Here is a 57521-nt window from a genome sequence, read left to right on the forward strand (position 1 = left end):
TCACAGGAACCGAGCGAAGCTAAAGCTGTGAGCCAGGCGCAGCACGCCGGTCCAGCACGAGTACGAAGCATCGAAATGGGGTAGACGGCGCCGGGCAACTGGTGGACCTGATCCGCAAGCACTAGGAAGACGACATACCGAAGTCGACGGTTTTGTCGATCATGAAAGAGCTGGGGATCGAGGCAAACCGATGAGTGCCTTCAAGAACACGACGGTGCGTGATCACCAGACGGGTTGTTAGCGGCCATGAAAAACTGCCCATAGGCGGCCAAATAATTGCCCACCGACGGACAGCAGAAATGCCCGCCAGCGGCCAGCAAAAACGCCCATCCGTGGCCATCACTTCTGCCCACTGATTATCAAAGTCCACCTCTTTATCAGCGCCCACGCCACCAAACGTGACGCGGGCCCCTTCTTGGGGTTTGATGACGATGTCTAGTCACATCAAAACCAAACCAAGAAGAGGCCCTATATGAAGTCTGACGGAGTAATCATGGAAATTCTCGCAGCTTACGACTCAACAGGATCGTTTCGTTCCGCCGGTGACCTCGCCGGCTGTTCGCACCACACAGTCAAGAAATACGTTGCAGCCCGCGACGCGGGCACCCCGATCCCAACAACCACGCCGCGGTCAAAAAACACCGACGACTACCTGAAATACATCGATCGGTACGTCGAGGAGACCAAAGGTAAAATACGCGTGGACAAAGTCCATGAGCGGATCCAACGGGTCGGCTACACCGGCTCAGAACGCTCCACCCGGCGTGCGGTGAATCTGGCAAAGCGGTCCTGGCGTGCGGTGAACCAACGAGTTCATGCTCCATGGGTCACCGAGCCGGGGCGTTGGCTCCAATACGATTTCGGCGACGGGCCGATCATTGACGGCTTCAAGACAGTGCTGTTCGTTGCCTGGCTGGCCTGGTCACGATTCCGGATCGTCATCCCCTTGCGGGATAAAAGCATGCCCACGGTATTCGCGGCCATTGACCAGAGCTTCCGGATCATTGGCGGCGCTCCGACGTACGTGCTGACCGATAATGAAAAGACGGTCACCACCATGCATATCGCCGGGATCCCGGTACGCAACCAGCAAACCGTTACCTTCGCCAAGTACTACTCGGTGAGCCTGTTGACGTGCGAACCGGCAGATCCAGCCAGCAAAGGCGGGGTGGAGAACGCGGTGAAAGTCGCCAAAGCCGACCTGGTTCCCAAGGACACGAACCTGCGCGCAGAATATGACTGCTTCGCGCAGCTCGAACAGGCCTGTGATGAGTTCATGGCGATGATCAATGACCGCGTGCACCGCACCACCAAGCGTCAGCCAGCGGTGATGCTCGCCGAGGAACGCGCGCAGTTGCACACGCTGCCGGCACAGCCTTTCACCATTGCGTTCGGAGTGAGCCGTATGGTTCCGGCAAAGTCGCCGATGATTTCTTATGAAAACGTCCAGTACTCAGTTCCATACCGGTTGCTCGGCGAACAGGTGTGGGTGCGCACCCGCGGGATGGGTGCGAGCGCCGAAGTGATTATCGTGCACCTTGGTGCAGATGGGCCGACCGAAGTTGCTCGGCATGCTCAAGGAAGCCCGGGAGTGATGCAAGTGAACGGGTCGCACTTCCCTGACCGCGAAGAGAAAGTCCCAGGCGTGAAGCGTCCCAAGGCCCGAAGCCAGGCTGAGAAGGAATTCCTCGCCTTGGGCGAAGGCGCCCATCAGTGGTTGATGGCCGCCGCTGCCGCCGGTGCTGAACGGGTGAATTTGAAGATGGCTGAAGCAGTGACGTTGGCCAAACTCCAAGGATCAGCCCCGGTGGACCGCGCGCTGGGTTTGGCTGCGGCGAATGGGAGGTTCGGGCACAGGGATCTGCTTTCCATTCTTGAATCAGCTGCACCCGGGCAGCTGCGCCGTCAAGCTCCCGAACAGCAGTCGTTGAGCCAGGGAGCCTCGCCGTGGGCTGACTACGGCTCCTTATTGAAGGAGGCGAACTAGCTGATGATTGCCACGAATGCCGGTGCACCGCCGTTGGCTGAAGAGTTGGAGCAGCTGATGCGGCAGTTGAAGATGCCTCACGCCAGAGCTTTAGCGCCAGAGCTGCTGGCCACGGCGAAGTCGCAGCGGTGGGACCCGGCGGAGGTGCTCAAATCCTTGTTGGAGGAAGAAATCAGTGGCCGGGCACGCTCGATGCTCGCTACCCGACGCAAAGCCGCAGGCTTCCCTACGGGGAAGAGCTTCGGGTCGTGGGATCCGTCGCTTTCGACGGTCCCGTTGCCGACGCAGCAGGCGTTGCGCACGTTGGAATGGGTGCACCGCAAGGAGAATCTGGTGGTTTGCGGTCCGTCGGGCACGGGCAAGACGTTTTTTCTTGAGGCTCTGGGACAGCAGGCTGTTGAGGAAGGTCGGCAGGTCGCGTGGTTCACGTTGGAGCAGCTGGGCGGGATTGTTCGTTCGCATCGGGTTGATGACAGCGTGAACAAGGCGATCGCGAAGGTTCTGCGTGCTGACTTGATCATTATTGATGATATCGGCTTGCTGGCGGTGCCTGATGATGCGGCTGAAGCGCTTTATCGGGTGGTTGATGCCGCGTATGAGAAGCGTTCCATTGCGTTGTCTTCGAATCTGCATCCGGCGGGGTTTGACGCGTTGATGCCCAAGACGTTGGCTACTGCCATGGTGGACAGGTTGTTGCACCATGCTCATATTTGCCAGACCAGTGGTGAATCGGTGAGGCTTACGCAGGCCATGGCGGGTCAAGGGGTGAGTGCGTTGAGCTAGCTTTTTCTTGGACGGTGGTGAGCGCTATTTCTGGAATTGATCAGTGGGCAGGAATAGTGGCCGCCAGTGGGCATTTTAGTTGGCCATGCATGGGCATTTTTGCTGGCCGCCGGTGGGCAGAAAGTATTGGCCGTTGACAATCATCCAGATGATGTCTGGACAATTGGCCAGGAGCCACCGTGCCTCTTTTCTCCACAAGCTCAGCGATCAAGGACTACGCGAACATCATACGATTATCTGCTACTGGAACGTCTGCGTCCTGTAATTAGTACGTCGTTTGAATCATGTTTGCATGATGCCTCTTTTGTTCTAAAAATCAGGCTCTTGGAACACCTCCAGTAGTCACCCTCGACCGGTCCATGGTCGTCTGTTTGATGAGGATTTGCCGCGATTCCCGGGATTACAGCGCCTTTTTCTGATCAGGATGCTCTTAGTTGGGCCAACTCTGATGGATGACATGCTTTCCTGCATTGGCGGCTGCGGGTTTCTTGCCCCGCTAAGGGCATCAGTCTGGTTCCATCTGAAATAAATGGTGAATCGGCTGGTTTAACGGCTGGCCGATGCTCTCAGCGAGGAGGCCACAGCTGCCACACTGATGTCGAATATCAGCCCGAAAAACGTTGCGAGTAAAGTACTTCAAGACCTTAGCTATGTAGTCGATGGCTTGTGCCCTCGGACGAGGCTAGTTTAGTAAGTCGGGCGCATCGGGCGCATCGGGCGGAGCGTCTACATGCAAATAATTTGTAGCTAGAAATTCTATCTAGTGAGATATACAATGTAGATATGGGAATCAGACAATGGAGGAATGACTTTGCGAGAAGCGCGCTCCCTTATGCAGCGCTAGCCGTAATCTCTAACGAAGATATACATGGCTACGAATTAATAGTGCGGCTCAAGGAGTATGGGTTTGGGCATGTCAAAGGTGGAGTAATGTATCCGATCCTTCGTCGCTTTGAAGATGATGGGCTTCTTGAACATTACTGGGATACGACGTCACATGGTCCGGCAAAAAAGATGCTTCGGCTAACAGATGAAGGTCGGAATGAGTTGTCAGGCGCGGAGAATGCTTGGCAAGACATATCGCGGAGTTTATCGATGATCAGCAAAAGGGGAAAATGATGCTTGACTATGAAACGCGTTTGAAAGCAGCTTTGCGATCTTTGGGTGCTTCTCCGGAAGTGGTCCAGGATGCGCTTTTGAGTCTGCAAAGTTATGGCTCGCAGGAGGACCAGCTCGTTGAAGAATTCGGAGAGCCGGAGGAATACGCCAATGCTTTGATGCCTGATGCAAAAGTTCGTTCCAAGGCTGGTTTCATTATTTCCGGGGTCGTGTTGGCTGTCCTGATATGGCTAGTCCTTCGTCTGGCCAAGGAAGCTGAGTGGATGGCGTTTGAGCCGTATTGGAACTTTAGTTTGCTATTTAGTCTCGGGGCTGTGGTCCTCGGTATTGGTATTGAGTTCATCAGATATTTACGCTCAGGCAAGTAACAAAGGCTCGACTTCCTGATTTTCTAGGAAGTCGAGCCTTTTGTTTGATGGCTAAAAACCAAATACCCAAAGCAATGCATCATAGAGAGCGTTGCCGCTCAATCCACCTGTCGTCACGTAAAGGACGTTTTTTACGTTCGCTGGTACCGAAGTATTCCACCAGTTAACGAATACCGTGCGTCCCTTATTCAGTTGGGACCTGATGGCGTTGTACCATTTGACGTTGGTTCGTTTGAGTACTTGCATGCCTGCTTTGACGGCTAGGCGTATCGCGATTGGTACGGCTGCTGGAGCAGCGACGTTGGTCTGGGTGGATGCGTTTCCGGCGACGCTTTTGCGTTCGGTCGAAGTGAGCTTGCCGGTTGATGCGGTTCCCGACAATGTGGTGCTTTGGGTCGAGGAAACGCTTGTCAGGGTAGTTGCGGATGTGGCGGGTGCGGTTACTGCTGGTGCTGCTGCGTGTGCTCCGGCTGCACCACCCAAAGTCATTGCACTGACGATCGAAATTGACACCAGCGATTTAGTCATCTTTTTCATTGATGGTTCTCCCTATCTAACTTTGACATAAACGGATCTGATTTGTTTCACCTATGGTGCAAGCCTTTTGGTCTTCAACTTGTAGCTGGAGAGCGCTTAGTTGAACCCGAGCACCCATAAAAGAGCGTCGTAGAGTGCATTGATTCCGACCCCGCCCGTGGCGCCGTAGACGATCGTTTTGATTGGACCTGGAACTGTCGTGTTCCACCAGTTTGCGAAGGCGGTCCGCCCTTTGCCGAGTTGGGCTTTGATGGCGTTGTACCATTTGACGTTGGTTCGTTTGAGTACTTGCATGCCTGCTTTGACGGCTAGGCGTATCGCGATTGGTACGGCTGCTGGAGCAGCGACGTTGGTCTGGGTGGATGCGTTTCCGGCGACGCTTTTGCGTTCGGTCGAAGTGAGCTTGCCGGTTGATGCGGTTCCCGACAATGTGGTGCTTTGGGTCGAGGAAACGCTTGTCAGGGTAGTTGCGGATGTGGCGGGTGCGGTTACTGCTGGTGCTGCTGCGTGTGCTCCGGCTGCACCACCCAACGTCATTGCTGCAACGATTGAGATGGATGTTGCGGATTTCAGGAGAGTCTTCTTGATCATGTTTACTCCGCCGATGGGCGGATTCGTTCCGCTTCTCAGAACGATTGATATATGAATCTTTACACGCCTTAAGAGTAAAGTCACGAGTTTTATATAAAAATTTTGGAAAACGATGGTTTGCGATGTCTGGCCATCTTCTTGTTTCAAATACGTTCATATTCGCGTGTAAGTTTGGCCATGAGAATTTTATAGACCGTTTGACTAAGGTGAAGATATTCATTTAGTCGAGAGAACGTATCCCTGGGCTGTAAGTGTCTTTTTCTCGAACGTGCTATGAAGAGTTAGTCGCCGAGGGTAGGTCGATTATGTCGCGGACGAACTCTTGCGTTTGCGGGTAAGTGAGTTCCTAAATATTCGTTGGCTCTGGTTCGACCAGCACGGATGGGTGTCCTGAGAATGGAGAGCTTTGGCATGTTGTTGCTACTTTTCAAAAATCCATAAAACGGGCGTCCGCTGGCGCGGCCGGCTGTTGCCCGGACTGCGTCCGGTCTTTTCCTGTTTTTTGCTGCTGTCCTTCGGCTCAATGATATTGAACTCACTGGCCAGAATTTAACTTCAATCAACGTACATACAACTCCGACAGACAGCTGCTCACGCCGGCCCTGAGCAATAAACTTTGCAATATAAGCCGTTCTGCCGCGGCGAATCCGAATCAATAAACTCGGCGTTGACGCAGCGCATATGGCAGCAATCGATACGCGCTCGGCGGTCTGCACGCATGTCCTGTACCGGCTCAGGAGTCGGAGGGCGGGCAGTGTCTATCAGCTGCACAGGCTGCAACCGAATTGTATTTAGTGTGGCGAAGGGCACCGTCGGATAGGAGCCTATCGATTGGCCCTTAGAAGCCTGGCCCTGTTATAGTTATTGAGTTATCGCAACTGCGAATGACACTGTAATTTTCCCACGGTTTGACCGTGAGGGTTAGAGTTACGGCGATCATAGCGTGGGGGAAACGCCCGGTCCCATACCGAACCCGGAAGCTAAGACCCACTGCGCCGATGGTACTGCACTCGGGAGGGTGTGGGAGAGTAGGTCATCGCCGGGCATATTTTGCCGAAGGTCCCGAGAAATATCTCGGGACCTTCGATGTTTAACCACCGTTCCACGTCCTCCCGTACGGACCGCAAAAGACCGGTTGTGAAACTCTAACGAGTCCTACAACCGGTCTTATTGCTTTCGGAGACTAATCAGCTAGACGCAGGCCCGAGGCGGTGTCGAAGAGGTGCACGTGCTGCCCTAGCGGCAGGATATGCAGTTTCTGGCCGCGGGCAGGCGGGGTGCGGCCGTTGACTCGGACCACGATGGTTTGGCTCTTGCCGCCTAGCTGGGCCGTGCCATAGACATAAGCATCTGCACCCAACTCCTCGACCACATCCACCATCAGCTCTGCACCCTCGCCTGGGGTGGCGAGAGTCAGATCCTCCGGTCGGATGCCCATGGTGGTTGCACCCTGCGCGCCAGGAGCGGGCAAGGAAGTGTTGCCAAAGGCGACCTGACCGTTAGAGGCTTCCAATTCAATGAGATTCATTGCCGGAGATCCGATGAATCCGGCCACGAAAACATTGCGTGGGCGGTCGTAGAGGTCACGGGGAGTGCCAACCTGTTGGATTTCGCCGTCCTTGAGCACCGCCACGCGGTCACCCATGGTCAACGCTTCCACCTGGTCGTGGGTGACATACACGGTGGTGACACCGAGTCGGCGGGTCAGCGATGCGATCTGTGTGCGGGTCTGCACGCGAAGTTTGGCGTCCAAGTTCGACAGCGGCTCGTCCATCAGGAAGACCTGAGGCGAGCGAACGATTGCTCGTCCCATGGCGACGCGCTGGCGCTGGCCGCCGGAGAGCGCCTTCGGCTTGCGGCTTAGATAATTTTCTAGATCCAGCAGCTTTGCAGCTTCGAGGACGCGCTTATTGCGTTCTTCCTTATCGACGCCGGCGATCTTCAGGGCGAAGCCCATGTTTTCAGCGACCGTCATGTGCGGGTAAAGAGCATAGTTCTGGAAGACCATGGCGATATCGCGGTCTTTTGGCGGAACGTTAGTCACGTCCTTATCGCCAATGAGAATTCGCCCGGAGTCGACTTCCTCGAGACCAGCTAGCATGCGCAAGGTAGTCGATTTGCCGCAGCCCGATGGGCCAACTAGAACAAGGAATTCCCCGTCTTCAATCTGCAAATCAATTGCGTCGACTGAAGGCACAAGTGCGCCCGGGTAAATTCGGGTGGCCTTTTCAAAGGTCACAGTTGCCATGATGACAATCCTTTCACGGGCAGGTACGTGCCCGACGATCCGTAGTGAAAGTGATATGGGACACCTTAGTCTCGCATAGAAAGCAGCAATTCCAAAAGTTCGGACAGTATCTCCGGCCCAGAAATGCGGTGCGCGGCCAGTGTAGGGCCTGGACCTACCTTGATTCCGAGGTCCTCACGGGTGAGGATCCGGAAGCCATCCTCGTCGGTGACGTCATCTCCGACGAAGAGCAGCGCATCAACATCGAGAACCTGGCGCAACCATTGCAAAGCCTGTCCCTTGTCGCCTGCATGGACCGAGGCCTCTAGCACGGCCTTTCCTGCCATGAGGCGCACTTCCGGCAAGTGTGCGAGGGCGTGGTTCCCCTCGGCCAAGGCGGCCTCGGCAATGCCAGGACTTTGGGCTTGGCGTACGTGCAGGACGGTAGCCGAGGGTTTGTGCTCCAGATTGACTCCCTCATGCCGCTGCGCGACTTCGCTCAATCGGGCGGTGATTTCCGTGAGGTTCTCCCGCTGGGCATCGGTGAGTTCCCGTTGTTCTGGCGCATCCGGGGTTACGGACGGAACGCGCCGTTCGGCTCCGTGGGAACCGATCAAGTTATCCGGTCTGGGGGCCGGATACACCGCCGTGAGCGATTCAAGGTTCCGGCCGGAGACCACCGCCGTGTGCACGCCGGATTGTCGCGCAAGTTCGTCAAAGGCTTGTGCGGCCCGCGTGGAAGGCCTGGCGTCTTGGGGGCGGTCCACGAGCGGCGAGAGCGTACCGTCGAAGTCCAAAGCAACCAGGATTCGCCGGTGCCCGGCGAAGGTGGAGAGATCGGCGCGTAATTCGGGCGCGAGATTCGGCACTGTCGTTCCGTTCAGACTAGGCGATGTTATTAATGGCTGGCTACGGCGTTGATTTGGTTCGCTCGCGAATTGATTTCGGCGAGTTCTTCCAAGAAGCGAGCGGACCAACGGGTCACGTCATGTTCCAGCAGATGGCGATTCATTCGACGCATGCGTCGTGCCTGTTCGGATTGGTCCATGTTGACCGCCTCGACGATCCTTGCCTTCATGCCATCGATGTCATGAGGGTTGACCAGCACCGCCTGGGTCAACTGATCGGCCGCACCGGTATATTCGGAAAGCACAAGGACTCCACGACCATCCTGATGGGATGCCACGAACTCCTTGGCCACTAGGTTCATCCCATCGCGCAGGGCTGTCACCAGTAGCACATCGGCGGCTAGGTATAGGGCGATCATCTCGCGCAGCGGATAGGAGTGGTGTAAGTAGCGAAGCGTGGTGTGGCTCAGCGTGTCGTGTTGGCCGGTGATCTGGCCGACCATCAGTTCCACCTGATCGCGCAGCTCCATATAGGAATCTACGTTTTCACGGCTTGGGCTGGCTACCTGGATCAGACAGACATCTCCGGCGCGAAGTGCCTGATCGTTGAGCAGCTCGCCATAGGCTTTCAGCCGGTGCCTGATGCCCTTGGTGTAGTCCAGCCGGTCCACGCCAAGCATGATTGTCTTCGGATTGCCCAATTCCAAACGAATCTGTGCAGCGCGGGCAATGATCTGCGGATCACGCGACAGCTTGGCGATTTCTTCGGTGTCGATTGAGATTGGATGGGCCACAGCGCGGCACAGATTCTGAATCTTATGCGTCGACGACGGGGTAGCTTCGTGCCCCTTGGTCGAATAGTCGGTGAACCGTCGCAGGCAGCGTAGAAAATTGGACGCATCGGTCTCGCGCTGGAAGCCGACTAGATCGGCTCCGGCCAGACCTTCCAGGATTTGGGTGCGCCAAGGCAGCTGAGAAAACAGGCTGGCGGCGGGGAAAGGGATGTGCAGGAAGAAGCCGATCTTCAGATCGGGGCGTGCCATCCGCAGCATCTGTGGAACCAGCTGCAGCTGGTAGTCGTGGACCCACACGGTGGCATTGTGCGCGGCGGTTCGCACCACCGCGTCAGCGAAACGTTGGTTGACCTTCTTGTAACGGTCCCACCAGGTGCGGTGGTACTCCGGAGGTATGATCACGTCGTGATAGAGCGGCCAGAGGGTGGAATTCGAAAATCCGCCGTAGTAGAGGCTTAGGTCCTGTTCACTGAGCGGGACCGGAACGAGGTGGATGCTGTCCTTGTCGAACTCTTCGAGCTCTTCGTCGATTCCGCCATGCCAGCCGACCCATGCGCCATCCGCGGCAGCCATGATCGGTTCGAGCGCGGTGACCAGACCGCCAGGAGAACGCTGGAACCCTTGGGTGCCATCCGGAAGCGTGATCCGATCCACCGGCAACCGGTTAGCCACCACTACAAAGTCATGGGAATTGCTTTCCGCTACGCCTGCTAGTTCATTACCCACCGTAAACCTCCTGGCCACGTACTTACTGCGAGAAGAAAACCTCGCAGCTTTGTCGGTTGTAAGTGAATGACCTCTTTGTCAGCTCAACTTCACTGTCATCCCGGATTCCGGATGCTAGCCGGAAGCGGAAGGAAACTGTGTTCCATCACTCAATGTACGTGAGAAGCGGCGCGGATGGGCTTTTAACGCCGAATGAGGCCCAAAGATGAACTTATCCGGCATGACTTGGTTGAAGTCTCAAATAACCCCAAAATGGGGCTTTGCATCATGTTGGCGAATGTTATGCGCAACCTGTGAAGGTTGGGGAATCTGGCAATTACGGGGGAGGGCGGCCATTCCATTGGCTAAGCTTGGAAGCAGATTACAGTATTTCCGTTGAGCCAAGGAACATTCGAACTTATGTCTACAAACAACTCGCGTCCGTCCAAAGCGGAGCGCAACGCTAGCGCCCGTGAAAAGGCCGCGCAGCTGCAGGCTGCTCAGGCCTCGGCCCAGAAACGCAAGTCGCTCTTCGTCAAGCTTGGCGTGCTGGCTGCTGTCGTTTTGGTCGTGGTCCTGGTGGTTGTGCTCATCGTGCAGAATAACAACGCCAAGGTTCCGGACGCCGGAGCCGCGCCTCAGGGCGGCAACGCCGCTGGCGGTATTCTGTTGACGTCGCCGACCACCGTTGCAAATACCTCGGGTGTGAAGATCGACAACACCAAACTTGTCGCTCCCGATTCGAAGCCGGCGACTCCCGAACCACGCGATCTGACCGTGGGCGCCAAGGGCGAGCCGATCAACGTGACCTTGTTTGTTGATGCGAACTGCGTCCACTGTGCTGAATTTGAAAGCAAGTATGGGCCGCAGATGAAGCAGTGGTTGGCGGACGGCAAGATCTCCTTGGAATACCGCAACGTCGGCTTCCTCGATGGAAACTCGCCAACGAACTTCTCCTCGCGTGGGGCCAACGCGCTGGCCTGTGTAGCTGACCAGAGCCCAGCAGCCTACTTGGACTTTGCCAGCGCTCTGTGGGGGCACTACGATCAGGGCGAAATGAAGAATGCTGAGATCTCCGAAATGGCGATTGCCGCCGGCGCTTCAGACTCGGTGAAGTCCTGCATCGACAAGGGAACCTACCGTCCGTTCGTGGAAACTGCAACACTAGCTGCCGGCTACGACGGTGTTTTGGGCACTCCGAGCATCTTCATCCAGGGCGAGGTTATGGACCTTGCCAATCAGGACTTTGTCGAAGCAGTTGAGGCGGCCATCAAGGCCAACGCCTAGACTGCCTAAAGCTGCGTGAACTGTGGTCGATAATTTTCTGCCGCTCTGACACGATTCCCGTGGGGAGTGCATCGCTAGCGGTGCGCTCCCCACGGGTGGTTAACGCCGCCAAAGTCTCGATTCGCAGTCGGGCGCAGTCTTCGGATATTCTTATGCAGTACGCCTCCTTAGCTCAGCTGGCCAGAGCAACGCTCTTGTAAAGCGTAGGTCATCGGTTCGAATCCGATAGGGGGCTCGGATGGCCCTCGCCGATGTTCAAGCTTGAACATCGGCGAGGGTCTTTTATTTCCCAACCGCATCTGCGGATCGACCGTGGCTTGCCCCGAAAAATTCGCATTCTTTTGGTGTCTCACAGTTTCTGGGCAACTCAGGGCGCTAAACTTCAGGTGTATTTCCTTGTCGATTCTGGCGCCTGTACGGTGGCACCAAAACGACCGAACAATATCTCAAGGAGTTTTGGCATGGCCGGTGGACTCGTGGCTCTTCTGGATGACGTCGCAGCCCTCGTAAAGGTCACGGCGGCGTCACTCGACGACATCGCTATGGGAGCTGCGAAGGCAAGCACCAAGTCGCTTGGAGTCGTCATCGACGATGCGGCTGTCACCCCGCAATACGTGGCCGGGCTATCGCCCAAGCGGGAGCTTCCGATCATTTGGAAGATCGCCGTTGGGTCTATCCGGAACAAGATGCTGTTCATCCTTCCGGTGGCTCTGATCCTTTCGCAGTTCGCTCCGTGGGCGCTCACCCCGATCCTGATGCTCGGAGGTGCCTATCTTGTTTTCGAGGGAGCCGAAAAGCTGCTTGAAGCGATGGGGGTGATCAAGCACCACACCCCGGGCGGCAAGGAGGGAGTGCGCGACGAAAAAGCGATCATCGGCGCGGCGGTGCGGACGGACCTCGTGCTCTCCGCGGAGATCATGGTCATCTCGCTGAACGAAGTGTCCCACGAACCATTCTTGAATCGCGCGCTGATCCTGATTGTGATCGCCATCCTGATGACCGTGGTGGTCTATGGTGCGGTGGGGCTGATCGTGAAGATGGATGACATTGGACTGCACATGGCGCAGAAGGCATCCACGCTGTCGCAGAAGGTTGGCCGTGGCCTAGTCAAGGCCATGCCGATCGTGATGTCGATCCTCGGCAAGGTCGGTGTGGTGGCGATGCTCTGGGTCGGCGGCCACCTAATTCTGGTCGGAATGGACGAGCTGGGCTGGCACGCCCCCTACGGTTTTGTGCACCATATGGAACTGCTGGTACACGACGCGACCGGTTCGGCCGGGGCGATCTTGGGTTGGGTGACGAATACCGCCTTCTCCTGCATTGCTGGATTCTTGATTGGGTGCGTGATCGCCGCTGGGGTTTTGGGAATCAACAAGCTGCGTACCAAGCACTAACCAGCTTTGCGGGCCGGCCACGTAGAATAGGCAGATAAGAAACTTGCCCCGCCGTAAAACCTGCCAGTCGCTAAGTCTGCCGGTGTTTCGTACGGTGTGCGGCGATCGTCTTGGCCCTGCCAAAACGTCTGGTGGCCATGGAAAGATCGATGTGTGTTGAAGAGCAAGATAAATACTGTAGGGAGCACCGCTCGGCATGAGCGGGGTGCCTACTTCACCCCCGAGCCGGTAGCCCGGTTTATGACCGAGTGGGCGCTAGGCGAGCAGGGGCGTCGTGTGCTTGAACCCTCATGTGGTGAAGCCCAATTCTTGGCGACCGCTGCCCGAGTCACCAACGATGGGCGCGGCGCCAGCGAATTATTTGGGGTGGAGCTTCACGAGCCTTCGGTGCTGGCGGCACGCGCGATCCTCGCGGAACAAGGCGCACAGGCTAGGATCCAGCACGCAAATTTCTTTGATGTTCCAGGCACCGCGGATATGGATGCGGTCATTGGCAACCCCCCGTACGTGCGTTATCAACTGCACCGCGGAACCCAGCGCAAAATCTCGCGTGAAGCCGCACGGCGCTCCGGAGTCGAGCTGAACGAACTTGCCTCCGTGTGGGCGGCCTTTGTCGTGCACGCCACCAGCTTCCTGGAGGTCGGTGGTCGTCTGGCCCTTGTGCTCCCGGCAGAGTTGATGTTCGTGAACTATGCGGGGCCCGTGCGTGCAATGCTGCTCGAACGTTTCGCCAAGGTGCATCTCGCGGTCTTCGAACAGCGGCTATTCGTCGACGCGCAGGAAGAAGTGGTGCTGTTGCTTGCGGAGGGTTATCAGACCGGTTCCAGCGACTCCTTCAGCCTGCACCAATTTCGTAATGCCAAGGATCTGATTGGACTCGGCGAGGGAGCAATCCACACTCCGAAGCGTCCAAGTGACCGTTGGACCGGGTCCTTGGTGACTTTTGAAGCTCAGGGGATACTCAACCAGGCGCATGCTACCGGCGGGTTTATTGATCTGCAGGGCTGGGGAGAGACCTCGCTGGGCGCGGTGACCGGCAACAATAAATGGTTTACGCTCAGCCCGGCGCGGGCCGAGGAATTAGGTTTGGACGCGAGCGACCTGGTGGAAATATCGCCTCCCGGTTCTAGGCATCTTCGCGGCTTGGAACTAGACGCTAAGCAATGGCAGCGACTCGGGGAGCACGGCTTGGCGACCTTGATGTTCCGGCCCCAGGGTGGCGCCTCCACCGCGGGAGAGCGCTTAATTGGCAGCGGCGAGCTGGAGTCGGTGGACCAAGCCTATAAGTGCCGGATGCGTACTCCCTGGTGGCGGGTCCCGTTGTTGTCGGTGCCTGATCTGTTCATGACCTATATGAATGCTGACACTCCCCGGCTGACGACTAACCATGCAGGTGTGCATCACATCAATTCAATCCATGGGGTATACCTCGGGGCCGATGTGCGTGAGCTGGGACGTGAGCTGCTGCCTCTGGCTTCGCTTAATACCTTGACTATGCTGGGTGCCGAAATGGTGGGACGCTCCTACGGGGGAGGCATCTTGAAGCTGGAACCCGGCGAGGCGGATAAGCTTCCAGTACCCTCAACCCAGTTGGTCGCCGAGCATGCAATACCGCTGCGATCCATCAAAGACGAGGTCCGCGAACATCTGCTGCATGGCCGCAAGCAAGAAGCTACCGAGCTGGTAGACAAGATTGTGTTGGGAACGATGCTGGAACTAGACGCCGCCGCGATCGGTGCGCTACGCGGAGCGCGCCAAGACATGCTGGAACGACGTAAGTCACGAGCTAAGGCAGTGGAGAACTAAGCGTGGGAACTGGCACAGTCGAGAAAACCCTGGCCTTCGCCGAATACGATGCGACGTTGATGTCTGCGGCCAAAGATTCGCCGTGGATCCGCAACGGAGCCGTCACCGAGGAGTTCACCCCTTCCTTCGACGTTCTCGAGCGGTTGCTAAGCATTCCAGTGCGTTCTAAGGCCGCGACCCGTTCCGGTCGTTTTGCCCAGGGCGTCGACGCTTGGCTAGCTCATGAACTCCGCCGGGCGGGATTCGATGCAGACCTCGTCTGGCCACGCGCGGAAGCGCCACGGGTGTTGTCTTCGGACATCCTCGAATTGCTGCGCAAGCTACCCGAACGGCTCTCCGACGAACTGCATGAAGCAATCCTGGCCGGCAAGGCCGGAAGCACCGACGCCAGGATACTGGGTCGCGCCTACATGAAGCAGACCGACGTGGTGATGACACACTGGTCAACCGGACCAGAACTGCTATTGAGCACCAAGGCGATGACCTCCTCCTTCGGGAAGAACCTGTCCAATCGGTACGAAGAAGCGTACGGGGACGCGGCCAATCTGCGTGCCCGCTACCCGCTGGCGGCTGTGGGATTCTATTTTGTGCAGCGCGCGACCATTTTAGAAACCGAACCGGCAGCTTTCCGGCGTACCGTGGACATGATCCGCAAGCTACGCGACTTCGGAGATGGCTTTGGCTATACCGCCACCGGACTATTGCTCGTGGACTGGGATGATAGTGACGAGCAACCAGCGGTCAAGGTGGTCCACAACCCGGTGCCCGAAGATGTTGGTACCGCTCAGTTTTTGAATGCCATGGTGGACTCGGTGCTGAAAGTTACCCCGATCGACCTGCATGAGTCGGCGCGCGCTCGCCGAGCGGGTGAGGTAGTTCCGGTGCCAGGGCATGAGCTCGTCGATGAGCTACAAGAAGCGCTCTTTTAACTCATCTGGTTGTGTGAACTTGTGGCGAATGCCAAGAGCTCTGCAAAGGTCGAAGCGCATGGCCCGTCAGTGTACTGGGCGCGACGTCACGCTGCGGAAAGTACGGCAGCGAATCCGATGCGAGAGCGGTGGCGCGATAAATGTACTTGGTCCGCCCGTCGAATTCGAAAGCCCGTTCGCGTTCCCATAGTTCGGAGCGTTCGTAGGCTGCCCATGAGCTGGGATTCGCCGAATCAATAACGGTGATGGGTATGCAGCCTGCCTGCACAACGAACTCCAGACGCAGGTCGGTCACTTGCTGGCGTATGCCTTGCCGACGATATTCTGGGCGGACCGCCATGCAACCTAGCTCAAGCGCGCCCATGGCGCTAGTGGGAGCAAGTACCGAGTCGTGCACGACTCCGGCTGCGACCAGAATACCTGAGTCACGGACGCTGACCACACAACGTGCGCGTTCTATTTTTTGATTCCATCGATCATCGATTTCAGGGTACAAGGTGGCCATTTCGGTGCGAAAAGCACCAGAAGGAGCTGTTGATGACAGGGCGTAGCGAAGGGTGGGGCGCACTGGGAACCGTCCTGAATGCTAAGACGAACGAACTATCTGGTTGTTGCTTTTCGGCGGGATGCAGAGCAAGGGATTTCGTTGGCCGTTAGGGTCCGCCGCCGGTGGCTTTCGACAACGTCGTTGCAGGGCTGAGTATGAGCACGAGGAACTAAAAAAATTATGCATTCAATCCCTGCATGTTCGCAAGAGAAAATAGCGGCCATAAAGTGAAATCTAGATAAACTAAAGGCACTTTTATCCTGGACCTGCCGTAGGCGGAATTCCTTTTGAGGTACGGCCCTTGGCAGGCGCCGTGGTTGGCACCGCAACCGCAAACAGCGCGGCAACTGGCGCCGATTTTGCGGCCGAGGCAAAGACCGCTAAGATCGTTTAGGTGCTTGACCGGGAGGTCGGCGCAGAGATGGATCTTTAGCTCAGTTGGTTAGAGCGTTCGCCTCACACGCGAAAGGTCGCTGGTTCGAGTCCAGTAAGATCCACCAGATAAAGAGAAAACCACCGCTGCCGGTGGTTTTCTCTTTATTTAACTTCCTTTGAATCGCGCTTAGCGGCGGGTTATTCGGCCAGTAGCTCGTGAACGAGCGGTTTGACTTCGTTGCCAAGCAGCTCGATGCTGTCGAGCATGGTTTCGTGTGGCAAAGAGCCTGCCGAATATTTGATGTCTATTCGACTTAGTCCGAGGCTTTTGGCGACCTTTGCCATCTTCGCGGCGACGGTCAACGGACTACCGGCCATCATGGAGCCCTCGGGCCCCATAGCGGCTTCCAAACGCATTTTGCTGACCGGCGGCCACCCGCGTTCGGCGCCCAGACGATTCATGGTGCGCTGATAGTGCGGCCACAGCAGTTCGAGAGCTTCCGTATCGGTCGGTGCAACTAATCCGTGGAAGTGCGCACCCACCTTTTGTGGTTGCTTGCCCAGCTCTTTCAGAGCGCGGTGGTAGAGCCGAACTAGCTGTTCGAAGGCTGAGGGCTGGCCACCAATGATGGCGAGAAAGAGCGGAAGCCCGTGGCGGGCGGCGCGAAGTACCGACTGCGGGCTGCCACCGACTCCAACCCAAGTGGTGAGTGGATCATTTTCCAAGAGCGGATAGAGCTGTTGGTTGGTCAAGGCGCCGCGGTGTTCTCCAGACCAAGTCACTGGCTCTCCGGTTCGGACCTTAGCCAGAAGATCGAGTTTTTCTTCGAAGAGCGATTCGTAGTCGTCGAGGTTGAGCCCGAACAACGGGAAGGACTCTATGAAGGAGCCGCGTCCGGCGATAATTTCGGCACGTCCCTGCGCGATAGCATCGAGCGTTGCGAAGCGCTCGTACACCCGAACCGGGTCATCGCTGGAGAGCACAGTTACCGCGGTTCCGAGGCGGATCTTGTCGGTGACTTGCGCCAGCGCCGCGAGAATTATTTCCGGCGACGATACAGCGTAATCGTCTCGGTGGTGTTCTCCAACGCCGAAGAAATCAAGGCCGACTTCTTCGGCCTTCCGCCCTTCGACGATGACATTGCGAATAACCTGGGCGTGCGATAACTGCTTGCCATGCTGATCTTCGGAGAGATCCCCGAAAGTTTCAACTCCAATTTCAGGCCGTAGGCTTGTTTGACCGATGGAACTCACGATGGTCCTCTTCTCTTAGGCTTACATGCGATTGCATCTAAATAGGTAACCAGTCATCCGACAAAATTATTTCCGAGGGCAAAATATGCCAGATGTGTTCAGGGATACTTGGCCTATTTTGATTCCATCCTCCCGCTTTACTTGCCTTGGTTGTATCGTGAGGTTGACGGATAGAACGAGAGCCTAGGGGGAGTGGTTCGTGGCGCAGCAAGACCATGGTGAGAAGCACACGGATTCGAAAAATCCAGGAGAGGATCCTTCGCCATTGGCTGGGTCGCTACCTCGTATTTCGACGAGTGAAATCAACATGGGGCACCTTCCCGAGACGGCGTCTTTTGAGACGACCATGGCCTCCGAACTACCGTTAAATACCGCGGTAAGTGCGAGCGTTGCGTCAGCGGACGTGGCGGACATCGAGTCGCGTACCGGCCAGGTCTATACCTCCGATGACGGCATTACACTAATGCCTACGCGAGCCAACCCGGTGGCTCGCCGATTGCTGGCAAAAATGTGGATCTCGGATACGCCACCGACCGAGGCGCTGAAGGTCGTTGACCGATTGCGCGGCACCCCCTACGCGAACCCTAGGGTCAACGTCGATCAAGATGCTTCGGCGCGGCGAACCATGGAGTTCGCGCTGGACCTTGGCGAAACGCTGATTCGTTATGGGGCTGGCGCCTTGGAAGTGGAAACCAGCATCATCGCGGTGACCGCAGCACTAGGGCTTAGCCACCTAGACGTGGATATCACCAATCAATCCTTGCACCTGAACTACAGCCCGCCAGAAGCTGAGAGCTACTCCATTCTGCGCGTGGTGCGTTCGTACACCACGAACTACGCGGGCATGGTGATGGTGCACGAGCTGGTTTCGGACATCATCGCAGGCGGCGTATCGCGTACCGAATCTGCCAAGCGGCTCAAGGAGATCACACGGAAGCCGAAGCCTTTCCCGCGTTGGTTCGTTGCGGTGGGACAATCGGTTTTCGCCGCCGCCTTCGTCCTGTTCATCGGTGGGTCATGGCTCGGCGCGCTCGTCGCGATGGCTTCCTCCTGGCTGATTTCGCAGATCGGCCGGTACGGGTCCCGCTGGCGCGTCCCAGAGTTCTTCACCGTGGCGACCTCGACATTTACCGTCACCGGAATAGCCTTGCTCAGCCATCAAGTCCACGCCCCATTGGACCCGGCATTGGTAGTCTCTGGTGGCATCCTGCTTCTGCTGCCTTCGGGTAGATTTGTTTCGGCGCTACAAGACGCAATCAACGGCTTCCCGGTCACCGCGGTCGGACGTCTCTTTTCCGCGGGGTTGACCTATACGGCGATCCTTTCGGGGATCTCCGCGGCGTTGGTGGTTTCATCCGTATTGGGCGGGGACGAAGTCGATGTTCATAAAATCGCTGCCACCGATTATCCGGCATGGATGCTCATCGCGCTGGTAGCAGTCGCCATTCTGGCCGGTTCGGTCACCGAACAGACCGCACAGCGCTTGTTGCTGCCTACCGCGTTGATCGCGGTCGGCGGCTATTTGGTGCTGCTATTGGCGGAGCAGGTCGGGCTTGGAGCCCGGGCAACGCCAGCGGTGGTGTCCACGGTCATTGGCTTTGCTGCACGCTTCTTGGCGGACAAATTGAATTCACCGCAGCTAGTGATCGCCGCCCCGGCGGTCATGTTCATGCTGCCCGGCCTGATGATCTTCCGGGCCATGTACGGCATCGTTTTCGACGAGGATGAAATGTTCGCCGGCCTGGTGGAAATGTTCAACGCGTTTGCGATCATGCTGTCCATCGCCGGTGGCGTGGTCTTCGGCGACACCCTGTGCCGTCCGCTGACCTCCAACGCACGGCGCGAACGCCGGCGTATCCGCCGCCGTTAGCCGGCCGGCAGATTCCATTCAATAGGCGCCTGACCGGATTCGGCCAGGTGCCTATTAATTTTCGAAAAATGCTTTGACCCAAAGAATCCACGTGAAGCGGATAGCGGGGAAGGATGAGCGCTGCGAAGCTGGGGCATATTGTTCATCAGGGTACCTAGCTTCTGTGCGTGGGCACCCCATAGAACGGCCACCACCGGCACCTTGCGGGCATTGAGCGTAGCGATGATTGCTTCTACCACCGGTGCCCAGCCAAGCTTCTGGTGACTGCCGGCGTTTGACGCAGTCACAGAGAGAACCTGATTGAGCAGCATGACCCCTTGCTCATGCCAAGCGCCGAGGTCAGGGTGCCCGGCCTCGGGCACGCCAAGATCCGCGTACAGCTCTTTGTAAATATTGCGCAAGCTGCGCGGCAAGGGGCGCACAGTCTTCGCTGCGGCGAAGGCCAGCCCGTTCGCATGTCCGGGCGTCGGATAGGGGTCTTGGCCCATGATCAAGACTTTGATCTCGGCTGCGGGGAGCGATAGTGCGCGCAACATCACCTCTGGGGCTGGGAGTATCTCCTCGCCAGCCTGTGAGCGTGCCGCCAACTTATGCGCGATTTCCTGCAACACGCCATCGAGCGGTTCCAAAGTGGAAACCCAATCCGCGGCGATAAACCCGCGACTTGCCAGCGATTTTGCACCAAAGAAGAAGGGGAAGTCTTCGGCGGAATATGCCGGTGGCGCGGTAGGCTCGGGAGCGTCGAAAAGGGCGGGCTGCTCGTTGTTCATGGCAACCATTCTGCCGTTTTTGCGGCGCGGTTGTGCCGCGTTACACGGCACGGCGTTGGTTGATTGGTTAGAATATCGGTGGTGTGTCCACCACGCGTGGATAAATATGCATGAATAGACCCGACTTTTCGAAGTTCAAGGATGAGGTGAACGTATGGCTGGCAATGAGGTTTTAGTAGATTTCGTGATGAACCCCGACTCGGAGCTGGACGAGCGTTCACAACAGATCTTGAACATGGAGAAGCTGTGGTGGAAGTATGCCGGAGCCAAGGAACAAGCTATTACCAAGCAGTTCTCTATCTCGCCGACAAACTACTATCAGCTACTCAACCAGCTGATCGACACGGATGCGGCGATGGCCTATGACCCAATGCTGGTAAAGCGGTTGCGTAGACTTCGATCTACTAAGCGTCGTGTGAGCGGTACCGTCGGCGGGGAACGCTAAGTTCATAGCCGGCCTCGGCCAGCCAGACCTCGAGCAAGGACAAGAATGACCAACTACCCACGTGACGAATTCGATCGCGTTCCGGAGTTTAGTACCCGTGTTGGGTCGCATCATGCCCACGGCTGGGCGCAGTCTGCCGCCGCCAAGGGCAAGGACAGCAAGCTTCGTTGGGTAGTTCTGTCCGCGATTGCGGTGCTGTTGATTGGTGGCGCCGGATTCTTCTTTGGTCCAGGCATTGCCGATCGTCTAGCAGGTTCCGAACCGAGCCAAACCTCTGCACCGGCGGAGAGCGAAGACTCTTCTGACCAAAGCGAAGCAGCATCCGAAAGCGCAACTCCGTCTAGCACCATCGATGACGCTGACGTGTTGTACGGACAACTCATCGGCGTGTACAACGGCGCAAGTATTGCAGGAGTTGCAGGGGCAGGCGAAGAATTGCTTGCCGAGGCTGATTTCACGAATATCGTGACGGATAATTGGACCCGAGACGCCGAGACTTCGACGGTGTATTACATGTCCGAGGCCTACCGGACCACCGCGGAAAAAGCCGCCGAAGTCTTGAACATCGATGAGGTTCTGCAGACCCGGAACATCCCCAACCGAGTTTCGGTCGTCCTTGGTGCTGACGATACGTTGAACTCGAAGTAATAATTAGCTTCGCTCACAGCCGATCAGCTTGCACTCGCCATGCGAGAGTGCCAATATTTGTATTAGCACTCATGCGTTACGACTGCTAATGCCGATCGGTTGTTCGTTTTAGAATCGAACCCTTTCGTCTCGGCGGTTGCTCAACGCACGGAGCGTGAAGAATACCTCAGATAGCGAGAGCTAATCCGAATTGTCGGCCCGATGCCGGCAACGGTGTGCTCGTCCGTCGCGGGCGCTGTCTGTCGGTTGCATTTTCGCAAAATCGTCCCCGAAAGGACCGAAAGCCACTATGGCCAAGATGATTGCATTTGACGAGGAAGCACGCCGCGGACTTGAGCGCGGCCTGAACATTCTGGCGGACGCCGTTAAGGTGACCTTGGGCCCACGCGGTCGCAACGTTGTTTTGGAGAAGAAGTGGGGCGCACCCACGATCACCAACGACGGTGTGTCCATCGCCAAGGAAATCGAGCTCGAGGATCCATACGAGAAGATCGGTGCCGAGCTCGTCAAGGAAGTTGCCAAGAAGACTGACGACGTCGCCGGTGATGGCACCACCACCGCTACCGTGCTCGCTCAGGCTCTGGTCAAGGAAGGCCTGCGCAACGTTGCTGCCGGCGCCGACCCAATCGCGCTACGCCGCGGCATTGACAAGGCTGTAGAAGCCGTCACCGCCGAACTGTTCGCTGCTGCTAAGAAGATCGAATCCAAGGAGCAGATCGCTGCTACCGCTTCGATCTCCGCTGGCGATCCAGAAATCGGCGCACTGATCGCCGAAGCACTGGACAAGGTTGGCGAGCAGGGCGTTATCACCGTAGAAGAGTCCAACACCTTCGGCCTTGAGCTGGAGCTGGCCGAGGGCATGCGCTTCGACAAGGGCTACATCTCCGCATACTTCGTCACCGACGCTGAGCGTCAGGAGACCGTGCTGGAAGACCCGTACATCCTGATCGTCAACTCGAAGATCTCCTCGGTCAAGGATATGGTTTCCTTGCTGGAGAAGGTCATGCAGTCGAACAAGTCGCTGCTGATCATCGCCGAAGACGTAGAGGGCGAAGCACTGGCCACCCTGATCCTGAACAAGATCCGTGGCCTGTTCAAGTCTGTAGCAGTCAAGGCTCCAGGCTTCGGCGATCGTCGCAAGGCAATGCTGACCGACATCGCACTGCTGACCGGTGGTCAGGTTGTTTCCGAGGAAATCGGCCTGTCGCTGGACACTGTTGGCCTCGAAGTTCTGGGTACCGCCCGCAAGGTCGTTATCACCAAGGACGAGACCACCATCGTTGAAGGCGGCGGCGACGCCGACGCTATCGAGGGCCGCAAGGCGCAGATCGCAGCCGAAATCAAGAACACCGATTCGGATTACGACCGCGAGAAGCTGCAGGAGCGCCACGCAAAGCTTTCCGGTGGTGTCGCTGTGCTGAAGGCCGGCGCCGCAACCGAGGTGGAGCTCAAGGAGCGCAAGCACCGTATCGAAGATGCTGTGCGCAACGCTAAGGCAGCTGTTGAAGAGGGCATCGTCGCCGGTGGTGGCGTGGCTCTGATTCAGGCAGGCGCCGCAGCATTCGCCAAGCTTGTGTTGGAAGGCGACGAAGCCACCGGCGCGAACATTGTTCGTGTTGGCATCGAAGCTCCACTGAAGCAGATCGCACTGAACGCCGGCATGGAGCCAGGCGTAGTCGCTGACAAGGTCAAGGGCCTGCCAGCTGGCCACGGCCTGAACGCTGCCACCGGTCAGTACGTTGACCTGTTGGAAGCCGGCGTCAATGACCCAGTGAAGGTGACTCGTTCGGCACTGCAGAACGCTGCATCTATCGCCGGTCTGTTCCTCACCACCGAGGCAGTCGTTGCAGATAAGCCAGCTCCTGCTGGCGCTGCCATGCCAGGTGGCGACGACATGGGTGGCATGGGCGGAATGGGCGGCTTCTAAGCTTCCGTACTTCCCAGGCGCCTGTTTCGCAGGAGAACCTGAACCCGAGGGCTTGCTTCACTACGAAGCAGGCCCTCGGGCCGTTAACCGTCAAGCTTGCTGCGTTTGAGCGTTCTTAGGCCTGCGCATGGAGCCGGTCAAGCTCGGCCGCGAGGTTCGCCCGTGCTTGCTTTTCCCAGCGCTCCTGAGCAGACGCGGTGTTATACAGCCGGTCTTTACGCAGGAGCTCACGAAGAATGCTTGCTCGGCCTCGGGCAAAGTCCGCCGCCGGCACATGATCGTATTCGTCCCGGATAGCCTGGGCATAGCGTTGATAGGCCTTGGCTGGTCGTGCCAAAACCTCTAGGTCTGCGTCGCTGAGCAACGCTCCGAGCAGATCGCCTTCGGCAGGTCGATGCTCGATGGTCAGCAGAATCAATTGTTGAACCTTGGCAAGAGCCTCATCGGTAATCAGCCCATGCAAGCTGCGCGCTGCTAAGTTCGCAGAATCTAATTCGTCCTCGGCGGTGCCCTCGTAGACGGCATCATGAAACCAAGCAGCCAACTCCAATATTTGCCGATCCTGCGGCTCAACCTGTGTGCCGCAGAGCCAGTCCAATGCCTCAAGGACCGCGAGCAGGTGAACCCGATCGTGGTAGCGGCGGTGCTCCTGGCTCCAACGAAGCAATAATTCTTCGGCCAAGGCCCGTTGCCCGGACAAGGTCCGTTCCCAACGCTTCAGCAATGCAGGATTGAGCCGTTCGGGGCGGAACCGGGCAGGGATCCGAAGACCGGAATGCACTAAGGCGCGGACTAAGTCGCCTCCAGAGACTTCCTGGGCTCCGGCCGCCACGAACTCTTCGTAGCGTTCCTGCGGCACATCGTAGTGGTCTCTGTCGAAAGCTCTTTGCCGGATGCCCAGACGGCTGGCGAACTGGTGCAGCTCCAGCACTGAGGTGTCGGAGACTAAATGGGAAAAGAGTGTCCCGTGAGCGGGCCAGCGTGGCGGGTCGATCAGTATGCTCATAATCTAAGCGTACCGAGAGACCCGCACCAACTGCTCAGTAGCGGAACAGCGAGGTGTTGACCTGTTCGACTTCTTCATACTGCATAGACGCATGGTTTAGCGCCGTTGCGATGCTGCTCAAGGCCTCTTCGATGCGTACGTGGGTGCTTCGCCACTCGGCCACTATCGACTGGAAGGAAGCGGCGGCCGAGCCCTGCCAGGTGCTTTGAAGTTGATCCAGATTCATCTGCATCGTGGAAACTTCCGAACGCAACCTGTCGATGGTGTTCATGACTGCCTGCGACTTGACCTGCATTTCGCCGGTGTTGGTTGAAAAGGTACTCATTGGGTGATCCTGCCTTACGGGGAGATCCGATAGATGAGATCACCATAGGGCGTGCAGAATAAGCGCAACGGGAAGCTCTCACACGCTGTGGACAACAATAAACGCGGGTTCTAGTCCTCGTCCTGCTGTTCGAGGTCACGAGGCTCCTGTAGCGGCACATAAGGCAGGCAGATGGCCATGGTCGCGCCTCCGCCAGGAGTTTCGCTCAGAGCAACCGAGCCGCCGTGCTGCTGGACGATCGCGGCGACGATCGCAAGCCCTAGGCCCGAGCCACCGGTTTCGCGTTGACGCGAGCTGTCGGTGCGGTAGAAGCGCTCGAAAATACGGTTTGCGTCATCCTCTGGAATGCCCGGTCCGTGATCTCGAATCTCGAGCACCGCATCCATGGCACCTGCCACGAGGGAACGAACTCCCACGGCGATCTCGATAGCTGAGTCTTCGGGGGTGTAGCGCAGTGCGTTGGTGATCAAATTGGCAATGACTTGGCGGATGCGCGCGTCGTCGCCGACCGTGCTGGCTGGAGAAGGGGACTTGGTGTCCAATCCGACCAAGGTCACTTTGCGTAGTGGCGCTCGGACCTTGGTGTCCTCGGCCGCGTCCTGTCCGAGTACCAGCAGGTCCACCGATTGCTTTTCGAGGGGGCGCTGCTCATCGAGCCGGGCCAGCATAAGCAGGTCTTCGACTAGGTGAGCCATGCGTTTGGATTCGGCTTCGATACGTCCCATAGCTGAATCCAGAGCTTCGGAGTCGGCAAGTCCCCCATGACGGTAGAACTCCGAATAGCCCTGGATGGTCACCAGGGGGGTGCGCAGCTCATGAGAGGCGTCTTGGATAAAGCGACGCATTTTGTTTTCCGAGGCCTCACGGTCGCGGAAGGCCCGCTCGATCTGTGCAAGCATTGCGTTCAAGGAGCGGGAGAGTCTGCCGACTTCGGTCTCCGGCGGATAATTGCGTACACGCTGGGACAGATCTCCCTCGGCAATCATGGCTGCGGTGCGTTCAACGCGGATCAGCGGAAGCAATGACCGGGAGGTTAATCCGTAGGCGATCATTGACATGAGCAAGGTCGCCAACAGGCCGGTAGATAAGACGAGGATAGCGGTCTTTTGAACCGTGTCATTAACGTTTTCCAACGGAAGCGCAATGAAAACATTCATCTCGCTGGTAGGCAGCGGAACGATCATGGCACGCCAGCCGGCCGAGCCGGAGTGGATGCCCGGAATGGTTACCGGTGCCCATGGTGTCTTAGCCAGCTCCGCCATTTGCGTTGGGGCGAGTAGAGGAGTGTCACTGGTGTTACCGGGGGTAACCCGGCTTCGAGGCATGATGTAGACGATCTTGCCGTTTATATCTCGAATGTCCGCATAGGAGCGGTTCAACCCCAGCAACGTTGAATCGATGCCAGCGTTTCTGCCAGATTGATCATTGTCCAAGGAATACTGGTAGGCCTTGTTCAGGCCAAAGCCCATGGTGGGGCCAGCAACGTTGAGCTGATCATCGATCTGGTTGGTCATCGAGATGCGAAGTGTGTGTGCGGAGCCGAACGCTGTGGCGCCGACGCCGCAGATCATCAGCGCGCACATCAGCATCACCAATTTGGTGCGCAACGAAGTGCGACGCCACAGCGTTCTAAATGCCTGCATGTAATGACTTTACAATCCCTTGGGCCGCCAAGCGGCATCGGCCCTAGCGGCGGTCCGGGGTGCGCATCAGGTAACCGACGCCGCGCTTGGTCTGAATCAGGGCAGGCCACTCGGGGCGGTCAACCTTGCGACGCAGATAGGAAATGTATGATTCAACGATCGAAGCGTCGCCGTTGAAGTCGTACTCCCAGACATGGTCCAGGATTTGCGACTTGGACAGTACGCGGTTCGGATTCATCATCAGGTAGCGCAGCAGCTTGAATTCGGTAGGAGATAGATCAATGACCTCGCCTGCTCGCCGCACCTCATGTGCGTCGTCATCAAGTTCTAGGTCGGCGACCACGATGGTGGCGTTCTCTTCTTCGCCCGTCGCGGTGCGGCGTAGCACCGCACGAATGCGGGCGACAACTTCATCGAGGCTAAAGGGCTTGGTCACGTAATCATCGCCGCCGACAGTCAATCCAGTGACCTTGTCGCTGGTGTCATCGCGAGCAGTCAGGAACAGCACGGGGAAGTGCCGACCGGCAGCGCGTAGCTTGCGGGTGATGGTGAAGCCGTCCATGTCTGGAAGCATGACGTCCAAAACCGCGAGATCTGGTTCTTCTGCTTCGACGGCTGCGAGAGCCTCGCGGCCGTTGGCTGCGGCGACCACTTGGAAACCGGCGAATCGCAGGGAAGTTGATAGAAGTTCGCGGATATTTGGTTCGTCATCCACGACAAGGAGTTTGGCCTCTGGGGTTTTTGCACTCATAAACCCAGTGTGCACGCGAAGGCTGGGAGTCGACTGAGAGCCGTCTGGGAGAGAGGGCTAGCCGTTGCGGCGTTTTCGGATGTTACCGATGATGACCACGCCGGCCAGGATGAAGGCGAGAGGCAAGCCGAAAACGCCGAATGCCATGATGATCGGCGGGATTGAAATTTCCTTAAAATACAACACGAGGACCGCCGCGAGGGACAATGCCGAGAGGACCGCGAGTGTAATTGCGGTGCGGGAAATGACGGTCAAGGTAATCGATGAAGCGCTCACGGCTATTAACGATACAGCGCTTCTAATGCAGCCGCCGTGACTCAAGGTGAAGTTGCGGGCCTCAAGGTGTCATAATCTAAGGTATTCGACTTAATTCGAATCCGTACGTTGAGCACCCGGTAGAAGTAAATGCACGACCCGGATGAATGCTCCATGGATCCGGAGATATGAAAAGGCGTAGCGTGAAGTAAATTAGTTGCACTGATATGCGCTGCAGCACGAGAAACGAACGAGGTAAGGGATCATGCCTAGCGGCAAGGTTAAGTGGTACGAAAAGGCCAAGGGCTTCGGATTCATTACCACCGAAGATGGTAAAGAGATTTACGTGAACGCCGCGGCGCTGCCGGAAGGCGTTCATGATCTACGCCCGGGCACACGCCTGGAGTTTGGCGTGGCCGAAGGCCGCCGGGGTCCTCAGGCACTGAGCCTGCGCATCTTAGAGGAAGCTCCGTCGGTGGCTCGCGCCAAACGGAAGAACCCCGAACAGCAAGCTGCAATGATCGAAGACCTGATCAAGGTTCTTGATCAGGTATCCAACACCTTGCGCAAGGGGCGATATCCTGAACAAGCACACGGCAAAAAGGTTGCTACCGTGCTACGCGCGGTAGCCGATGATCTGGACGTTTAAATAATGGCCCGTAAACCCAAGTTAGACACCACCCTCGCGGAAGCGGTTGATGTTGCGCGCAACGCACTCATCGAGATCGCGGCAGAAACGGAGATCGGTGAGTATCTCGGAGCCACGCCCGAAGGTGAACGATTAGTCACCCATCGATTTGTCTCCCAGAAAAGGGGCTATCGGGGCTGGACTTGGTTCGCGACAATCGCACGGGTGCCACGAGCAAAAGCTAAAGATCTAACCGTTTGCGAAGCTGGCATAGTTGCCGGTGAAGACGCACTCCTTGCACCGGCGTGGGTCCCGTGGGCTGAGCGCTTAGTCAAAGAAGAAATCGAGGCGGCGGAAGCCGAGGCCAATGAGCCCAAGGATGAACCCGGCCCTAGTGCGACCGCAACTGAGAACTCCGGCGCAGAGAACACCGCTGCCGAACCTGCTGGGAACGAAACCCAGGAGGACGTGACGGAGTCGACCACTGCCACAGACGAACACGAAGCAACCGGCGAACCGGAAGCGACGTCCGAACAGGGAATCAAAACCCCTGCACGCCGTCAGGTGCGTCGCCGACGCACCGCGCAACGCACGGCGGCTCGTCGCCGCGCAGCCCAGCGTAACCGGACACGCAAGGAAAGCTAGCGAAACAAGGCTTTAGAAAAGAAAAAGCGATCCGCGGTTTCGCCCTAATGGGGTGAAGCCGCGGATCGCTTTTGCTCGATCAGAATTTAGAGCTGCTCGATGACATAATCAATGCTCTTCAACAGCGCCGCGACATCACTCGGATCGATAGCCACGAAGGTCGCGATACGCAGCTGGTTTCGGCCGAGCTTGCGGTATGGCTCAACATCCACCACGCCGTTGGCGCGCAGCGCCTTGGAGATTTCCGTGGCGTCCACCGAATCGTCGAAGTCGATCGTGGCGATAACGTTTGAGCGGTGATCCGGGTTGGCTACATATGCCGTGGCAACCTTTGAGGCCTCGGCCCACGCGTAAATCTGGCCAGCTGACTCGGCGGTGCGAGCCGCTGCCCACTTCAGGCCGCCATTGGAGTTGATCCACTTGATCTGCGCATCGAGGGTCACCAAGGTGGTCAATGACGGTGTGTTGTAGGTCTGGTTCTTCAGCGAGTTATCCAGCGCAGTCTTCAGATTCAAGAAGTCTGGGATCCAGCGATCGGTCGCTGCGATCTCCTCGATGCGCGCAATTGCTGCGGGGGAGGCGAACGCAACCCAGAGGCCACCGTCGGAAGCAAAGTTCTTCTGCGGGGCAAAGTAGTACACGTCGGTCTGCGACAGATCTACATCCAAGCCGCCGGCGGCGCTCGTTGCATCAACGACGATCAGTGAATCTTCGTTGGCACCCGGAACGCGCTTGACCGGGGCAGCGGAGCCGGTGGAGGTTTCATTGTGCGGCCAGGCATAGAGATCCACGTCAGCTTCGGCAACCGGGCTCGGAACCGAACCAGGCTCGGAGGTGATAATCGAGGAGGCCGCAAGGAAGGGGGCCTTGTCGGTAGCGTTGGCAAACTTCGAGCCGAATTCACCAAAGGACAAGTGCTGAGCTTTATTGCGTACTAGGGAGAATGCTGCGGCGTCCCAGAAAGCGGTGGCGCCGCCAACTCCCAGAAGCACCTCGTAACCCTCAGGTGCGCTAAACATTTCCTTCAAGCCATCCTGCACGGAGGCAACCAGGTTCTTGACCGGCGCCTGACGGTGGGAGGTGCCTAATAGGTCGGCACCTGCGTCGGCGATTGCCTGAATTTGCTCGGGGCGAATCTTGGATGGTCCTGCGCCGAATCTTCCGTCGGCGGGCAGAAGGTTCCTTGGAATGTTGATGCCGGTGCTCATCTCGCTCCTCTAATAGCGTTTTGATTGAAGGTGCTGACTTCCCGACTGATCGCGAGCGCGAAGGAATAGTTCAGGATAGTTAAGACGTTTCAGTTAACATCTTCGCAAACTGCGGGAGATGAGAGAAAAACGAGACCGTCGGTTACGACATGCAAACTACGAGGCCGTCGCTGGGATTGTGGCTATACCAAGTAGAGTTGCATACTGACGTTCCGATTTCTTATGCGAACCTAACTGTTGTGACTTCCAGGAGTGGCTAACGTGTCTGACCTAATTGATACAACCGAGATGTACCTGCGTACCATTCTTGAGCTTCAAGAAGAGGAGATCGTGGCTTTGCGCGCGCGAATCGCAGAACGTCTGGGGCATTCTGGCCCCACAGTGTCGCAGACAGTCGCTCGAATGGAACGCGATGGTCTGGTTGTGGTTTCTACCGACCGTCACCTTGCCTTAACCGAGAAGGGTCACGAACTAGCAACAGGCGTGATGCGCAAGCACCGACTGGCCGAACGCTTGCTATCGGACATGATCGGTCTTGAATGGGAATATGTCCATGACGAGGCGTGCCGCTGGGAACACGTGATGAGCGAGCGTGTAGAGCGACGTTTATACGACCTGCTGGGCAAGCCCACGGTCTCTCCGTACGGCAACCCAATTCCTGGGCTTGAAGTCCTTGGGGGGCCCAAAGTAACCGAAATCTCACATGAGGTCGAGAATCTAGATAACGCGTTGCTCTCCGGAAACATTGGCCCGGTGGCCATTGAGCGTCTCGCAGAGCCGATCCAGACCGACCCAATCCTGCTCGGACAACTGAATGAAGGCGGAATTCGGCCCGGTGCGATCGTTAGCTTAGAGCGCGCAGATGACTACGTCGTGGTTCGCGTGCAAGGTGTCGAAGGTGCGCTAGAACTGCCAGTCGAAGTCAGTGCGCACGTTTTCGTACGCACTAAATAAGGTAACGAAATTGTAACTTTTCCGATCGAACGGTAGGGTTATCAAAGGGCGCCAGTGGTTTAACTGGTGCCGATTCCAAGAGTGCAAACGCCGAGTATTGTCCTGCCTCTTGGATGCGAAATGATTTTTAAGGGCAATAGCGGGGAACCCACTCATTCGACGAATACTTCGTCTTGGGGTGAAGTCATGCCAACAGGCAGGACCGGACCAATCTCAGGGCCGAACCCGACAGCTAACTTCGCAGGTGTAGATATGAGAGGAATGTTTTGGCAGAAACCAGGACGACGGGTCGACGCCGTGCCGCAGACGTCGAGATCGATGCGATCACTGAGATCGCAGCGGCCGCCACAGAACGATCCGTTGGCCGCCGCGCATCACGCGCAGCCGCTGTCGAAGCAGTAGCAGTTCCAGAGCCGCTTTGCGCCGATTATGTCGGGCGCCGCTTTGAGTCTGGTCAGCGTTACGGCATTGCGCCAACGCAGAAAACTCTTGCTACCCAGGATGTTGACGGAAACGTCATTGCCCTACCTACAGCAAAGCCCGTTGTTGCACCTGAAGGCGTAGTAGCAAGTAATGAAGAGCTCGTTCAGAGCCTTCGTGCTTCACCAAAAAAGACTTCACGACTTGGGTTTACCCACAAGATCGCTGCCGTTGCCGCGGTATCGGGTTTGGCACTAGCTGCGGTTTCTCCGCAGCTCAGTAGCGCCGTGCCTGAAGAGGGTCCGGTGGTAGCGGGTGCGCAGCGCACCGCAACTTCCGCAGTGGTCGATGTTAAGGCTCCAAGCGATGCTGGCTTAGATGTGCAGCGTGCGGCTTTGAAGTCCGACATCAACCCCAAGGTGGCCAACGAAGAGAAGCTCTCTGAAATCCTCACCGCTTCCGGTGGGGACATTCAGAAGGTCGGTTCGACCGGTGGATTGCTCGAGCGTCCGGTGGACAGTAACCGCATCACCTCAAGTTTCGGGCACCGCAAGAACCCAACCGGCGCCGGCTTCATGATTCACAGTGGCACAGATTACGGTGTGCCGAGCGGCACAAAAGTTTACGCCGCAGCATCGGGCAAGGTCACAGTCTCCGGATGGGCAGGTCATTCCGGTCAGCGGGTCACCTTGGCCCATGGAAACGGCCTGGAAACCGGGTACAGCCACAACTCGCAACTACTAGTCAACGTGGGCGACACCGTCAAGCGCGGCGATGTCATCGCTTTGGCCGGTAGCACCGGTAATTCCACCGGGCCGCATGTGCATTTCGAAGTAATTGTCGACGGCCAGTTCAAAGACCCTGCCGGCTGGTTATAACGACGTTCGTCACCTTACCGTGATCAAAACGTGACATTTGAAAGATAGTCCTATAGGCTAAACAGCGTGCCAAGGGGAATCCTTGAGCAACATTGCGTGCGAACCGAGCACTGCCAACGCGCAATGAGCAGTTATACACAACTCGTACGGCAGTGACGGGGGAACCAACATCGGGTCGTTAGTTTTGGCTAACAACCCTAGGGGTTAAGTGGAAGAGAAGGAAACTTCAACTCCACCGAGGTAACTCCACTTCGAACCCGACAGCTTACCTCGTAGGTATCAAGGAGAGGCTTTATTGTGACCAAGCGTCAAGCGCCGGGACGCCACCGCGCCCCAGCAGCACGTACCAACCCACTTGCTAGCATTTCGCAGGCAGTGTCCTCGAATGCAGGCTCGGTCGGACGTCAGGCAGCCGTTGTTGCTGCTGCGTCCGGTCTGATCGTCACCCTGGGCGTACCAGGTCAGGCAACCGCCCCACGTGACGTATCAGCTTCCCCGGTTGACACGATCAACCCGGAACGCGTTGCTGTCAAGGCAGTCAAGGTATCCACCAAGAAGGCGGATAACGTCGAGATCGAGCGCGCCAGCTTCACTGCTGAGCCAAAGCCCGAGCCGGTCGTTATCGCTGTCGCTGATGATATCGAGCCAACCACTCGCGAAAACTCGGGCAACTCCGATTCTTCGGGCAGCTCGGACTCCATGGCACCAATGACCCGCCAGAACCGCGGCGGCAATGGCCAGCAGAGCGCGCCAACTGAGACCAAGAAGGAATCCACCAAGCAGGAATCCTCGGTCCCGAGCAAGAACCTCACCGGTATCGCAGCTACGGCTTCGAAGTACTCGGGTGTTCCATACGTCTGGGGCGGAAATACTCCCAGCGGCTGGGACTGCTCTGGCTTCGTGAAGTACGTCTACGCGCAGCACGGCATCAACATTGCTCGTGGCACCTCCGCGATCCTCGGATCCGGCCAGTTCAAGCGCACCAGCAGCCCGAAGCCGGGCGACTTGGTGTTCCAGAACGGTGGCGGCCACGTAGGCATCTACCTAGGTGGGGGCCAGATGATCGGCGCGCAGAACCCAACCGTGGATACCATGATCCACTCGGTGAGCCGCAACCCGATGTACGGTTACTACACTCTAGCTGGCTAAGCAGCCTGCTCCCATTGGCCATCGAACGTAATGTTCGGTGGCCAATGGTCGTTTAACCGGGTGAACTACGGGCTACTTCGCGATGAAAATCAGCGAATATCTTCCTAATCTTGAAGCCAAATCGGCAATATATCGCATAGGCTAACGGCAAGAGAACTAACTGCGACGAGCTCGTCGTCATCAACTTCTAGTGATGCACACAAGCTCATTAAAGGAAGTATGCGAATGAGAACGTTGGTTTTGAACGCAGGTTATGAGCCATTAGCGGTGGTGACTTTCCGTCGCGCCTTGCTCCTTGTGCTTGCCGAAAAAGCAACAATCATTTTGCAAGATCATGAGTCACCCGTGCGCAGCTCGCACGGAGACTTACCGCGCCCCACCGTGATCGTGTTAAAACGATATGTGCGACGCCCCTACAGGAACATGAACCATGTGACCCGTAGGGGCGTTCTTCGTAGAGACCACTTCCGCTGCGCCTACTGCGGAAAGACCGCCAACACCATCGACCACGTAATCCCGCGCAGCAGAGGCGGGCAGAACACCTGGGAGAACCTCGTGGCGGCCTGCTTGTCGTGCAACAGCCGTAAGGCCGACAAAATGCTCTCGCAATTGGGATGGCAATTGTTGCTCACGCCGCATCAGCCACGGGTGGGAGGGCACCTGGTTTCCGGACTTGACCATATTGATTCTTCATGGGCTCAATACCTTCATGCCAGCTAGGAAATAATCGGTCTCCGTGAGATGTTGAGACGTTAGTACTAATCTGAACAAATCACGGAGGTAACTCGTGAGTATGGAAGGCGCGGCGTGGAGTACGCTGTGGCAGCTCTCAAAGAGCGAACAGCGACGTGCATATCGTCCAGAGACCCCGCGGCGGGTTTTTGACTTCGCACTCAGCTATAAAGCACGTCTGATAGTCTTCGTGATTTTCTCTGTATTGTCAGCGGCAATCGCTGTCATCACTCCGGTGCTTGCCGGACGAGTCGTTGACGCAATCGTGGCGCAAGGCAGCTGGGAGACCGTGCGGAACTTGGCGATCGTTATGGTGATAGTCGCCGTTTTCGATTCAATATTCGCGATGCTCGTACGCTGGCAGTCCTCTAACCTCGGTGAGCAAATCATCTTTGATCTTCGCACCAAGGTATTTGACCATGTGCAGAAGATGCCCATCGCGTTTTTCGCACGAACCCGCACCGGAGCACTGACCTCCCGGCTCAATTCAGATGTTATCGGCGCTCAAGCGGCTTTCGCAGGAACCTTGTCCGGAATCGTTTCAAATGCCGTTGCACTGATCCTGACCGCTATCGTCATGCTCACTACCTCCTGGCAGGTCACGATCCTGGCGCTGGTCCTTTTCCCGCTGTTCCTGCTGCCGGCAAGACGCTTCGGAAAGTCTCTTGCTGGGCTGCGCAAGGAGTCGGCAGACCTGAACGCTTCAATGAGCACCCAGATGACCGAACGATTCTCGGCACCAGGCGCTACGCTGATCAAACTCTACGGGCGTCCCAATGAAGAATCCGAGCAATTCGGTTTGCGGGCTGCGCGAGTACGCGACATCGGCATCAAGATGACCATGCGGCAATTCGCATTTGTGACGGTGCTGGGGCTGGTCGCGGCGCTGTCGTTGGCCCTTGTGTACGGACTGGGCGGATTCTATGCCTTGCGTGGCGAGATGGCGGCAGGTGACGTGGTAGTACTCGGGATGCTCATTATCCGCCTGTATACGCCGCTTACGGGACTTGCTAACGCCCGCGTGGAGATCACCAGTGCGCTAGTTAGCTTCGACAGGGTGTTTGAGGTGCTAGACCTTGAACCGCTGATCAAAGACGCTCCGAACGCGATAGCGCTTCCAGCAGAACCTGTGGCAGTGAAATTCGATAAGGTGAACTTCGCTTACCCCAGTGCCGAGGAAGTTTCACTAGCTTCGCTGGAAGATACTGCGGTGCTAGATAAACGCGGTGGCGAGGAGATTCTCCACGATATTTCCTTCGAGATTCAGCCCGGTCACACCGTCGCGTTGGTTGGCTCTTCCGGCGCTGGTAAATCGACCATCGCGCAGCTACTTGCACGGCTCTACGACGTGCGTGGCGGTGCTATCACGCTCAACGGACACGACCTGCGTGATATCACCCTCAAATCCCTATATGGAGAACTGGGAATGGTCACCCAAGACGGGCACCTGTTGCACGAGACCGTACGCTCTAATTTGTTGCTGGCAAACCCTGGCGCCAGCGAAGAGCAATTATGGGCGGCATTGGAAGACGCGCAGTTGCGGACCCAAATCGAGACCCTCCCGGACGGGCTTGCCACGGTGGTTGGGGAACGCGGATACCGGCTATCTGGCGGAGAACGCCAACGCATGACGATCGCCCGGATGATTCTGGCCAATCCGGGGCTGGTCATTCTCGACGAAGCAACTGCGGCTTTGGATTCACGCAGCGAACTTGCTGTGCAACTGGCGCTGTCCCAAGCGCTGGAAAACCGCACGGCATTGGTCATTGCCCATCGGCTTTCAACGATCCGGCAAGCGGATCAAATCTTGGTGATCGACGGTGGACGAATCGTTGAACGTGGAACGCATCAGAGCTTGCTAAGCAAACAAGGCGCGTACTCAAAGTTCTATGAAACTCAGTTCAATTCGGTCCAGGAACCGGATCGTAACTAAAGCAGTTTTTGCGCCATGCTCCTGCGCTATGCGGAACTCGTGGCGATACCAGAGAGCCGGCCGCGGACACCATTGAAAATAGTTCGAGGTCGGCCCTCATAGCCACGTGACAAACTTTTCTGCATATCTGCTCATTAGTGGGGTGCGTTTCTCCGAGCAAGAAGGGTAGGCAATACGTGCTGGCGTAATAGTGGGGCGATGTCATCACGCAATAGGGCTTCGTGGGGGTGGATCCACATTAGCTCTTCGAGTTCGGCTAGTGGTTTGGGGGAACCGTTAAATCTTGCGCCGAACAAATAGGCTTGTATCGAGGTGTCTGCTTCGTTGGCCGCCGGTCCAAGCCATTGGCCGTACTCTGCAAAGTCTTTTTCCTCGAACTTCACTCCTAATTCCTCATGTACCTCGCGCATCACGGTCTCTAAGGGTGTCTCGCCCTTTTCTGGTTTTCCGCCGGGTTGCATGAATTTTGAAGTCCCACGCTTCCGAACAAGAAGAATTTGTCCCTGATCGTTGATTAAACACGCTGCCGAGATAGTTAAATTTTTCATCACCAAAACACAATATCGCGTGTGAAAACTCGTGACGAATGGTAACGTGCATTATTGGATCTCCAACGTTTTTAGTTGAGTAACGTCGTGATTAGAGAACTCGCAGTTTCAGATCGTACGACGACGTCTTGGCCGGATGTTGGAATAGAGAGATCGATCCATCAAATTTATAGATCTATGGAGCTTTAATGCGACGGGGAACAAACTTAGGCCGCCTTGGCGATTTTAACCAGGCGGTTATCCTTGAGTCCATCCGACGAGCCCCGGACGGCATCAGCCGTGTGGAGCTCGCAGGTTCGACTGGACTTTCACCACAGACAATTTCAAACGTCGTGCGTCGTCTTCTTGACGATGGCATCGTTCGCGAAGACCGAACCATTGTGTCCGGTCCAGGTAAGCCGAGAACCGTTCTGGAGCTAGAGGGAAACCGATTAGTGTCCATCGGCATCCATCTTGACCCAAGCGTGCTGACCTTCGTGGCCATGAACCTGCGCGGCGAAGTATTGCGTGAGCGCAGTATCGATGTACCGAATCTCGAAGTAGCCACGGAGACCATCCAGCTGATGGCAGACACGGTCAAGGAATTGATTTCCGAGATTCGCGTGCCGAAAAAGCACATCGTCGGTGTCGGCATTGCCGTACCCGGACCGGTTAACGTCGAAGACGGTGTGGTGCTCAACCCACCGCTGCTCGATGGCTGGGCAGATGTAGAGCTGGTCAACCCACTACGTAAGCTGCTGCGCTTGCAGGTAATCATCGAAAAGGACACCATCGCATCTGCGGTCGGTGAGCTTTGGCAGTCCAAGGAAGAGAAATCAGATGATTTCGTCTTCGTATACTGCGGCCACGGCTTCGGTGCAGGTATCGTGATCGACGGCGAAGTCCACCACGGTTCGAGCAACAACGCTGGTGAAATTGGGCATTACTCCACCGGACGCAAGGCCGTCGCATGCGAAGAGTGCGGTGCCGACGATTGCTTGGCTGCAGGCACCTCCTACGAGTTCATGGCTGCCCAGGCTAAGGAACGCGGGCTGGAACTGCCGGCCTATGAAATCATGGGCCCGGAGCAGCGCTCCGAGGGTATCAACCGTCTGACCGAACTTGCGCTGGAAGGCAACGCCGTCGCCAAGGAACTGATCATTGAATCGATGATTCGGGTGGGTGAAGTCGCCGGACAGCTGGCCAATGCGCTGGACGTCCGCGAGATCGTCTTCGGCGGTCCACAGTGGGACAAGGTTCGCGAGCTCGTCGCTGATGAAGTCGATGAAGCCGTTCAGCGTCGCTTCGGGCTACGTGCAGTCCACGAGGTCGGTACCCGCACCTCGAGCCTTGGCTCGCAGGTTGGCGCCATCGGTGGCGCGTGCGTCGTCATGGATGCCTCGCTCTCGCCGAAGGCTACCGCACTGCTACTGCGGTAAGTCGTTCGACATGATCAATATAAAGTTGAGGTCCCGCTCCGGTAGAAGCGGGACCTCAACTTTTTATTGGTGCCCCTGGCCGGAATCGAACCGACGGCCTACCCTTTAGGAGAGGGTCGCTCTATCCTACTGAGCTACAGGGGCGCAGGCGCTAGGCGCGCCATCAACACTATCCTACTAGGAAGTTGATGATGAATTTGTCAGGATGAATGCTGTCGAATCTCAGCCATTTTCTTAATCATCGCTTTGTTCGCACGACGAGCCGCCAAGCCAAAGACTAGCGCGGCCGTGATGAAAAGCGTGGCCCACCGGATCGTGGTCAGGATTGAAGCGAGCACGACGGTGCTTTCGTTGAGTTCCGCGCCGAAGAGCGAATCAATGGCAAAGTTCTCCCACAAGTCGGTCACCGCAAACAGCAAGGGTGCCAGCCACGCCAGCCAACGCATCTGACGGTTGGGAATCCAGCGAATGAAGATCAGCATGGAAAACAGCCCGGTCAGCAACGGGAACAGCAGTCCGGCGGTCTTGTGAAGGTAATTTAGCTGTCCGGTGGCATCCGAATCCATGGCTGCACGTAGCGCTTCGATATCCGAAACCGTGTAGCCGAAGACGCGCTGATCTGGCATGGATAACCCGTTACTGAGGTCGGTCATCTGGTGCATCGTGAGCAGGTGGTAGTACACAAAGAGGAACACGCACGTGACCAACCCTGCCGAGATCAACAGCATCGGATTGGAAGTAGATTCACGTTGTTGCGCAGAATCCCGCAGTCCTTGACCGAGCTTCTTGGCCTGCTCATCCTGGAAATGCGCTGGCTTGCGATACTCTTTGCTTTTCTTAACGTTCTTTGCCATACCTTCCATTATGCCGGGTAGGTCTGCGAAACCGTCGCAGAGCCCACGTAGACTGGCATTACCATGGATTTCCTTAACGATGACTTCGCCGCGGAGCCGGCACAGCGCACTTTACCGACGCCCGAAGAACTGTTGCTGGGGATGAACGAACAGCAAGACAAGGCAGTTCGTTATCACGGCGGCCCGCTCTTGATCATTGCTGGTGCTGGTTCTGGTAAGACCCGCGTGCTGACTCATCGCATTGCGTATTTGCTAGCTACCGGACGGGCCCGACCGCACGAAATTCTTGCTATCACCTTCACCAACAAAGCCGCTGCGGAAATGCGTGAGCGCGCTTCAGAACTGATCGGTGAAGATCAGGCAAAAAAGATGTGGATCTCCACCTTCCACTCCTCCTGCGTACGCATTCTGCGCCGTGAGGCTGCAACTATCGGTTTGAAGTCGAACTTCTCGATCTATGATTCGGCCGACTCCCTGCGCTTGATTACGCTTATTGCCAAGGGGTTGGATATTGATCCGAAGCGGTTCACGCCCAAGGCCATCGCCCACAAGATCTCGTCGTTGAAGAACGAACTTATCGACGAAGAAGATTTCGCCTCCACCATGAACACCAATGATCCATTCGCGCGGTCCGTGGCAGAGGTCTATCGAGGCTATACCCGACGGCTGCGCGCGGCGAATGCGATGGACTTTGACGACCTGATTGGGCAGGTCGTTTACATGTTTCGGGCCTTCCCAGCGGTGGCGGACAACTATCGCCGTCGCTTCCGCCACGTGTTGATTGACGAGTATCAGGATACGAACCACGCGCAGTACTCCTTAGTCCGAGAATTAACCGGACCCGATGGGCTGACCCGGCCGGGAGAACTAACGGTAGTCGGCGACTCTGATCAGTCGATTTATGCGTTTCGTGGAGCGGATATTCGCAATATTGTGGAATTCGAAAAGGATTACGCAGACGCCGCGACGATCAAACTCGAACAGAACTACCGTTCCACCCAGAACATCCTCTCGGCAGCGAACGAAGTGATCAAACGCAACCCGGACCGCAACGACAAACGCCTTTGGACGGCCAGCGGGGACGGCGACCAGATCACCGGTTACGTGGGAGAATCCGAGGGGGACGAGGCGCGCTGGATCGCGGAGGAGATCCTTCGGCTCAATGGCGAAGAAGACGTGCGACCGGGCGATGTAGCCATTTTCTATCGCACCAACGCACAGTCCCGAGCGCTCGAAGAGCAGCTCATGCGCGTTGATTTAAAGTACCGGGTGGTTGGCGGCACCCGATTCTACGACCGCAAGGAAATCAAAGATGCGCTGTCTTATTTGCGAGCCTTGGTGAATCCCGAAGACGACATTAACGTTCGCCGCATCCTCAACGAGCCCAAACGCGGCATCGGCGACCGAGCCGAAGGAGCGGTAGCAGCGCTAGCCGAACGCGACCGGATCTCATTTATGGAAGCGTTGCGCCGTTCCGATGAAGCCCCAGGTCTAGGCACTCGTGGCATCAAGATGACCGCAGCTTTTGTGTCCTTGATGGACGATTTGAAGACTGTTGCAGAAGGCTCCGGCCCGGCCGAAGCGCTGGAAGCGGTACTGGAGCAGACCGGATACCTCGAAGTTCTTCGAGCGTCGAGTGATCCGCAGGATGAGTCCCGGGTAGAAAACCTTGCTGAGCTCGTTGCGGTGGTCCGCGACTATGTGATTGATGAGCCGGAGGGGGGCCTGGAAGGGTTCTTGGAGCGCGTGGCGTTGGTGGCCGACGCAGATCAGATTCCCGAGGCGCCTACAGATAGCGAAGGCGCAGAAATGGCGGCTCGTGAAGGTGTGGTCACGCTAATGACGCTGCACACCGCGAAAGGGCTGGAATTCCCGGTGGTGTTCCTGACCGGCATGGAACACGGAGTCTTTCCGCACCAGCGTTCCATGACGGACGAGAAGGAATTGGCCGAGGAACGACGTTTAGCGTATGTGGGGCTTACTCGGGCTAGGGAACGGTTGTACCTGACGCGAGCCGAACAGCGTAGCTTGTGGGGACAGTCGCAATATAACCCTGCGAGTCAGTTTCTCGACGAAATTCCTTCCCACCTGTTGGACTGGAAGCGGGAAGGAGGCACGCCTTCGGGGTGGGGTGCGAGTAACGGAACGGTGAATTTCGCCACGAGTCGGTATGACCGTGGATCTCATTGGGGTGCCGGCAATGCTTCGAATTTTGCATCTCGTGGGCATAACGCAGCTCCGGTGGCCAAGCAGCGCGTGCAGCAGAACAAAGAAATTGTCATTCCAAAGGTTGGCCAAAACGTGAAACATTCTGGCTTTGGCTTGGGCGTTGTTATCGCGATCGAAGGTGTCGGTGATAAGACGGTTGCAAAAGTGCAATTTGCTGACTCGGAAAAACGGCTCCTATTGCGTTACGCGCCATTAGAAATGGTTGACTAACCGGAGATTCTTTGGCGCGCGCTTTGAGGTTTCTTGAAACCGTCGACAGGCTGCCCAACGGTTCTCTACAGCCTGTAAAAGTGGGAAGTTTGTAAAAGTAGGGATAGTCTGAGAGGTGCGCACGGCTACGGCGCCGTATGACTGCCGATAGTTACGTTGCGCTCTCTAGGGCGTGGCATGGATTTCGATTTATGGCCATGCCGCGAGTCAGCATGAACTTCGAACGAAGGACACAAACCCGTGGACCTGTATGAGTACCAGGCGCGCGATCTATTCGAGGCACACGGGGTTCCCGTGCTTGCCGGTATCGTCGCTTACACCCCGGAAGAAGCCAAGGCCGCAGCTGAGAAGATTGGCGGCGTTGTAGTAGTTAAGGCTCAGGTCAAGGTTGGTGGCCGCGGTAAGGCTGGCGGCGTTAAGGTTGCCAAGACCGCAGATGAGGCTTTCGAGCACGCTTCCAACATTCTCGGTATGGACATCAAGGGCCACACCGTCAACAAGGTCATGATCGCCCAGGGCGCCGACATTGCCGAGGAATTCTACTTCTCGGTACTGTTGGACCGTGCAAACCGTAACTACCTGGCCATGTGCTCGGTAGAAGGTGGCATGGAAATCGAGGTGCTCGCAGTCGAGCGTCCGGACGCACTGGCAAAGGTTTCCATTGACCCATTGGTAGGCATCGATGCTGCCAAGGCTGCTGAGATCGTCGCCGAGGCCAATTTCCCTGAAGAACTGCGCGCAAAGGTCGCAGATACCATCCAGAAGCTCTGGGTAGTTTTCAAGGAAGAAGACGCCACCCTCGTTGAGGTGAACCCACTGGTGAAGACCGGTGCCGGTGACATCGTTGCACTGGATGGCAAGGTTTCCCTTGACGAGAACGCTTCCGAGGTTCGCCACCCAGCTCACGAAGAGCTTGAGGACAAGGGCGCAGCCGACCCGCTGGAAGCAAAGGCAAAAGACGCAGGCCTGAACTACGTCAAGTTGGACGGCGAAGTAGGCATCATCGGCAACGGTGCAGGTCTAGTCATGTCCACCTTGGACGTTGTGGCCTATGCTGGCGAAAATCACGGCAACGTGAAGCCAGCTAACTTCCTAGACATCGGCGGTGGAGCCTCTGCCGAGGTCATGGCCAACGGCCTGGACGTCATCCTGAACGACCCCCAGGTCAAATCAGTCTTCGTGAATGTCTTCGGTGGCATCACCGCGTGTGACGCAGTCGCAAACGGCATCGTTGGCGCGCTGAACACTTTGGGCGATTCCGCCAACAAGCCTCTGGTTGTTCGCCTCGATGGCAACAACGTTGAAGAGGGTCGTCGTATCCTGGCCGATGCCAACCACCCATTGGTGACCCTGGCAGCAACCATGGATGAGGGCGCCGATAAGGCTGCCGAGCTCGCCAACGCAGCGAAGTAAGAGGGATAAGCGAACAATGAGCATTTACCTGAACAAGGACTCCAAGGTCATCGTCCAGGGCATCACCGGCGGCGAAGGCACCAAGCACACCGCCCTGATGCTCAAGGCTGGCACCAACATTGTCGGCGGCGTCAACGCCCGCAAGGCTGGCACCACCGTCACCCACGGTGACCAGGACATCAAGGTATACGGCACCGTGGCTGAGGCCAAGGCCGAGACCGGCGCAGACGTATCGATCGTCTTCGTGCCACCTAAGTTCACCAAGGACGCCGTCGTTGAAGCTATCGAGGCCGAGGTTGGCCTCGTCGTAGTCATCACCGAAGGTGTTCCAGTGCAGGACTCGGCCGAGTTCTGGGCGCTGGCGCAGTCGAAGGTTGACGCCGACGGAAACCAGATCACCCGGATCATCGGCCCTAACTGCCCAGGCATCATCACCCCAGGTGAAGCACTGGTCGGCATTACCCCGAACAACATCACCAAGAAGGGCCCAATCGGCTTGGTATCCAAGTCCGGCACCCTGACTTACCAGATGATGTTCGAACTGCGTGACCTGGGCTTCTCCACCGCCATCGGCATCGGCGGTGACCCAGTCATCGGTACCACCCATATCGACGCCCTGGCCGCTTTCGAAGCTGACCCAGAGACCAAGGCCATCGTGATGATCGGCGAGATCGGCGGCGACGCTGAAGAGCGCGCAGCCGACTACATCAAGGCCAACGTCACCAAGCCAGTTGTTGGCTACGTGGCTGGCTTCACCGCTCCTGAGGGCAAGACCATGGGCCACGCTGGCGCCATCGTCTCCGGCTCGGCAGGTACCGCTCAGGCCAAGAAGGAAGCTCTCGAAGCTGCTGGTGTGAAGGTAGGCAAGACTCCTTCGGAGGCTGCCGTCCTGTTGCGCGAAGTTTTCGCGGCTCTCTAAGCCTTAGGAAATTCGCAGACGCGAAAAAGCCCCATGGCATCGGTTTTCGATTCCGTGGGGCTTTACCTGTACTCGGACTATGTCCTAGCCGCGTAGGCCAGCAGCTGCGTCCGTGTCGACCCTCAAGAACGAGGAGCCGATGACCGCGAAAGCACCAGGTATCAATAGCATCCGGTGTTTTGGGTTATAGAAAATTTCCTCGAGCGGCGAAGCGATAACTCGCCGGACCTTTTCCAAGAGCCGCTCATTGTCCAGAGACAGACGCTCCTGCTCGGTTTCAATCACCACACGATCTCGTTCAGTGCTCACCGATGCGCTCATCCAGTCGTCACTCGGTGTACTCAGAGTCTCCGATTTAATCAGGGACACGGTTATAACCGCCTTCATCTTGCGTTGTGCCACCGGAGAAGACCTCCGGGGCTTGCCTCTTTGCCTGCGCTCAGTGTGGCAGAGAACACGCAACTAGACATATTGAATATAGCGCGATTCGCTGGTAAAAGCCCGTCAAACAGCGCAGATGTAATAAAGCTGTTATTCGAGCAGCCCGCGAATATCCTGAGCCGTCAAAGCCTTGGAGAATCCATCGGCTTCGTCCATAACCGTGGAGATCAGCTTCCGCTTGGACTCTTGGAGAGCAACAACCTTTTCTTCGATGGTGCCCTGGGCAATCATCCGGTAAACCATCACCTGGCGGGTTTGCCCGATTCGGTGGGTGCGGTCGATCGCCTGCGCTTCTACGGCAGGATTCCACCAAGGATCAAGTAAGAAGCAGTAGTCAGCTTCGGTCAAGTTCAAGCCAAAACCGCCGGCCTTCAACGAGATCAGGAACAGCGGTGCCTCCCCGTCCTTGAACTGCTCAATGACCTTCGCACGGTTGCGTGTGTTGCCGTCCAGATACACGTACGGAATACCTCGTGCTTCCAACTTTGCCGCAAGGACCTTTAAGTAGGAAGTGAATTGCGAGAATACCAAGGCTCGGTGCTGTTCGCTAAGCACATCCTCAAGCTGTTCGAAGAGTGCTTCCAACTTAGAGCCCGGGATCTCGGCAAGTTCCGGGTCAACCAGCGAAGGTTCCAATGCAAGCATGCGCAGATGGGTCAGCGACTGGAAAATCGTAAAGCGGTTGCGGTCCAGATCCTCAACAAGGTGCAAGATCTTCTGCCGCTCACGGTTCAGATGCGTGTCGTACACATGCTGGTGCTCTTCGCTCAGACGCACCAAGACCTGCTGTTCTTGCTTGGCGGGGAGATCCAAGACGACAGATTCCTTGGTGCGGCGCAGCATGAAAGGTTTCACGCGGCGCTGCAGCAACTTCAGGGTTTCCTTATCGCCTAGCACCTCAATGGGGCGGGCAAACTGGCGGTTGAACCGGCTGGTATTCATGAACAGCGATGGAGAAGTCAACGAAAGCAGCGCGCCGAGCTCGGCGAGGTTGTTCTCCATTGGCGTGCCGGTGACCGCCAGCTTGAAGTTCGTCTGGATATTCACCGCGCTGCGATGGGCCTTGGTCGAACGATTCTTCACGAATTGAGCCTCGTCCAGGATCAGGCCAGCGAATCGCTGGGATTCGTACATCTCATCGTTGAGCCGGAGCAGCGTGTAGGTGGTCAGGATGACGTCATAGTTGGCCACTAGTTCGTTCAGCTCGCGTTCGGAACCGAGGGTACCTTCAACGGTGATCACGCTCAGGCTCGGAGCGAACCGTTTGATCTCCATCTCCCAGTTGGAAACAACGGAGCTTGGAGCAACGACGAGGAAGGGAGCACTGTTCCGCTGAGCGGCCGGCAGCTGCGCCACATGCTTCGGGTCATCCCAGAGTTTGCGTGCGTGAAGCATTAACGCGATGGTTTGCAGGGTTTTTCCCAGTCCCATGTCGTCGGCAAGAATGCCGCCAAAACCGCCTCGGTACAGGCGCGCAAGCCATTGATAGCCCTCGATCTGATACGGGCGCAAGGTGGCATTGAGCGTATCGGGCACATCGGCCTCTTCACCTTCGGCCACACGCAGGAGCGAACGCATGCGCCCGATAAATAGGTCGGCGCCTTCGATTCCCTCGGCAAGCTCATCAAATTCATCGAAGAGCGAGACCTGGAAGACCGAGAGCTTCAGGTCGGCATCCTTGGGTTTGTCATTCAGCGCCTGAGCCTCATCGACCAGCGACTTCAGCTTGGCAAATAACGGGTGGTCCAGTGAGAACCAGGTGTTATCCGGAAGCTTGACCTTCATGGCACCGCTGGTGAGCGCCTCGAGAATGGTGGAGAACGGTACTTCATGGTCGCCTACGGCGATCAGCAAGCCCAAATCAAGCCAGTCGTTGCGTTCGTGGCTCACCGCGTTGATCTTCAGCCGTGGAAGTTCACGTAGCTGACGGTAAACCGGGCGGATGCCTTCTTCGGTGATCTTCATGACGGACAGGCCATGCAGGGCCGGCAGCAGCTCCGAAACAAATACAATCATATGCTCACCGGAGAAGAACTTCGAGTCCAGGTCGTGGTTGCTGGTGCCTGTGTGTCGCTCGAAGACGTCATTGACCGTGCTGCGCAAGGAATCTTCGGCCTGGGCGTCATAGACCTCGCGGTCGTTGGGCACTCCCGGGTAATGGATCTGGAAATCAATGGTGGCAGATTCCTTGATGCTGCCATCTTCCTTTTCCTCACGCATGAATTTCACCTCGGCGTGGACCATCGGCGGGGCAAGTGCGGGAAGTACCAGATCCTTGCTTATGCTGCGCAGATTGAAACGGCGCGCAAGGCGCGCGTACGAACCAGCGAAAAAGTCCTGCATTTGATCTTCGGGAACCTGCAAGGGTTCGCGATTCTGAAACCAGCGGCGGTGCTGAGCGGGAACTATCTCTTGACTTGGTGCCAACCAGATTTGTTCAGGTGCTTCCAACTCAACGTAGAACCCGTGGTCCGCGATCGTTCCACTGGGAGTCTCTGCGTTGAGTGTTAGGCCCTGACCTGCAATGTTCAAATGTCCAGCCACGGTGAGCGATTTGTCCTGCCCGAGGTCGGCGAGCAGCTCAAATCGGGACTGGCGGTCAATATTCACGCTGGTCTCATTGCGGGTGCTAATCAGTTCGATGCCAAGATCTTGAGCTTCGCCAAGCATTGGCCAGAGCAGATCCGAGGCATACTCATCGAGGAACAACCAGTCTTCGTCGACCTTAAACTGCAGCTGAGTGTTGCTTCGTGCTAGCGCAGCAAAACGGGTGAACCAATGGTGCTGATTGCGCAGCATATTCCAGCCGTAGGTCTTGAACGCAATGGTAGTCCAGCGCAGCTGTCCACGAACCCAGCGTCCCTCGGAATTGCGCACCATGGGGCGAACACCCAAACGGAAGCGTTTGTTGCGCGTCGGGTGGGGGACCGCTCCCGAAGGCATCCACTGCTGTTGCTGGGAGGTATTTTTCGAATCAAAGACCATGAATTGCAAGGCCATGGCCACGACCGGGTCATTTGGTGACCCTAATAGTCCGTCTGCGGGCCCCGGCTCGGGTTCTTCAAACCAGGTGTTCACTTGCTGGGACCAAGCGGTAACGGTCTTTTGCTCTTGAACGACCGCCGGGCGGGGCAGCTTGGCGATCTTATTGGCGGTGAGCGACAGCGCCGCGATATGCGGGCAGATCGAGCCTTTGTCGCAGCTGCAGTCCGAAGCGTCGATGGACCAGCCCGAAGCGCTGCGAATCACCGTGAGAGTGGGGGAGAACATCTGACCATCTTCGAGGACGGTACCCGAGATGACACTCGCAGTTTCATCAAAGGCGACGTCAGTCACTGATTCGTCGTTCTTGGCAAGTTGTTGCCCGAAGAAGAATGGAACGTCACCCAAGTACGCCAGTAGGTGCCTTGCGTCAATGAGTGGTGGCACAGAATCAGTCATCCTCTCATCGTTTCACGTTCGGGGCGTAGGTGAAAGTTGAGGACGCTAACTGTGAATAATCACTTGTGTTCAAGGTAGCGTAGATGCATGTCTCATGTGTGGCCTTATCTCCCCGCCAGAGCGGTCAATGTCACCACAATGGTTGAGTTCGACAGGCTGGCAGCCGAAGCCATCGAAACTCAAGCATCGCTTGCCCGAAACTGGCGCGTTCATCGGGTTGATCTTCGAACCAGGGACTCGGTTTTAAGCGCTCTGGACCTTGCCAACTGTCTTTTTATTGATTGCGTCTATTCCGATGCCGGACGTTCGCTCGTAGAAGCAACCGGCGGGCTATGCATGAGTACCGGAACGCAGCTGCCGTTCAATATTTATGAACGTGGGCTCTACTCCCCGCTAGAGCTCTATGCGGGGATCAAAGAAGCCCCCTACTCGCAGGTGCCCGACGCGCAGATCTATACCTATTCGCAAGCGAATTCTCCGGCTGAGTTTTCGCCCGATGACAGCACAATGGCAACGACTTTGCATGATCACCATATTGGTCAGGCGATGTTGAGCGCTGTTTACGATGGGGTATTTGCCAAGACGCCCATGATCGGGATCATGGGCGGGCACGCGGTAGCACGTGGCACGCAAGAATTCGCCGATGCAGTGCGGCTCGGTGCGATGCTAACCGGCCAAGGCTATTCGATTGTTACCGGTGGGGGACCAGGGGCCATGGAAGCGGCAAACGCCGGCGCGTGGCTTGCAGACTATGACAAAACGGCTACCGGCAGAGCCGTGGATATCCTCGCACAAGCTCCAGACGCGATCCGTCATCGGACTGCCTGGGCGCGTGCAGCATTGCGAGTGCGTGAAGAATACCCCAGCACGAGAAATTCAATGGGAGTGCCCACCTGGTTTTACGGCCATGAGCCACCAAACCTGTTTGCCACGCATATAGCAAAGTTTTTCACGAACTCGATTCGCGAAGCCATCCTGCTCGAACAGGCAAACGGCGGAATCATTGTGCTTCCCGGTGCTGCCGGGACAGTCCAGGAAATATTCCAAGACGCCTGCGAAAACTACTACGCGACCGGCGCTCGCGTCGCTCCCATTGTGTTGGTGGGCCGCGAGCATTGGACACGGAAGCTACCGGTCTGGCCTTTGCTGCAGGCGCTTGCCGCCGGGAGGGCCATGGAAAGCAGAATAGCTTTGGTGGACACCGTGCAAGAAGCCGTCGAATTCATTAAAACAATGACTCCATTGCGGCGCCGCACGCGGTTCTAACAACGATAGTGGCCGGTGCCTCAAGCTGTGTCATGTTGGGGCAACGGCCAGCAGTCTGCTTTTGGAGCTAAGCCACGGTGGTGCCGAAAAGCAAGCCCAAGCAGTAGGTTACAGCGGCCGCACCCAAGCCAATGGCCAGCTGACGCACGCCACGTTTGAGCGGGGACGCACCGGATAGCAGGCCAACGACGCCGCCGGTGAGCAGCAACGCGATGCTGACCAAAGCGACCGCCACGCTCACCGCAGCTAGCCCGGTGAGCCCAAAGATGTAGGGCAGGATCGGAATGACTGCGCCCGAAGCAAAGAACATGAACGAAGAAATGGCGGCTCCCGGTGCCGAACCAAGCTCCTCATGTTCGCGTTCCAGTTCCGCGCTGCGAACTTCTGGATGGAGTGAGAAGGAGGGGTTGCAATCGCAGGTAAACAGCCCCATGCGTTCTGCCGCGCGGTGTTCGGCGTCCTCATTGTTCATGCCACGTGCTTTGTAGATCAACACCAATTCATTGGCGTCAAGATCGAGGTCACGGGCGGCAGAAAGCGTGACTTGGGTAGGGCGCGACGCGGTGAGAAGCTCACGTTGGGAACGGACTGACACGAATTCCCCGGCAGCCATGGACAGCGCGCCGGCCAGCAGGCCGGCAATTCCGGAGAAGAGCACGAGGGACGAGGCCACACCGGTGGCGCCGATGCCCATGACCAAGGCCAGATTCGAAACGAGCCCGTCATTTGCGCCGAACACCGCGGCTCGGAAGTTGCCGGACAGCCGGGATCTGCCGGCCGTAGCCAAAGCACGGATGACTTCCTCATGCACTTGCTCATCCGCGGCCATTTGCGGCGCGGCATCCTGATCGGTGGCGTAAGGAGAGTTGCCTTCGGCACGCTGGGCCAGCGCCAAGACAAACACCGAACCGAAATGCCGGGCCATGAAACGCAACATGGTGCGCCGCATCGACGGACGGACCGGGCGCACGTGTTCACCGAGCTTAGCGCGCCAGTAATTTTCGTGGCGTTCTTCCGCTTCGGCTAGCCCACGGAGAATCTGGCGTTCTTGTCCGGTGCGCTTTTCGGCCAGTTCACGGTAGATCGCACCTTCGGCGACCTCATCGGCCATGTACTGGCGCCAGCGGCGGATCTGCGCCTTGGATGGTTCGGGAATTGAGGTTGGGGCCATCACGGGGATGAGTCTCCTGCGGCAGAATTGGATCATTCACGGGCAGATGATCCGGGTTAGGTTCAACCCCCTAGTTTAGTGAGTGAGTCGAGCACTGGGAATTTGGCAAGACTAAATACCTTAGCGGCGCCAGGGTTTTGCCCTCGGGCTGCCACGAATACCGAAAGTTCCTCGCGCTGCCTGTCGAAGCTCGGCGGACCCACGGTTCTGGCTAGCAATCGGGTGAGCAGGTGCGGGTCGGTGACGTAGTAGCTGACCCAGACTCCGCGAAGCGGAAACTGCACCTGGCCGGTTTGCAGGTCAATAATGGGAAGGACGTTTGAAGCCATAACTATCGTGGACCCTTAAAAGAGCTCTTGCCCGTAGCCGGTTGGAGTACGGACCGCTTCTTCATCCGAACCACCCATGAACCTGGGGTTGGTGTGCGGCCAGTCGGAGCTTGGCGCCGCATCTCGTGAAGCAACACCACGATGCTACACCCGTGGGCTGTCCGGATGCGTAGTGAGACGTCATACTCGGCTCTCGCGGGCCTCATGGGAAGCAGAGCCGAGCACCGGGAGGTGCACGGACCGCGCCCACAAGAACCCTGCGCTTGGCGCAGGCGAAGGTCGCCGGGCGGGGATCTGGACATCGGGCACTACCGGTGGCTGGCCCGGTGACCGATCTCCGGCAAGTGGCTCCCCTCCCGACCCGCCGTCGATGCCGCCAGGCCTGCCCGAGCCGCGCGGGAGTATCGCTGCGCAATATGCCGCTCAGGTCCAACGCCTCTGGTCCGTTGGGACCAACGCCAGGCTACGGACCGGCAGTTTCACCAGGTGGTGCTCCTAGTCGCTGGGCTCGGTCAGGGCCATCCGAGCTAGCGCGAGCCTATGCGGCCTGTTAGAGGCGGTGCCCTGCCAGAGCTATGAGCAAGATTTGGCGAAGAATCGTTGTTAGGACTGCTCGGCGATTCGCTGCAGCGAGGAGCGTTGTTCCTTCCATTGCTCAGCGCTGAATCCAGGGATATTTCTCGCCTGTTCGCGCAGTCCTACCTGTCCGTCGAGAAGCTCTCGAACGATATCGAGATGCCCGGCATGCCGGGAGGTCTCCGCGATCATATGAACAATAAGATGCTCCACGGTGGTATGCCGATGCACGGACCACCAGGGGACCTCTGCCGGGGATTCTAAGTTCAATTCGTCAAGCGCGTGTTCGGCAAATGCGATGGATTTTCGGTACAACGCGAGAACATCTTCTACCGAGAAGCTGGCCGGAGGCAGGAAGTCGATCTGCGGTTCATCGCTTTGCAGTAGTTGAAGCACATGCCGATCGTTGGGCACACGACCTAGGCACTCGCCGAAATAACCGTATTCGGTGATTGCTAGGTGGTAGATGACACCAAGCATGTGGGTTCCGGTATCCGTCATGGGGCGGCGGGCCAACTCCTCGGAGAGTCCCTGGCACTTCCAGAGCACGGTGTTGCGGGCCTCGTTCAAGTAGGTCCGAAGCCTCTTGGAGGACGGATTGCCAGCGGTATCCATGTGCCGAGTCTAGTTTCTTGGCGATTGAATAAACAGCGCCGGCGCATTGAGGGATTGGTTGCTGACTTCAGGACTGAAGCGTGAGCTCGGCGCAGTTCTCGTTGCCTATTGGTAAACTGACGCAGTGTAGGAACCTGAACCGGATTGGTTTAGCGGAATTGTAGGCCGGGTGCTGCCAATCTAGGGCTGCGCCGGTGTCAAAATGGTGGGAGAGCATGAAAACACTGCCCGTAGAGCCCACCGGCTCGTCGATTAATATCGGTGCCCGTTTGCGTGGGGTACGCCAAACCCGACGAATGACCATCGACCAGGTGGCTGAAATGTCCGGACTGACCAAGGGGTTCTTGTCTCGCGTGGAGCGAGACTTGACTAGCCCGTCGGTATCGACATTGCTTAGGCTCTGCGAAGTATTGGGCTTAGAAGTCGGGCAGCTCTTCTCTGTACCTGAAACCAAATTGGTCAGGTTGGAGCACGCACCGCGAATCGCCTTGGGCGGTCAGGGGATCACCGAACAGCTGGTCACTCCCCGCGCCGAGACCCGGGTGCAGATGATTAGGGCAGAGGTCGCGCCGCAGGGCTCGGGGGAGGCCGAGCTGTATTCGGTGGATTGCAAGGTGGAAGTTCTGCACGTGATTTCCGGAGAATTTACCTTGGTTCTGCCCGAGGACCGCATTGAACTGCAAGCGGGCGATACGGTAACCTTCCCGGGCCGTGAGCCGCACAGTTGGGAAAATACTTCGGACCGGACCGCCGTAGTGACCTGGACGCTGTTGCTCTGACCAAAACCGCATTGCGCTTTTGAAGGGCTTGCGCGTTTTCCGTCCGTGCCGGGTTTCGGCCGGGCAAAGCCCAAAGCGTATCCTTGACATAGCGTCAACAACTTTTCTCGACGCCGATAAATAACCGAAGGGAGCTCCGTGACGGAAAGCGAGCCACGGGCTGAACTGGTCGAACTGCGCTCCGCGAGCTGGTGGATGTCTGCAATTCTCGGTGTCTTAATTGGTGTGACCATGACATTGATCCGCACTCAACGTTATTTTTTCATCGCCGGGGCGGCGATTCTGGCGGGGGTCATCCTGGTCATCGGCTTACGCACTATTCACCGCCGTTCTCAATACCCGCAGATGGCACAGGCGAAAACCTCTTGGGTATATGCGGTGTGGACGCTGGTGCTACTAGTGCTTGCGGGGCCTGTCCAGCTGGTTTACGTGGCGGATGAACTCGACGAGATTGCAATTAAGTCCTTCGTGCTTTCGGCAGGTTTCTGTTTTGGGTTCCATGAGGTGGACCGGGCATTGGTAGCGAGCAGCAAGAAGTCCTTCGAAAGCTAGCTGCTGAACTACACGCACGCATTGGAAGGGTGAAATGTCTACCGAAAACCTTGCGGTCGGCATAGACATCGGCGGGACGAAGATCGCCGGCGGCGTGGTCGATGGCCACGGCCGGATTCTTCGCCGGAGCTTCCGCCCTACTCCGGGCCGGAGCGCAGCATTGACCGAAGATTCTATTGCCGAGGTAGTCAGCGAGCTCAGCGACGGGGATACTCATATGCCCGTGGGTGTCGGGGCCGCCGGCTGGATTAACCGAAGTGGTTCGCATGTCCTCTTCTCCCCGCATCTTGCATGGCGTGATGAGCCGGTGCGTGAACGCCTCGAATCGAAGATGAACCGCAAGGTCGTCCTGAATAATGATGCCGACGCCGCGGGGTGGGCCGAGCATCGTTTCGGGGCGGCACGAGGCGAGGAGCTGAGCGTCTGCCTGACCCTTGGCACGGGTATCGGCGGCGCCATCATGTTCGGCAACAGTATTCTGCGCGGCAGTTTCGGCGTCGCCGGGGAGTTCGGGCACCAGACTTTGGTGGTGGACGGCCACCGTTGCCCGTGCGGAAATCGAGGGTGCTGGGAACAATACGCGTCGGCCAACGCACTGGGACGTGAAGGGGCAGAGCTTGTCCGGCTGGATTCTCCGCGGGCATATAGTTTGCGTGAAGCCTGCCAAGCGGACCCCGGCAAGGTGAGCGGAGCGATGGTGACGGCGCTGGCGGTCAATGGCGACCCTGCCTGCATGGAGCTCATCGAAGAGATGGGTCGATGGCTCGGGAGGGGAATTTCGAATCTTGCGGCTGTGCTGGATCCTGGCGTCGTGGTCATCGGCGGGGGGCTAGGGTCTGCTTCCACTTCCCTGGTCGAACAGGCGGAGGCCTCCTACCGGCAGCTGCTGCCGGGGCGAGGCTACCGGCCGTTTGCTCGCATCGTACGAGCCGAGCTTGGCTCCGATGCCGGGCTGATCGGTGCTGCGGACTTGGCCCGGTGGCACGGGTGACCCGCTGCCTGCGACTACGCGCTATTCGCTTCATCGCATTTTCATGTTCCAAATCAGAGACCTGATCCCGCAACCCAATTGGTGTTGCGGGATCGCTGTTTTAACCAGCAGAACCGGTTTTTTGTGGCTTCCTTGGTGATTGCACCTTGACGGTCAGCGCACCGATAAATAGCATGGGAGGAAACTCATGTTTCATATTAGGCAACTCTTGTCGAGTGTGCCGGGAAGAAGCGCTCATGAAAGAAGTCCGGATCGAAGAAAATGGGAACATTGGACCCATCAATGCCGCGGTAATTCCGCGCTATGCCGGAGGCGGAACCTATGCACGGCTTCCGCGGCTGGACCAAGTCCAGAAATCCGATATCAAGATCGTCGGTGTGCCTTTTGACTCCGGTGTTTCCTACCGTTCCGGCGCACGCTTTGGAGCAAACCACGTCCGTGAGTCCTCACGGTTGATCCGCCCATACAACCCGGCCACCGAGGTTTCCCCCTTCGCCTTGAGCCAGGTTTCCGACGCCGGTGACATGGCGGTCAACCCGTTCAACATCAACGAGGCCATCGAGACCATCGAGCACAATGCGCTGGAACTGACCGAAGACGGCTCAACGCTGGTGACCATCGGTGGCGACCACACCATCGCATTGCCCTTGTTGCGTGCGGCCTCGCAACGCGCTGGTGCGCCGGTAGCGATGCTGCATTTCGACGCCCACCTGGATACCTGGGACACCTACTTCGGAGCCGAATACACCCATGGAACCCCATTCCGCCGAGCGGTCGAGGAAGGCATTCTCGATACCGAGGCGATCTGCCATGTAGGAACCCGAGGCCCGCTCTACGGTAAAAAAGACCTCGAAGACGACAAACGCTTCGGGTTCGGCATCGTCACCAGCTCAGATGTCTACTATCAGGGCGCAAAAGAGATCGTTGCAAAACTTCGCGACCGCATCGGCAACCGTCCACTGTACATTTCGGTCGATATCGACGTGCTGGATCCGGCGCACGCACCGGGCACCGGCACCCCGGAAGCAGGCGGCATCACCAGCCGCGAACTGCTAGAAATCTTGCGCGGCTTGCGCGGGTTGAAAATCGTGGGAGCCGATATCGTGGAGGTGGCACCGGCATACGATCATGCGGAGCTAACCGGCGTAGCTGCCTCACATGTCACCTATGACCTGATCAGCCTGATCAGCGAATACCGCCAGCTGAACGGACAGAACAACTAATGGGCAACGAAGTACAACGTAACGGTGGAGATCTCGTCGTTGAGACGCTGACAGCGCTCGGCGCGAAAACGGTCTTCGGCATTCCAGGGCAACATGCGCTGGGGCTGTTCGACGCACTCTCACGCTCCAATCTGCAATTCATTTCTTCCCGGGTAGAAAACAACTCGGCCTTCGCCGCCGACGGCTACAGCAGGGCCACTGGAGAGGTCGGAGTGCTTTTCCTCTCTACCGGCCCGGGAGCGCTGACCGCCCTCGCCGGATTGCAGGAAGCCTATGCCACCGGCGTGCCCATGGTGGTGGTTGCGAGCCAGATTCCTTTGGATGGACTGGGCGCTCGCCGAAAAGGCATGCTGCACCAGCTCGATGACCAGAAGGCCTCGGCCGCAAACGTCACCAAGTTCCAGCAGACGGTGCACCACGCCTCGGGTATTCCCTCGGCGATCCAAGATGCCTGGGCGCAGGCGATCACCGTGCCGATGGGACCGGTCTGGATCGAGGTTCCGCAGGATGTCTTGCTGGCATCGGTGCTCATTCCTCCGGTGCATGATGCCCTTGCCGAAGCCTACGATCATCCACCACGTGTGGAATTGATCGATGAAGCGGTTCGCTGGCTTTCGGAAGCAAAGAGGCCGGTGGTTGTTGCAGGCGGAGGTGTCCGTCGTGCCCAGGCCGAAAACGAATTGCTGGAGGTGGCCGAAAAGCTCAATGCCCCGGTGCTTTGCACCCCGGGAGGCAATGGCGCATTCCCGTGGGATCACGAATTGTCATTGCAATCTTGGGTGGAGGATCGGCATGTCACCGAAGTTCTCGAAGATGCTGACGTATTGGTGGTCGTGGGCTCAGCGCTCGGCGAAGTCTCCAGCAATTATTTCTCCCTCGCACCTCGTGGGCACATAATCCAAATTGATGCCGAACCGCGCGTCCTTGAGTCAAATACGCCAGCATTGGGTATCCGAGCGGATGCCAAGGCCGCGTTGCAGTTCCTAACTTCGAAGCTTAAGGAAGTAAGCCTGCCTAACGCGCCAGATTGGCATGGGCAGAGCCCGACTCAAGTCGTCACCCAGACCTTGGCAAAGGTGCAGGCACGGCTGGCGGAGCAGGGCCTGGACCATGAACGAAGGTTCATGGCTGATATCCGCGAGGCGGTGCCCGCGAAAATGCAGACCTTCTGGGATATGACCATTGCGGCTTATTGGGGTTGGAGTTGCTGGGATTCGCGCCAGGGAGAATTCCATTCGGCGCAGGGTGCCGGTGGACTAGGTTTCGGTTTCCCCTCGGCCATTGGAGGTTCCATCGGGTTGCAGATCGAGGGAGCTACGCCCGAGCAAGCGCGAGTGCTCGCGGTCTCGGGTGATGGCTCGTCGATGTATTCCATTGCAGAATTAGCCACGGCAAAACAGCACAACGTGCCGGTCACTTGGCTGATCGTTGACGACGGTGGTTACGGAATTCTGCGTGAATACATGGAAGGGGCCTTTGGCAAGGCAACGGCCACCGAGCTGGAACGCCCGGATTTCGTTGCCTTAGCCCAGGCTTTCGGAGTTCCTGCGCGACTGGTCGAAGCAGACCAGATCGGTGACGCGTTACGCGAGTCATTCGCCGGAGAAGGCCCAAATGTCATCGTAGTTCAGACGCTCTTACGCATGTTCGCCCCGACGCATTTAGGCGAGTAAGGCATAGCTTCGGCGCCCTTCAAAGGGGGCGCCGAAGTGACTCTTGTTAGTGCGTGAAGTGGTAAACCACGCCAAACATTAATGTGGAGAAGCCCAGGCTGATGCCTATGAGCAGTGGCACCCAGTCTAGAGACTGGCTTGCCAACATCACTGCGAAGATACCGAAGAGCAACATGGCTCCGATTCCTCCGATGATCAACCCTCCGCCACCATGATGCTGCACGGCGGAATGTGCAGTTCGTTGGATACGTGGTGTCATGCACTCATGGTACGACCGAAGCCAAGCAATCTGTGGTGCACCGGATGAGAATCTGGGTATTGTCAGATTTGTTTGACTTGGCTCTGGCTTCTCAACTGATGAACCCGCGAGGCTGATCGAGCCAACGACTCGTAGTCGGCGCCTGGGCCTTGGGCGATGAAACCCTCGCAGAGATGGTCAGCGGCCACCTGCTTGCCGAAAGCCAAGCCTCGGTAACTGCCGCCGGACATTCGAATCAGGTGCGCTCCCGCGGCCACGTCCCAAGGCTTCGTATCGAACCCCACGCTTGCATCGCACCAGCCAGCGGCCACATGAGCGAGCCCGAGAGCGGCAGAAACTTTGCGCCGCACGGTGGCGAAGTCCTGAATCCACTGCCCAAAGAGCTCAAGCGCCAATGGGCCGTCCTTATGCATGGACTCGGCTCCCGGGTAATCTGTCATCAAGTTTGCGCGTGCTTGTTCAGGTCGATTGCCTGGGCTCAACAATTCCCCATTGTGATAGGCAGCCTGATAATTGGCACTGAACTGATCTCCGGAGATCGGGTCGACTATTGCTGCTGCGACCAATTCGTTGTCAATTGCCGCGGCAATTGAAATACAGAAGAACGCGACGCCGTGAACGAAATTACTGGTTCCGTCTATCGGGTCCACAATCCATTGCACTTCGGTCGGGGTAGCTATGCCTGAGTCCGCGGCTATGTCCTCTTCGCCGAGTACCCAAGACTTTGGGAAGGCCTCGCGTAGCGATTGGGTAATGATCTCTTGGCTTTGCCGGTCTATATCGGTGACGAGATCATGGGCGTTCGTTTTTTCTTCGGCTCCGACGCTTCCGCGGAACGCCTCACGAACTCGTGGTGCCGCCTTGAGCGCAGCAATC

Annotated in this window: 52 protein-coding genes, 3 tRNA genes, 1 rRNA gene, 2 pseudogenes and 3 riboswitches (1 of these 61 running past the window's edge); of the genes and pseudogenes, 34 read left to right on the forward strand and 24 right to left on the reverse strand. The window is 57.3% G+C overall.

Features of this window, described 5'->3' with window-relative positions; translation table 11 throughout:
• Positions 1–34 precede the first annotated feature (34 nt).
• The 5 genes and pseudogenes from ACT3UA_RS04150 to ACT3UA_RS04170 all read left to right on the forward strand — a co-directional run.
• A pseudogene (locus ACT3UA_RS04150) lies at positions 35–229 on the forward strand (IS3 family transposase); the annotation flags it as partial.
• A gap of 243 nt (positions 230–472) precedes the next feature.
• A complete protein-coding gene (gene istA / locus ACT3UA_RS04155; RefSeq protein ID WP_444615624.1) occupies positions 473–1987 on the forward strand; it encodes an IS21 family transposase in 1515 nt (504 codons plus the stop codon).
• A gap of 3 nt (positions 1988–1990) precedes the next feature.
• Entirely contained in the window at positions 1991–2770 is a 780-nt protein-coding gene (gene istB, locus ACT3UA_RS04160; RefSeq protein WP_096289245.1) for an IS21-like element helper ATPase IstB, read from the forward strand.
• Between the two features lie 783 nt (positions 2771–3553).
• On the forward strand, positions 3554–3889 hold the full coding sequence (locus tag ACT3UA_RS04165) for a PadR family transcriptional regulator (protein ID WP_096289243.1): 336 nt from the start codon (positions 3554–3556) through the stop codon (positions 3887–3889).
• Positions 3838–4257, forward strand: a complete 420-nt coding sequence (locus ACT3UA_RS04170) for a hypothetical protein (protein WP_444615625.1) — start codon at positions 3838–3840, stop codon at positions 4255–4257. The genes ACT3UA_RS04165 and ACT3UA_RS04170 overlap by 52 nt, the downstream gene beginning before the upstream one ends.
• A gap of 51 nt (positions 4258–4308) precedes the next feature.
• Here the strand turns inward: ACT3UA_RS04170 and ACT3UA_RS04175 are convergent, their stop codons facing one another.
• Together ACT3UA_RS04175 and ACT3UA_RS04180 are read right to left on the reverse strand one after the other, a co-directional pair.
• Positions 4309–4794 (reverse strand): hypothetical protein, encoded by a 486-nt coding sequence (locus tag ACT3UA_RS04175; RefSeq protein WP_141393629.1) that lies wholly within the window; start codon positions 4792–4794, stop codon positions 4309–4311.
• A gap of 96 nt (positions 4795–4890) precedes the next feature.
• Entirely contained in the window at positions 4891–5532 is a 642-nt protein-coding gene (locus ACT3UA_RS04180; protein WP_141393628.1) for a hypothetical protein, read from the reverse strand.
• A 781-nt stretch (positions 5533–6313) separates the two neighbouring features.
• On the opposite strand from ACT3UA_RS04180, the gene rrf reads away from it, so the two are divergent.
• Positions 6314–6430 (forward strand): 5S ribosomal RNA (rrf, locus tag ACT3UA_RS04185).
• A 138-nt stretch (positions 6431–6568) separates the two neighbouring features.
• On the opposite strand, the gene ACT3UA_RS04190 is transcribed toward rrf, so the two are convergent.
• The 3 genes from ACT3UA_RS04190 to ACT3UA_RS04200 all read right to left on the reverse strand — a co-directional run bounded on the left by ACT3UA_RS04190 (position 6569) and on the right by ACT3UA_RS04200 (position 9980).
• On the reverse strand, positions 6569–7633 hold the full coding sequence (locus tag ACT3UA_RS04190; protein ID WP_096289235.1) for an ABC transporter ATP-binding protein: 1065 nt from the start codon (positions 7631–7633) through the stop codon (positions 6569–6571).
• Positions 7634–7698: 65 nt separating this feature from the next.
• A complete protein-coding gene (otsB, locus tag ACT3UA_RS04195) occupies positions 7699–8481 on the reverse strand; it encodes a trehalose-phosphatase (protein ID WP_176484316.1) in 783 nt (260 codons plus the stop codon).
• Positions 8482–8510: 29 nt separating this feature from the next.
• On the reverse strand, positions 8511–9980 hold the full coding sequence (locus ACT3UA_RS04200; RefSeq protein WP_096289231.1) for an alpha,alpha-trehalose-phosphate synthase (UDP-forming): 1470 nt from the start codon (positions 9978–9980) through the stop codon (positions 8511–8513).
• 399 nt (positions 9981–10379) lie between these two features.
• Here ACT3UA_RS04200 and ACT3UA_RS04205 point away from each other — a divergent pair, with 399 nt between their 5' ends.
• The 5 genes from ACT3UA_RS04205 (at position 10380) to ACT3UA_RS04225 (ending at position 15375) form a co-directional block, all read left to right on the forward strand.
• Positions 10380–11246, forward strand: a complete 867-nt coding sequence (locus tag ACT3UA_RS04205; protein ID WP_096289229.1) for a DsbA family protein — start codon at positions 10380–10382, stop codon at positions 11244–11246.
• A gap of 161 nt (positions 11247–11407) precedes the next feature.
• A tRNA-Thr gene (locus ACT3UA_RS04210) sits at positions 11408–11481 on the forward strand.
• A 226-nt stretch (positions 11482–11707) separates the two neighbouring features.
• Positions 11708–12640, forward strand: coding sequence for a DUF808 domain-containing protein (locus tag ACT3UA_RS04215; protein ID WP_444615626.1), 933 nt, complete (start codon positions 11708–11710; stop codon positions 12638–12640).
• Positions 12641–12793: 153 nt separating this feature from the next.
• Entirely contained in the window at positions 12794–14446 is a 1653-nt protein-coding gene (locus tag ACT3UA_RS04220) for an HsdM family class I SAM-dependent methyltransferase (protein ID WP_444615627.1), read from the forward strand.
• 2 nt (positions 14447–14448) lie between these two features.
• Positions 14449–15375 carry a hypothetical protein gene (locus tag ACT3UA_RS04225; protein ID WP_444615628.1) on the forward strand — a complete coding sequence of 309 codons (927 nt, stop codon included), beginning with the start codon at positions 14449–14451 and terminating at the stop codon, positions 15373–15375.
• A 1-nt stretch (position 15376) separates the two neighbouring features.
• On the opposite strand, the gene ACT3UA_RS04230 is transcribed toward ACT3UA_RS04225, so the two are convergent.
• Positions 15377–15880, reverse strand: a complete 504-nt coding sequence (locus ACT3UA_RS04230) for a GNAT family N-acetyltransferase (protein WP_444615650.1) — start codon at positions 15878–15880, stop codon at positions 15377–15379.
• 465 nt (positions 15881–16345) lie between these two features.
• On the opposite strand from ACT3UA_RS04230, the gene ACT3UA_RS04235 reads away from it, so the two are divergent.
• Positions 16346–16422: transfer RNA gene (locus ACT3UA_RS04235), tRNA-Val, on the forward strand.
• Positions 16423–16495: 73 nt separating this feature from the next.
• On the opposite strand, the gene ACT3UA_RS04240 is transcribed toward ACT3UA_RS04235, so the two are convergent.
• Positions 16496–17551, reverse strand: a complete 1056-nt coding sequence (locus ACT3UA_RS04240) for an Atu2307/SP_0267 family LLM class monooxygenase (RefSeq protein WP_444615629.1) — start codon at positions 17549–17551, stop codon at positions 16496–16498.
• A gap of 199 nt (positions 17552–17750) precedes the next feature.
• Between ACT3UA_RS04240 and ACT3UA_RS04245 the strand changes: the two genes are divergently transcribed.
• A complete protein-coding gene (locus ACT3UA_RS04245; RefSeq protein WP_444615630.1) occupies positions 17751–19421 on the forward strand; it encodes a threonine/serine ThrE exporter family protein in 1671 nt (556 codons plus the stop codon).
• Here the strand turns inward: ACT3UA_RS04245 and ACT3UA_RS04250 are convergent.
• Positions 19418–20191, reverse strand: coding sequence for a uracil-DNA glycosylase (locus tag ACT3UA_RS04250; protein WP_444615631.1), 774 nt, complete (start codon positions 20189–20191; stop codon positions 19418–19420). The genes ACT3UA_RS04245 and ACT3UA_RS04250 overlap by 4 nt on opposite strands.
• 154 nt (positions 20192–20345) lie before the next feature.
• Here ACT3UA_RS04250 and ACT3UA_RS04255 point away from each other — a divergent pair, with 154 nt between their 5' ends.
• From ACT3UA_RS04255 to groL, 3 genes are all read left to right on the forward strand, one after another.
• Positions 20346–20636 carry a DUF3263 domain-containing protein gene (locus tag ACT3UA_RS04255; RefSeq protein WP_096256066.1) on the forward strand — a complete coding sequence of 97 codons (291 nt, stop codon included), beginning with the start codon at positions 20346–20348 and terminating at the stop codon, positions 20634–20636.
• Positions 20637–20681: 45 nt separating this feature from the next.
• Positions 20682–21284: a LytR C-terminal domain-containing protein gene (locus ACT3UA_RS04260; protein WP_444615632.1), complete on the forward strand. Its 603-nt coding sequence runs from the start codon at positions 20682–20684 to the stop codon at positions 21282–21284.
• A 289-nt stretch (positions 21285–21573) separates the two neighbouring features.
• Positions 21574–23211, forward strand: a complete 1638-nt coding sequence (gene groL, locus ACT3UA_RS04265; RefSeq protein WP_444615633.1) for a chaperonin GroEL — start codon at positions 21574–21576, stop codon at positions 23209–23211.
• A 115-nt stretch (positions 23212–23326) separates the two neighbouring features.
• Here the strand turns inward: groL and ACT3UA_RS04270 are convergent, their stop codons facing one another.
• The 5 genes from ACT3UA_RS04270 to ACT3UA_RS04290 form a co-directional block, all read right to left on the reverse strand.
• On the reverse strand, positions 23327–24217 hold the full coding sequence (locus tag ACT3UA_RS04270; protein WP_444615634.1) for a DUF4031 domain-containing protein: 891 nt from the start codon (positions 24215–24217) through the stop codon (positions 23327–23329).
• A gap of 34 nt (positions 24218–24251) precedes the next feature.
• On the reverse strand, positions 24252–24542 hold the full coding sequence (locus tag ACT3UA_RS04275) for a WXG100 family type VII secretion target (RefSeq protein WP_096289213.1): 291 nt from the start codon (positions 24540–24542) through the stop codon (positions 24252–24254).
• 110 nt (positions 24543–24652) lie between these two features.
• A complete protein-coding gene (locus ACT3UA_RS04280) occupies positions 24653–26185 on the reverse strand; it encodes a sensor histidine kinase (protein ID WP_444615635.1) in 1533 nt (510 codons plus the stop codon).
• Between the two features lie 43 nt (positions 26186–26228).
• Positions 26229–26936, reverse strand: coding sequence for a response regulator transcription factor (locus tag ACT3UA_RS04285; RefSeq protein ID WP_096289209.1), 708 nt, complete (start codon positions 26934–26936; stop codon positions 26229–26231).
• A gap of 57 nt (positions 26937–26993) precedes the next feature.
• Positions 26994–27212: a hypothetical protein gene (locus tag ACT3UA_RS04290; protein ID WP_141393626.1), complete on the reverse strand. Its 219-nt coding sequence runs from the start codon at positions 27210–27212 to the stop codon at positions 26994–26996.
• Between the two features lie 244 nt (positions 27213–27456).
• Between ACT3UA_RS04290 and ACT3UA_RS04295 the strand changes: the two genes are divergently transcribed.
• Positions 27457–27840 (forward strand): cold-shock protein, encoded by a 384-nt coding sequence (locus ACT3UA_RS04295; protein ID WP_096289207.1) that lies wholly within the window; start codon positions 27457–27459, stop codon positions 27838–27840.
• A gap of 3 nt (positions 27841–27843) precedes the next feature.
• Complete coding sequence (locus ACT3UA_RS04300) at positions 27844–28464, forward strand: DUF3027 domain-containing protein (protein ID WP_444615636.1); 621 nt, start codon at positions 27844–27846, stop codon at positions 28462–28464.
• A gap of 86 nt (positions 28465–28550) precedes the next feature.
• Here the strand turns inward: ACT3UA_RS04300 and serC are convergent, their stop codons facing one another.
• Positions 28551–29672 (reverse strand): phosphoserine transaminase, encoded by a 1122-nt coding sequence (gene serC, locus ACT3UA_RS04305; RefSeq protein WP_444615637.1) that lies wholly within the window; start codon positions 29670–29672, stop codon positions 28551–28553.
• A 261-nt stretch (positions 29673–29933) separates the two neighbouring features.
• On the opposite strand from serC, the gene ACT3UA_RS04310 reads away from it, so the two are divergent.
• The 5 genes from ACT3UA_RS04310 (at position 29934) to ACT3UA_RS04330 (ending at position 35738) form a co-directional block, all read left to right on the forward strand.
• Positions 29934–30626, forward strand: a complete 693-nt coding sequence (locus ACT3UA_RS04310) for a metal-dependent transcriptional regulator (RefSeq protein ID WP_096289201.1) — start codon at positions 29934–29936, stop codon at positions 30624–30626.
• 104 nt (positions 30627–30730) lie between these two features.
• A riboswitch (cyclic di-AMP (ydaO/yuaA leader) is annotated at positions 30731–30890 on the forward strand.
• 2 nt (positions 30891–30892) lie between these two features.
• Positions 30893–31924: a M23 family metallopeptidase gene (locus tag ACT3UA_RS04315; RefSeq protein WP_444615638.1), complete on the forward strand. Its 1032-nt coding sequence runs from the start codon at positions 30893–30895 to the stop codon at positions 31922–31924.
• 124 nt (positions 31925–32048) lie between these two features.
• A riboswitch (cyclic di-AMP (ydaO/yuaA leader) is annotated at positions 32049–32218 on the forward strand.
• A 3-nt stretch (positions 32219–32221) separates the two neighbouring features.
• Positions 32222–33073 (forward strand): C40 family peptidase, encoded by an 852-nt coding sequence (locus ACT3UA_RS04320; protein WP_444615639.1) that lies wholly within the window; start codon positions 32222–32224, stop codon positions 33071–33073.
• Positions 33074–33298: 225 nt separating this feature from the next.
• Positions 33299–33793, forward strand: a complete 495-nt coding sequence (locus ACT3UA_RS04325; protein WP_105554213.1) for an HNH endonuclease — start codon at positions 33299–33301, stop codon at positions 33791–33793.
• A 67-nt stretch (positions 33794–33860) separates the two neighbouring features.
• A complete protein-coding gene (locus ACT3UA_RS04330; protein ID WP_444615640.1) occupies positions 33861–35738 on the forward strand; it encodes an ABC transporter ATP-binding protein in 1878 nt (625 codons plus the stop codon).
• A 134-nt stretch (positions 35739–35872) separates the two neighbouring features.
• On the opposite strand, the gene ACT3UA_RS04335 is transcribed toward ACT3UA_RS04330, so the two are convergent.
• Positions 35873–36286 (reverse strand): NUDIX hydrolase, encoded by a 414-nt coding sequence (locus ACT3UA_RS04335; protein ID WP_176484314.1) that lies wholly within the window; start codon positions 36284–36286, stop codon positions 35873–35875.
• Between the two features lie 188 nt (positions 36287–36474).
• Here ACT3UA_RS04335 and ACT3UA_RS04340 point away from each other — a divergent pair.
• Both ACT3UA_RS04340 and ACT3UA_RS04345 read left to right on the forward strand, forming a co-directional pair.
• Positions 36475–36639, forward strand: a pseudogene (locus tag ACT3UA_RS04340) (winged helix-turn-helix transcriptional regulator); the annotation flags it as partial.
• 81 nt (positions 36640–36720) lie between these two features.
• Positions 36721–37704 (forward strand): ROK family protein, encoded by a 984-nt coding sequence (locus tag ACT3UA_RS04345; RefSeq protein ID WP_444615651.1) that lies wholly within the window; start codon positions 36721–36723, stop codon positions 37702–37704.
• Positions 37705–37771: 67 nt separating this feature from the next.
• Here ACT3UA_RS04345 and ACT3UA_RS04350 read toward each other — a convergent pair.
• A tRNA-Arg gene (locus tag ACT3UA_RS04350) sits at positions 37772–37848 on the reverse strand.
• Positions 37849–37904: 56 nt separating this feature from the next.
• Complete coding sequence (locus tag ACT3UA_RS04355; protein ID WP_096289189.1) at positions 37905–38558, reverse strand: hypothetical protein; 654 nt, start codon at positions 38556–38558, stop codon at positions 37905–37907.
• Between the two features lie 63 nt (positions 38559–38621).
• On the opposite strand from ACT3UA_RS04355, the gene pcrA reads away from it, so the two are divergent.
• From pcrA to sucD, 3 genes are all read left to right on the forward strand, one after another.
• Entirely contained in the window at positions 38622–40997 is a 2376-nt protein-coding gene (gene pcrA, locus ACT3UA_RS04360; protein WP_444615641.1) for a DNA helicase PcrA, read from the forward strand.
• A gap of 240 nt (positions 40998–41237) precedes the next feature.
• On the forward strand, positions 41238–42410 hold the full coding sequence (gene sucC, locus ACT3UA_RS04365; RefSeq protein WP_444615642.1) for an ADP-forming succinate--CoA ligase subunit beta: 1173 nt from the start codon (positions 41238–41240) through the stop codon (positions 42408–42410).
• A gap of 16 nt (positions 42411–42426) precedes the next feature.
• Positions 42427–43329 (forward strand): succinate--CoA ligase subunit alpha, encoded by a 903-nt coding sequence (sucD, locus tag ACT3UA_RS04370; protein WP_096289183.1) that lies wholly within the window; start codon positions 42427–42429, stop codon positions 43327–43329.
• Positions 43330–43413: 84 nt separating this feature from the next.
• Here the strand turns inward: sucD and ACT3UA_RS04375 are convergent, their stop codons facing one another.
• Both ACT3UA_RS04375 and ACT3UA_RS04380 read right to left on the reverse strand, forming a co-directional pair.
• On the reverse strand, positions 43414–43731 hold the full coding sequence (locus tag ACT3UA_RS04375) for a hypothetical protein (RefSeq protein WP_096289181.1): 318 nt from the start codon (positions 43729–43731) through the stop codon (positions 43414–43416).
• A gap of 129 nt (positions 43732–43860) precedes the next feature.
• Positions 43861–47211: a DEAD/DEAH box helicase gene (locus ACT3UA_RS04380; protein ID WP_096289179.1), complete on the reverse strand. Its 3351-nt coding sequence runs from the start codon at positions 47209–47211 to the stop codon at positions 43861–43863.
• An 87-nt stretch (positions 47212–47298) separates the two neighbouring features.
• On the opposite strand from ACT3UA_RS04380, the gene ACT3UA_RS04385 reads away from it, so the two are divergent.
• Positions 47299–48477, forward strand: coding sequence for an LOG family protein (locus tag ACT3UA_RS04385; RefSeq protein ID WP_096289177.1), 1179 nt, complete (start codon positions 47299–47301; stop codon positions 48475–48477).
• Between the two features lie 67 nt (positions 48478–48544).
• Here ACT3UA_RS04385 and ACT3UA_RS04390 read toward each other — a convergent pair whose 3' ends face one another.
• The 3 genes from ACT3UA_RS04390 to ACT3UA_RS04400 all read right to left on the reverse strand — a co-directional run bounded on the left by ACT3UA_RS04390 (position 48545) and on the right by ACT3UA_RS04400 (position 51168).
• Complete coding sequence (locus ACT3UA_RS04390; RefSeq protein ID WP_096289175.1) at positions 48545–49648, reverse strand: VIT1/CCC1 transporter family protein; 1104 nt, start codon at positions 49646–49648, stop codon at positions 48545–48547.
• A 62-nt stretch (positions 49649–49710) separates the two neighbouring features.
• Positions 49711–49977, reverse strand: a complete 267-nt coding sequence (locus ACT3UA_RS04395; RefSeq protein ID WP_096289173.1) for a hypothetical protein — start codon at positions 49975–49977, stop codon at positions 49711–49713.
• Positions 49978–49995: 18 nt separating this feature from the next.
• Positions 49996–50108: riboswitch (SAM riboswitch) on the reverse strand.
• 472 nt (positions 50109–50580) lie between these two features.
• Positions 50581–51168, reverse strand: a complete 588-nt coding sequence (locus tag ACT3UA_RS04400; RefSeq protein ID WP_096289171.1) for a DinB family protein — start codon at positions 51166–51168, stop codon at positions 50581–50583.
• A gap of 215 nt (positions 51169–51383) precedes the next feature.
• Here ACT3UA_RS04400 and ACT3UA_RS04405 point away from each other — a divergent pair, with 215 nt between their 5' ends.
• From ACT3UA_RS04405 to ACT3UA_RS04425, 5 genes are all read left to right on the forward strand, one after another.
• Positions 51384–51947: a helix-turn-helix domain-containing protein gene (locus ACT3UA_RS04405; RefSeq protein ID WP_096289169.1), complete on the forward strand. Its 564-nt coding sequence runs from the start codon at positions 51384–51386 to the stop codon at positions 51945–51947.
• 138 nt (positions 51948–52085) lie between these two features.
• The gene (locus tag ACT3UA_RS04410; RefSeq protein ID WP_096289167.1) at positions 52086–52499 is read left to right on the forward strand and encodes a hypothetical protein; all 414 of its coding nucleotides are present in this window, start codon (positions 52086–52088) and stop codon (positions 52497–52499) included.
• Between the two features lie 34 nt (positions 52500–52533).
• Positions 52534–53490 (forward strand): ROK family protein, encoded by a 957-nt coding sequence (locus tag ACT3UA_RS04415; RefSeq protein WP_096289165.1) that lies wholly within the window; start codon positions 52534–52536, stop codon positions 53488–53490.
• A gap of 236 nt (positions 53491–53726) precedes the next feature.
• On the forward strand, positions 53727–54713 hold the full coding sequence (speB, locus tag ACT3UA_RS04420) for an agmatinase (protein WP_096289163.1): 987 nt from the start codon (positions 53727–53729) through the stop codon (positions 54711–54713).
• Positions 54713–56386, forward strand: coding sequence for a thiamine pyrophosphate-binding protein (locus tag ACT3UA_RS04425; protein ID WP_096289161.1), 1674 nt, complete (start codon positions 54713–54715; stop codon positions 56384–56386). The genes speB and ACT3UA_RS04425 overlap by 1 nt, the downstream gene beginning before the upstream one ends.
• A 46-nt stretch (positions 56387–56432) precedes the next feature.
• Here the strand turns inward: ACT3UA_RS04425 and ACT3UA_RS04430 are convergent, their stop codons facing one another.
• Positions 56433–56645, reverse strand: coding sequence for a hypothetical protein (locus ACT3UA_RS04430; protein WP_141393624.1), 213 nt, complete (start codon positions 56643–56645; stop codon positions 56433–56435).
• A gap of 62 nt (positions 56646–56707) precedes the next feature.
• Positions 56708–57521, reverse strand: the 3' portion of a protein-coding gene (locus tag ACT3UA_RS04435) for an inositol monophosphatase family protein (protein ID WP_255248542.1). Its footprint extends 62 nt past the window's final position; the window shows 814 of its 876 coding nt (coding positions 63–876); the start codon falls outside the window, past its right edge — the gene reads right to left on this strand; it ends in the stop codon at positions 56708–56710.

Source organism: Glutamicibacter sp. 363, assembly GCF_052379505.1.
Taxonomy (GTDB): Bacteria; Actinomycetota; Actinomycetes; order Actinomycetales; family Micrococcaceae; genus Glutamicibacter.

Bases quoted from the DNA above. Each gene is read 5' to 3' on its own strand.
- istA (WP_444615624.1), top strand. From the start codon at position 473: ATGAAGTCTGACGGAGTAATCATGGAAATTCTCGCAGCTTACGACTCA.
- istB (WP_096289245.1), top strand. From the start codon at position 1,991: ATGATTGCCACGAATGCCGGTGCACCGCCGTTGGCTGAAGAGTTGGAG.
- ACT3UA_RS04165 (WP_096289243.1), top strand. From the start codon at position 3,554: ATGGGAATCAGACAATGGAGGAATGACTTTGCGAGAAGCGCGCTCCCT.
- ACT3UA_RS04175 (WP_141393629.1), bottom strand. From the start codon at position 4,794: ATGAAAAAGATGACTAAATCGCTGGTGTCAATTTCGATCGTCAGTGCA.
- ACT3UA_RS04190 (WP_096289235.1), bottom strand. From the start codon at position 7,633: ATGGCAACTGTGACCTTTGAAAAGGCCACCCGAATTTACCCGGGCGCA.
- ACT3UA_RS04205 (WP_096289229.1), top strand. From the start codon at position 10,380: ATGTCTACAAACAACTCGCGTCCGTCCAAAGCGGAGCGCAACGCTAGC.
- ACT3UA_RS04215 (WP_444615626.1), top strand. From the start codon at position 11,708: ATGGCCGGTGGACTCGTGGCTCTTCTGGATGACGTCGCAGCCCTCGTA.
- ACT3UA_RS04230 (WP_444615650.1), bottom strand. From the start codon at position 15,880: ATGGCCACCTTGTACCCTGAAATCGATGATCGATGGAATCAAAAAATA.
- ACT3UA_RS04250 (WP_444615631.1), bottom strand. From the start codon at position 20,191: ATGAACAACGAGCAGCCCGCCCTTTTCGACGCTCCCGAGCCTACCGCG.
- ACT3UA_RS04255 (WP_096256066.1), top strand. From the start codon at position 20,346: ATGGCTGGCAATGAGGTTTTAGTAGATTTCGTGATGAACCCCGACTCG.
- ACT3UA_RS04260 (WP_444615632.1), top strand. From the start codon at position 20,682: ATGACCAACTACCCACGTGACGAATTCGATCGCGTTCCGGAGTTTAGT.
- groL (WP_444615633.1), top strand. From the start codon at position 21,574: ATGGCCAAGATGATTGCATTTGACGAGGAAGCACGCCGCGGACTTGAG.
- ACT3UA_RS04270 (WP_444615634.1), bottom strand. From the start codon at position 24,217: ATGAGCATACTGATCGACCCGCCACGCTGGCCCGCTCACGGGACACTC.
- ACT3UA_RS04275 (WP_096289213.1), bottom strand. From the start codon at position 24,542: ATGAGTACCTTTTCAACCAACACCGGCGAAATGCAGGTCAAGTCGCAG.
- ACT3UA_RS04280 (WP_444615635.1), bottom strand. From the start codon at position 26,185: ATGCAGGCATTTAGAACGCTGTGGCGTCGCACTTCGTTGCGCACCAAA.
- ACT3UA_RS04285 (WP_096289209.1), bottom strand. From the start codon at position 26,936: ATGAGTGCAAAAACCCCAGAGGCCAAACTCCTTGTCGTGGATGACGAA.
- ACT3UA_RS04295 (WP_096289207.1), top strand. From the start codon at position 27,457: ATGCCTAGCGGCAAGGTTAAGTGGTACGAAAAGGCCAAGGGCTTCGGA.
- ACT3UA_RS04300 (WP_444615636.1), top strand. From the start codon at position 27,844: ATGGCCCGTAAACCCAAGTTAGACACCACCCTCGCGGAAGCGGTTGAT.
- serC (WP_444615637.1), bottom strand. From the start codon at position 29,672: ATGAGCACCGGCATCAACATTCCAAGGAACCTTCTGCCCGCCGACGGA.
- ACT3UA_RS04325 (WP_105554213.1), top strand. From the start codon at position 33,299: ATGAGAACGTTGGTTTTGAACGCAGGTTATGAGCCATTAGCGGTGGTG.
- ACT3UA_RS04335 (WP_176484314.1), bottom strand. From the start codon at position 36,286: ATGAAAAATTTAACTATCTCGGCAGCGTGTTTAATCAACGATCAGGGA.
- ACT3UA_RS04355 (WP_096289189.1), bottom strand. From the start codon at position 38,558: ATGGCAAAGAACGTTAAGAAAAGCAAAGAGTATCGCAAGCCAGCGCAT.
- pcrA (WP_444615641.1), top strand. From the start codon at position 38,622: ATGGATTTCCTTAACGATGACTTCGCCGCGGAGCCGGCACAGCGCACT.
- sucD (WP_096289183.1), top strand. From the start codon at position 42,427: ATGAGCATTTACCTGAACAAGGACTCCAAGGTCATCGTCCAGGGCATC.
- ACT3UA_RS04380 (WP_096289179.1), bottom strand. From the start codon at position 47,211: ATGACTGATTCTGTGCCACCACTCATTGACGCAAGGCACCTACTGGCG.
- ACT3UA_RS04385 (WP_096289177.1), top strand. From the start codon at position 47,299: ATGTCTCATGTGTGGCCTTATCTCCCCGCCAGAGCGGTCAATGTCACC.
- ACT3UA_RS04390 (WP_096289175.1), bottom strand. From the start codon at position 49,648: ATGGCCCCAACCTCAATTCCCGAACCATCCAAGGCGCAGATCCGCCGC.
- ACT3UA_RS04395 (WP_096289173.1), bottom strand. From the start codon at position 49,977: ATGGCTTCAAACGTCCTTCCCATTATTGACCTGCAAACCGGCCAGGTG.
- ACT3UA_RS04400 (WP_096289171.1), bottom strand. From the start codon at position 51,168: ATGGATACCGCTGGCAATCCGTCCTCCAAGAGGCTTCGGACCTACTTG.
- ACT3UA_RS04405 (WP_096289169.1), top strand. From the start codon at position 51,384: ATGAAAACACTGCCCGTAGAGCCCACCGGCTCGTCGATTAATATCGGT.
- ACT3UA_RS04415 (WP_096289165.1), top strand. From the start codon at position 52,534: ATGTCTACCGAAAACCTTGCGGTCGGCATAGACATCGGCGGGACGAAG.
- speB (WP_096289163.1), top strand. From the start codon at position 53,727: ATGAAAGAAGTCCGGATCGAAGAAAATGGGAACATTGGACCCATCAAT.
- ACT3UA_RS04425 (WP_096289161.1), top strand. From the start codon at position 54,713: ATGGGCAACGAAGTACAACGTAACGGTGGAGATCTCGTCGTTGAGACG.
- ACT3UA_RS04430 (WP_141393624.1), bottom strand. From the start codon at position 56,645: ATGACACCACGTATCCAACGAACTGCACATTCCGCCGTGCAGCATCAT.